Annotated in this window: 46 protein-coding genes (2 of these 46 only partly in view); 24 read left to right on the forward strand and 22 right to left on the reverse strand. The window is 62.2% G+C overall.

Annotated elements, in window-relative coordinates; genetic code table 11:
• The 3 genes in view from INHI_RS0115515 to INHI_RS0115525 are tightly spaced (at most 15 nt apart) and all read left to right on the forward strand, a layout consistent with a single transcriptional unit that may run on beyond the window.
• Positions 1–189, forward strand: partial view of a DUF58 domain-containing protein gene (locus tag INHI_RS0115515; protein WP_014881281.1) — the end only. Its footprint begins 735 nt before the window's first position; 189 of the gene's 924 nt are visible here — the last part of the coding sequence; its start codon lies beyond the left edge, outside the window; the stop codon is at positions 187–189.
• The gene (locus INHI_RS0115520) at positions 186–3,104 is read left to right on the forward strand and encodes a DUF4159 domain-containing protein (RefSeq protein ID WP_027248216.1); all 2,919 of its coding nucleotides are present in this window, start codon (positions 186–188) and stop codon (positions 3,102–3,104) included. The genes INHI_RS0115515 and INHI_RS0115520 overlap by 4 nt, the downstream gene beginning before the upstream one ends.
• Before the next feature lie 15 nt (positions 3,105–3,119).
• Positions 3,120–5,180 (forward strand): membrane protein, encoded by a 2,061-nt coding sequence (locus tag INHI_RS0115525; protein ID WP_027248217.1) that lies wholly within the window; start codon positions 3,120–3,122, stop codon positions 5,178–5,180.
• A gap of 24 nt (positions 5,181–5,204) precedes the next feature.
• Here the strand turns inward: INHI_RS0115525 and pbpC are convergent, their stop codons facing one another.
• Both pbpC and INHI_RS0115535 read right to left on the reverse strand, forming a co-directional pair.
• Positions 5,205–7,232: a penicillin-binding protein 1C gene (gene pbpC, locus INHI_RS0115530; protein WP_027248218.1), complete on the reverse strand. Its 2,028-nt coding sequence runs from the start codon at positions 7,230–7,232 to the stop codon at positions 5,205–5,207.
• A 59-nt stretch (positions 7,233–7,291) separates the two neighbouring features.
• Entirely contained in the window at positions 7,292–12,760 is a 5,469-nt protein-coding gene (locus INHI_RS0115535; RefSeq protein ID WP_462938380.1) for an alpha-2-macroglobulin family protein, read from the reverse strand.
• Positions 12,761–12,910: 150 nt separating this feature from the next.
• Between INHI_RS0115535 and INHI_RS0115540 the strand changes: the two genes are divergently transcribed.
• Positions 12,911–15,205: a response regulator gene (locus INHI_RS0115540; RefSeq protein ID WP_027248220.1), complete on the forward strand. Its 2,295-nt coding sequence runs from the start codon at positions 12,911–12,913 to the stop codon at positions 15,203–15,205.
• A gap of 27 nt (positions 15,206–15,232) precedes the next feature.
• On the opposite strand, the gene yaaA is transcribed toward INHI_RS0115540, so the two are convergent.
• The 3 genes from yaaA to INHI_RS0115555 form a co-directional block, all read right to left on the reverse strand.
• Positions 15,233–15,997 carry a peroxide stress protein YaaA gene (gene yaaA, locus INHI_RS0115545; RefSeq protein ID WP_027248221.1) on the reverse strand — a complete coding sequence of 255 codons (765 nt, stop codon included), beginning with the start codon at positions 15,995–15,997 and terminating at the stop codon, positions 15,233–15,235.
• Positions 15,998–16,026: 29 nt separating this feature from the next.
• Entirely contained in the window at positions 16,027–18,105 is a 2,079-nt protein-coding gene (recQ, locus tag INHI_RS0115550) for a DNA helicase RecQ (RefSeq protein ID WP_211233572.1), read from the reverse strand.
• A 190-nt stretch (positions 18,106–18,295) separates the two neighbouring features.
• Positions 18,296–18,583 carry a YggT family protein gene (locus INHI_RS0115555; protein WP_014873231.1) on the reverse strand — a complete coding sequence of 96 codons (288 nt, stop codon included), beginning with the start codon at positions 18,581–18,583 and terminating at the stop codon, positions 18,296–18,298.
• 133 nt (positions 18,584–18,716) lie between these two features.
• Here INHI_RS0115555 and INHI_RS0115560 point away from each other — a divergent pair, with 133 nt between their 5' ends.
• From INHI_RS0115560 to INHI_RS0115610, 11 genes are all read left to right on the forward strand, one after another.
• Positions 18,717–19,304, forward strand: a complete 588-nt coding sequence (locus INHI_RS0115560; protein ID WP_014873230.1) for an acyl-CoA thioesterase — start codon at positions 18,717–18,719, stop codon at positions 19,302–19,304.
• Positions 19,305–19,321: 17 nt separating this feature from the next.
• Positions 19,322–20,743 carry an MFS transporter gene (locus INHI_RS0115565; protein WP_367834111.1) on the forward strand — a complete coding sequence of 474 codons (1,422 nt, stop codon included), beginning with the start codon at positions 19,322–19,324 and terminating at the stop codon, positions 20,741–20,743.
• Positions 20,740–21,663 carry a penicillin-insensitive murein endopeptidase gene (mepA, locus tag INHI_RS0115570; RefSeq protein WP_027248223.1) on the forward strand — a complete coding sequence of 308 codons (924 nt, stop codon included), beginning with the start codon at positions 20,740–20,742 and terminating at the stop codon, positions 21,661–21,663. The genes INHI_RS0115565 and mepA overlap by 4 nt, the downstream gene beginning before the upstream one ends.
• Positions 21,636–22,565 (forward strand): esterase-like activity of phytase family protein, encoded by a 930-nt coding sequence (locus tag INHI_RS0115575; protein WP_027248224.1) that lies wholly within the window; start codon positions 21,636–21,638, stop codon positions 22,563–22,565. The genes mepA and INHI_RS0115575 overlap by 28 nt, the downstream gene beginning before the upstream one ends.
• A 146-nt stretch (positions 22,566–22,711) precedes the next feature.
• Positions 22,712–23,344, forward strand: a complete 633-nt coding sequence (locus tag INHI_RS0115580) for a queuosine precursor transporter (protein ID WP_014881291.1) — start codon at positions 22,712–22,714, stop codon at positions 23,342–23,344.
• Between the two features lie 329 nt (positions 23,345–23,673).
• Complete coding sequence (gene arfB, locus INHI_RS0115585; RefSeq protein ID WP_014881292.1) at positions 23,674–24,093, forward strand: alternative ribosome rescue aminoacyl-tRNA hydrolase ArfB; 420 nt, start codon at positions 23,674–23,676, stop codon at positions 24,091–24,093.
• 66 nt (positions 24,094–24,159) lie between these two features.
• Positions 24,160–24,927 carry an SDR family oxidoreductase gene (locus INHI_RS0115590; RefSeq protein WP_027248225.1) on the forward strand — a complete coding sequence of 256 codons (768 nt, stop codon included), beginning with the start codon at positions 24,160–24,162 and terminating at the stop codon, positions 24,925–24,927.
• Positions 24,928–25,048: 121 nt separating this feature from the next.
• Positions 25,049–26,086 carry a P1 family peptidase gene (locus INHI_RS0115595; protein ID WP_027248226.1) on the forward strand — a complete coding sequence of 346 codons (1,038 nt, stop codon included), beginning with the start codon at positions 25,049–25,051 and terminating at the stop codon, positions 26,084–26,086.
• 155 nt (positions 26,087–26,241) lie between these two features.
• Positions 26,242–26,706, forward strand: coding sequence for a c-type cytochrome (locus INHI_RS0115600; RefSeq protein WP_014873222.1), 465 nt, complete (start codon positions 26,242–26,244; stop codon positions 26,704–26,706).
• 258 nt (positions 26,707–26,964) lie between these two features.
• A complete protein-coding gene (idi, locus tag INHI_RS0115605) occupies positions 26,965–27,513 on the forward strand; it encodes an isopentenyl-diphosphate Delta-isomerase (protein WP_027248227.1) in 549 nt (182 codons plus the stop codon).
• A 102-nt stretch (positions 27,514–27,615) separates the two neighbouring features.
• Entirely contained in the window at positions 27,616–28,872 is a 1,257-nt protein-coding gene (locus tag INHI_RS0115610) for a flavin-dependent oxidoreductase (RefSeq protein ID WP_027248228.1), read from the forward strand.
• A 242-nt stretch (positions 28,873–29,114) separates the two neighbouring features.
• Here INHI_RS0115610 and glpK read toward each other — a convergent pair whose 3' ends face one another.
• The 3 genes from glpK to panB form a co-directional block, all read right to left on the reverse strand.
• A complete protein-coding gene (glpK, locus tag INHI_RS0115615; protein WP_027248229.1) occupies positions 29,115–30,599 on the reverse strand; it encodes a glycerol kinase GlpK in 1,485 nt (494 codons plus the stop codon).
• Between the two features lie 67 nt (positions 30,600–30,666).
• Entirely contained in the window at positions 30,667–31,524 is an 858-nt protein-coding gene (gene panC / locus INHI_RS0115620; RefSeq protein ID WP_027248230.1) for a pantoate--beta-alanine ligase, read from the reverse strand.
• A gap of 7 nt (positions 31,525–31,531) precedes the next feature.
• A complete protein-coding gene (panB, locus tag INHI_RS0115625) occupies positions 31,532–32,395 on the reverse strand; it encodes a 3-methyl-2-oxobutanoate hydroxymethyltransferase (RefSeq protein WP_027248231.1) in 864 nt (287 codons plus the stop codon).
• Positions 32,396–32,555: 160 nt separating this feature from the next.
• Between panB and INHI_RS0115630 the strand changes: the two genes are divergently transcribed.
• A complete protein-coding gene (locus INHI_RS0115630; protein WP_027248232.1) occupies positions 32,556–34,034 on the forward strand; it encodes an ABC transporter substrate-binding protein in 1,479 nt (492 codons plus the stop codon).
• Positions 34,035–34,105: 71 nt separating this feature from the next.
• On the opposite strand, the gene INHI_RS0115635 is transcribed toward INHI_RS0115630, so the two are convergent.
• Positions 34,106–35,290: an acetoin utilization protein AcuC gene (locus tag INHI_RS0115635; RefSeq protein ID WP_027248233.1), complete on the reverse strand. Its 1,185-nt coding sequence runs from the start codon at positions 35,288–35,290 to the stop codon at positions 34,106–34,108.
• 196 nt (positions 35,291–35,486) lie between these two features.
• On the opposite strand from INHI_RS0115635, the gene INHI_RS0115640 reads away from it, so the two are divergent.
• From INHI_RS0115640 to INHI_RS0115660, 5 genes are read left to right on the forward strand one after another with little or no spacing between them, the layout of a single operon-like run.
• Positions 35,487–36,434 (forward strand): ABC transporter permease, encoded by a 948-nt coding sequence (locus INHI_RS0115640; RefSeq protein WP_027248234.1) that lies wholly within the window; start codon positions 35,487–35,489, stop codon positions 36,432–36,434.
• The gene (locus INHI_RS0115645) at positions 36,431–37,246 is read left to right on the forward strand and encodes an ABC transporter permease (protein WP_027248235.1); all 816 of its coding nucleotides are present in this window, start codon (positions 36,431–36,433) and stop codon (positions 37,244–37,246) included. Before INHI_RS0115640 ends, INHI_RS0115645 begins: the two co-directional genes overlap by 4 nt.
• Positions 37,243–38,850, forward strand: coding sequence for an ABC transporter ATP-binding protein (locus INHI_RS0115650; RefSeq protein WP_027248236.1), 1,608 nt, complete (start codon positions 37,243–37,245; stop codon positions 38,848–38,850). The genes INHI_RS0115645 and INHI_RS0115650 overlap by 4 nt, the downstream gene beginning before the upstream one ends.
• The gene (locus INHI_RS0115655) at positions 38,847–39,320 is read left to right on the forward strand and encodes a GNAT family N-acetyltransferase (RefSeq protein WP_014873211.1); all 474 of its coding nucleotides are present in this window, start codon (positions 38,847–38,849) and stop codon (positions 39,318–39,320) included. The genes INHI_RS0115650 and INHI_RS0115655 overlap by 4 nt, the downstream gene beginning before the upstream one ends.
• The gene (locus INHI_RS0115660; RefSeq protein ID WP_027248237.1) at positions 39,313–40,770 is read left to right on the forward strand and encodes an aldehyde dehydrogenase family protein; all 1,458 of its coding nucleotides are present in this window, start codon (positions 39,313–39,315) and stop codon (positions 40,768–40,770) included. The genes INHI_RS0115655 and INHI_RS0115660 overlap by 8 nt, the downstream gene beginning before the upstream one ends.
• Before the next feature lie 125 nt (positions 40,771–40,895).
• Here the strand turns inward: INHI_RS0115660 and pncB are convergent, their stop codons facing one another.
• The 3 genes from pncB to pncA all read right to left on the reverse strand — a co-directional run bounded on the left by pncB (position 40,896) and on the right by pncA (position 45,178).
• Positions 40,896–42,185: a nicotinate phosphoribosyltransferase gene (gene pncB, locus INHI_RS0115665; RefSeq protein ID WP_027248238.1), complete on the reverse strand. Its 1,290-nt coding sequence runs from the start codon at positions 42,183–42,185 to the stop codon at positions 40,896–40,898.
• A gap of 64 nt (positions 42,186–42,249) precedes the next feature.
• Positions 42,250–44,514 carry a PAS domain-containing hybrid sensor histidine kinase/response regulator gene (locus tag INHI_RS0115670; protein ID WP_027248239.1) on the reverse strand — a complete coding sequence of 755 codons (2,265 nt, stop codon included), beginning with the start codon at positions 44,512–44,514 and terminating at the stop codon, positions 42,250–42,252.
• A gap of 58 nt (positions 44,515–44,572) precedes the next feature.
• Positions 44,573–45,178 (reverse strand): bifunctional nicotinamidase/pyrazinamidase, encoded by a 606-nt coding sequence (gene pncA / locus INHI_RS0115675; RefSeq protein WP_027248240.1) that lies wholly within the window; start codon positions 45,176–45,178, stop codon positions 44,573–44,575.
• A gap of 121 nt (positions 45,179–45,299) precedes the next feature.
• On the opposite strand from pncA, the gene trhO reads away from it, so the two are divergent.
• The 3 genes from trhO (at position 45,300) to INHI_RS0115690 (ending at position 47,673) form a co-directional block, all read left to right on the forward strand.
• Positions 45,300–46,214 carry an oxygen-dependent tRNA uridine(34) hydroxylase TrhO gene (gene trhO / locus INHI_RS0115680; protein WP_014881310.1) on the forward strand — a complete coding sequence of 305 codons (915 nt, stop codon included), beginning with the start codon at positions 45,300–45,302 and terminating at the stop codon, positions 46,212–46,214.
• A 249-nt stretch (positions 46,215–46,463) separates the two neighbouring features.
• Complete coding sequence (locus tag INHI_RS0115685; protein WP_254656893.1) at positions 46,464–46,679, forward strand: hypothetical protein; 216 nt, start codon at positions 46,464–46,466, stop codon at positions 46,677–46,679.
• A 4-nt stretch (positions 46,680–46,683) separates the two neighbouring features.
• Positions 46,684–47,673 (forward strand): Hint domain-containing protein, encoded by a 990-nt coding sequence (locus tag INHI_RS0115690; RefSeq protein WP_027248241.1) that lies wholly within the window; start codon positions 46,684–46,686, stop codon positions 47,671–47,673.
• A 95-nt stretch (positions 47,674–47,768) separates the two neighbouring features.
• Here the strand turns inward: INHI_RS0115690 and hpaH are convergent, their stop codons facing one another.
• The 10 genes from hpaH to INHI_RS0115740 all read right to left on the reverse strand — a co-directional run.
• Entirely contained in the window at positions 47,769–48,569 is an 801-nt protein-coding gene (hpaH, locus tag INHI_RS0115695; protein WP_027248242.1) for a 2-oxo-hept-4-ene-1,7-dioate hydratase, read from the reverse strand.
• A complete protein-coding gene (locus INHI_RS0115700) occupies positions 48,566–49,420 on the reverse strand; it encodes a fumarylacetoacetate hydrolase family protein (RefSeq protein ID WP_027248243.1) in 855 nt (284 codons plus the stop codon). Before INHI_RS0115700 ends, hpaH begins: the two co-directional genes overlap by 4 nt.
• A complete protein-coding gene (gene hpaD, locus INHI_RS0115705) occupies positions 49,417–50,400 on the reverse strand; it encodes a 3,4-dihydroxyphenylacetate 2,3-dioxygenase (protein ID WP_027248244.1) in 984 nt (327 codons plus the stop codon). Before hpaD ends, INHI_RS0115700 begins: the two co-directional genes overlap by 4 nt.
• A complete protein-coding gene (gene hpaE / locus INHI_RS0115710; protein ID WP_027248245.1) occupies positions 50,400–51,911 on the reverse strand; it encodes a 5-carboxymethyl-2-hydroxymuconate semialdehyde dehydrogenase in 1,512 nt (503 codons plus the stop codon). The genes hpaD and hpaE overlap by 1 nt, the downstream gene beginning before the upstream one ends.
• A complete protein-coding gene (locus tag INHI_RS0115715; RefSeq protein WP_014881316.1) occupies positions 51,908–52,297 on the reverse strand; it encodes a 5-carboxymethyl-2-hydroxymuconate Delta-isomerase in 390 nt (129 codons plus the stop codon). Before INHI_RS0115715 ends, hpaE begins: the two co-directional genes overlap by 4 nt.
• A gap of 63 nt (positions 52,298–52,360) precedes the next feature.
• On the reverse strand, positions 52,361–53,620 hold the full coding sequence (locus INHI_RS0115720; protein WP_027248246.1) for a Tm-1-like ATP-binding domain-containing protein: 1,260 nt from the start codon (positions 53,618–53,620) through the stop codon (positions 52,361–52,363).
• A gap of 9 nt (positions 53,621–53,629) precedes the next feature.
• Entirely contained in the window at positions 53,630–55,114 is a 1,485-nt protein-coding gene (locus INHI_RS0115725) for an aldehyde dehydrogenase family protein (RefSeq protein ID WP_051338972.1), read from the reverse strand.
• 5 nt (positions 55,115–55,119) lie between these two features.
• On the reverse strand, positions 55,120–56,637 hold the full coding sequence (locus INHI_RS0115730) for a tripartite tricarboxylate transporter permease (protein ID WP_014873196.1): 1,518 nt from the start codon (positions 56,635–56,637) through the stop codon (positions 55,120–55,122).
• Positions 56,638–56,649: 12 nt separating this feature from the next.
• Entirely contained in the window at positions 56,650–57,189 is a 540-nt protein-coding gene (locus tag INHI_RS0115735) for a tripartite tricarboxylate transporter TctB family protein (protein ID WP_014873195.1), read from the reverse strand.
• A 66-nt stretch (positions 57,190–57,255) separates the two neighbouring features.
• On the reverse strand, positions 57,256–57,671 hold the 3' portion of the coding sequence (locus tag INHI_RS0115740) for a tripartite tricarboxylate transporter substrate-binding protein (protein ID WP_027248248.1). Its footprint extends 529 nt past the window's final position; only the last 416 of its 945 coding nucleotides appear in the window; the start codon falls outside the window, past its right edge; it ends in the stop codon at positions 57,256–57,258.

Below are 57,671 nucleotides of genomic sequence, written 5' to 3' on the forward strand. Positions count from 1 at the left end.
GTGCGCCATGAAACGCTGAAGGCTGGCGCCCTCAAACAGCGCTATCTTGACCGGCTTGCCGAACGCCGCGACGCGCTTGACCACTTGTGCCGCGCGGCAGGCTGGCGTCTGGGCACGCATCACACAGGCGATAGCGCGCAGGCGGCTCTGATGTGGCTGTTTCACGCCATGGAAAGAAGCGGCTCATGACAACCATTGCAGGCATCGGCTTTACAGCCCCCTGGCTGCTGCTGGCGCTTCTGGCGCTACCACTGTTGTGGCTGCTGTTACGGGCGGTGCCCCCTGCCCCGCGCACACGCCTGTTTCCAGCGGTTACCCTGCTTCTGGGATTGCGCGACGACGACAGCCTGTCGGACCGCACCCCATGGTGGCTGCTCTTGCTGCGACTGATGGCCGTGGCGGCAGCCATTGTCGGGCTGGCGGGACCAGTTCTCAACCCCACCGCGACCCCGACCGGGCGTGGCCCGTTGCTGGTGGTGCTGGATGGCAGCTGGGCCGGCGCCCCGGACTGGGACCGCACCCGAGAGGAAATCGACCATCTTCTGGCTGAGGCCGGACGCGCTGATCGCCCGGTCGCCGTACTACGCCTGACCGCCCCCCAACCGCCTGAGTTCCAAAGCGCGGCAAGCTGGCGTCGTCAAATCATCGGTGAGGCACCGCAAGCCTGGCAGCCAACGCCGGAGCAACTGGCGCGTGCCCGGACCCAGATAGACACCCTTGAGGGTGGGTTTGACAGCCTCTGGTTCAGCGACGGGCTGACATATGCAGGCCGGGACGATCTGCTGGCGACGCTGCGCCAACGCGGTCGGCTGACCGTCTATGAACATGCCACCCCCCGGCTGGCACTGCGCCCGGTTGTTTATGTGGATGGCGCAATGGAAATCACCGTCGTTCGTAGCACCCCGCAGGCCGCCTCTGGCGACGGGAGGGGCGCAACAGGCCCCGGCGCAGGCGACGATCAAACCGTGACTGTCCTTGCCAAGGGGCCAGACCCGGGCGGCACCATGCGAACCCTCGGCTCAGTGACAGTGGATTTTGCCGACCCGGACAACACTTCCGCCGACGGCAGTGAAGCCACCGCCCGCCTATCTCTGCCCGCAGAGCTGCGCGCGCGCATCCGCCTGTTCGAGCTGCAGGGCCAAACCAGCGCTGGGGCCGTATCGCTCGCCGATGACGGGCTGCGCCGCCGTGAAGTGGCACTGATCTCAGCCCAAAGCGGTAACGAAGGTCTCGCCCTCCTCTCGCCTCTGCACTATCTGCGCAAGGCGCTGGCACCGACCGCTGATTTGCTTGAGGGCGGGCTAAGCGATCTTCTGCCCGCTAATCCCGACGTGATTGTCCTTGCCGACACCGCCCGTCTGCCCCCCGATCAGGAGGCGGCAGTGGTGGATTGGGCCTCTGACGGCGGGCTGCTGCTGCGTTTCGCCGGTCCCCGGCTGGCCGCCAGCGACACCGCCCGCACCGACGAAGAACCGCTACTGCCTGTGCGCCTGCGGATTGGTGGCCGCAGCATCGGCGGCGCCATGAGCTGGGGAGAACCGAAAACCCTGGCCCCCTTTGCCGAAGACTCTCCCTTTTTCGGGCTGAACATTCCCCCTGATGTCACCGTCAGTTCGCAAGTGGTCGCGCAGCCCGACCCCTCTCTGGCGGAGCGGGTGATCGCAGAACTCTCCGATGGCACACCGCTGGTCACCCGCAAGCCGCTTGGCAATGGTCAGATCGTATTGTTTCACGTGACCGCAAATGCGGAATGGAGCAGCCTGCCGCTCTCCGGTCTGTTTGTGCAGATGATGGAACGGCTGGCGATTTCCTCCGGCTCCAAACCGGCGGAGGCCGTGGATCTGGAAGGCACCACATGGGCACCCCTTCAGGTGCTGGACGGCTTTGGTGATCTCTTCGATGCAGATGCGCTGCCCGGTGTGGCCGGGCCAGATCTGATCGCCGCCACAGCAGGACCTGAGCTGCAACCCGGGCTCTATCAAAACGGCGACCGGCGGATCGCACGCAATGTGATGCGCACAGAGGATCAGCTAACTCCGGCGCAGTGGCCCCTCAGCCTCCCTGTCAACGGCTATGGGGCCACGCCCGAACGCCCGCTGGGTGGCCTGCTGATCAGCCTCGCCCTCCTTCTCCTGGCCCTTGATGTGATTGCGGCCCTGTTGCTCTCCGGGCTTCTGCCACGCCAGCCGCAGACCTCAGCGAGCAAGATGCGCAACATGATCTCGCTTCTGCTGTTGGCCACCTCCGTCTGGGTCATCAGCCCCGGTCACGACACGCGCAGCCACGCCCAAGGCAACGCCATCGCGATTGAGGAGGTTACCCCCTCCCCCCCGTCTGATCCCGCAGCTGATGCCTTGGCCGCAGAGCGAGCAGCCGAGCTGACACTGGCCCATGTGCTGACCGGCGACCCCCAGGTCGATCAACTGGCGCGTGACGGTTTGCAGGGGCTGTCCAACACGCTGCGGTTCCGCACCTCGGTCGAGCCCGCCCCCCCCGCCACTGTTGATCTGGAGCGCGACGAGCTGGCCTTCTACCCACTGCTCTACTGGCCGGTGACCGCCAATCAGGCGATGCCCTCGGGCGCGGCCTATGACCGGCTCAACACCTATTTGCGTACCGGCGGGATGATCCTCTTTGACACCCGCGATGCCGATCTGACCCGCGCCGGGGCCAGCAGCCCCGCCGGACGCCGCCTGCAACAGTTGGCACTGCGGCTGGATGTACCACCGCTGGAGCCACTGCCCGCCGACCATGTGCTGACCCGCGCTTTCTACCTGCTGCAGGATTTCCCCGGACGCCACAACCGCGGCGCCGTCTGGGTCGAAGCCGCGCCCGCTGACGCCCAACAGGTCGAAGGCATCCCATTTCGCAACCTCAACGATGGTGTTACGCCGGTTGTTATCGGTGGCAACGATTGGGCCGCCGCCTGGGCCGTGGACGACAATGGCCGCCCCCTGCTGCCGGTTGGGCGCGGCTACGCGGGCGAGCGTCAGCGCGAACTGGCCTACCGTTTTGGTGTCAATCTGGTGATGCATGTGCTGACCGGGAATTACAAATCCGATCAGGTGCATGTCCCGGCTCTGCTTGATCGGTTGGGGCAATGATATGAGGCTGGATAAATGACGCAGACCATCCTCTTCGACCCGCTGGTCCCCTGGTCTGTGATCTGGCTGCTGGCGGCCCTTACCACGGCAGTACTCACTCTCGCGGTCTGGAAACGTCTGGCCGGATGGCCCATGCGCGCCCTTGCTGCCCTCGTCCTGATCGGCGCCCTCAGCGGTCCGGTCTACCAGATCGAGGATCGCGCCCCGCTCAATGATATCGTGCTGGTGCTGGAGGACAAAACTGCCAGCCAAGCCCTTTCCGACCGTCCAGAACAGACCAGCGTCGCCGTGACAGCGCTGGAAACCGCGCTCGCCCAGCGGGCCAATACCGAGGTCCGCCGGATCCCGATCGACAGCATACCAGCGCGCGAGGGCCGCAGCGACAACAGCGGCACCCTCCTGATGGGCGCGCTGGCAGAGGCGCTGGCCAATGTGCCACGCGGACGGGTCGCCGGGATCATTGCGATCAGCGATGGTCAGATCCATGACGTCGCACAAACCCCGGCCCTGCCTGCCCCGCTGCATCTGCTACTGACCGGCCGCCCCGGTGATTGGGACCGGCGGCTGATCGTGAAGAACGCCCCCAGTTTTGCCATCATCGGTGAACCGGTGACGCTGACCCTCAGGATTGAGGATCAGGGCGATGCTCCGACAGCGGGCGACCTGGCGGAACTGGCGATTTCCATCGGCGGCGCCGAGCCTCAGCGCTTCAACCTGCCCGTTGGTGTCGATTTCGACCTGCCGCTGACCCTGCCTCATGGCGGACGCAATGTGATCCAATTTACCGTCCCCACCGCCGAAGGCGAGCTCACAGATCGTAACAATGCCGCGCTGGTCCAGATCAACGGTGTCCGCGACCGCCTGCGTGTGTTGCTGGTCTCCGGCGAGCCGCATCCCGGCGGGCGCACGTGGCGCAATCTGCTGAAATCCGACAGCGCCGTGGATCTTGTACATTTCACCATCCTGCGCCCCCCGGAAAAACAGGATGGTGTACCGGTGGATGAGCTGTCGCTGATTGCCTTCCCCACGCGGGAGCTGTTTCTGGAGAAGATCAACGATTTCGATCTGATCATCTTTGACCGTTATAAGCGCCGTGGCATCCTGCCCGCGATCTACCTCGACAATGTGGCCGATTACGTGCAGCGCGGTGGCGCCGTTCTTGTCGCTGCGGGGCCGGATTTTGCCAGCGCCGACAGTATCTATCGCTCACCGCTCTCCAGCATTCTGCCCGCCAGCCCTTCGGCGCGGGTCCTGGAACGGGCCTACCGGCCCGAGATCACCGACCTCGGCCAGCGCCATCCTGTCACCGCTGATCTGACCGGCGCTGCTGATTGGGGTCGCTGGTTGCGCCAGATCGAAGTCGACGTGCCCGAAGGCCATGTTTTGATGAGCGGCGTCGACTCCCGTCCCCTGCTTGTGTTGAACCGCGTCGAGGAAGGGCGGGTGGCGCTTTTGGCCTCGGATCATGCCTGGCTCTGGAGCCGGGGATACGAGGGCGGCGGCCCACAGCTGGAACTGCTGCGCCGCCTTGCTCACTGGATGATGAAAGAGCCGGAGCTGGAGGAGGATGTCCTCTCCGCCGAGGCCACCGGCCAGCGTATGCGTATTCAGCGCCGCAGTCTCGACGCGGATGTCGGCGAGGTCACCGTCACCGCCCCGGATGGCAACACCGCGATGGTCACCCTGACCCAGACCGCACCCGGCCGGTGGGAAGGCCGCTATGAAGGGCCGGAACCCGGTCTTTACCGGCTGAAAGAGGGTGAGCAATCCACCGTGATCGGCCTCGGCCCTGCGGCCCCGCGCGAATTCGAACAGACCATCGCCACCGGGGAGATCATGGCCGCCGCTGTGGCCCAGACACGCGGCGGCGTGCGGTCGCTTCATGATGGCATACCCAGCCTGCGCAACGTACGCGCCGGACGTGTTGCAGCAGGGCGCGGCTGGATCGGCCTGACACCGCGTGACGCCTATCGTACCACCTCGGTCAGGCAGACGCCGCTGCTGCCCGCCTGGCTGGTTCTGCTGATGGCCAGCGCTGCGATCATCGCTGGCTGGCTGCGCGAGGGGCGGCGCTGATCCCACATTCCAGCAACCTCACAGCTACTCATCCGGGCGGGTGATGCGCACCCGTGCCTGATCCGATCTGCCGTTACGGTCAACAACCACCAGCGTTGAAAACCCGCGTTCCAGCCCCAGCAGATCGATGCTGCGACGGCGAGCACCAGTCACCACCGGTGTCTGATTGGCCAGCACCAGAAACGGCGCCTCGCCGCCCTTGATCCGCAGGGTCATTTGCCCGCCCTCAGCCAGCAACAGAGCCGCCCCATCCGGGGGAAAGGCCAGCTGCAGGCGCTCACCGGGCGGGCCACCAACACCCCCCCTGTCAAAGCGCTGCAACGGCAACGGCAGCTCCGCCGTAGCGACGCGCAGGGTAGAGGCCGGTGCGGCTGGAAAGGGGGTAAACCCGCGTCCAATCCGCCCAAAGGCCTCAAACAACAGTGGCGCCGCCAACTCCGCTCCAAAGGCTCCCGGCACCGGCGTGCCATCCGCCCGTCCCAGCCAGACCCCCACCACATAGCGGCCATCCCATCCGATCGCCCAGGTATCGCGGTGCCCGTAGGATGTTCCGGTCTTATAGGCCACCATACCCGCAGGCGCCCCGGCTGGAGGCGGCACACCGCGCAGAATATCGCCGATCTGCCAGGCAGAGACCTTGCTCATCAGACGCGGCATCCGATCATAAGGGGCCTGCAGGCGCGCCCGCAACCGGGGGCCTTGCCCGCCAGCCGCCAGCCCAGCGTAGACCTGCACCAGATCACGCAGCGACACGCCGACCCCGCCCAGCGCCACGGCCAGCCCCGGCTTGCCGCCCGGCAACCGGGGGCGTGCGCCGCCCCGCCGCAACGCTGACATCAGCCGCGCCGGGCCCAATGCCTGCGTCAGCTGTATCACCGGTGTGTTCAGCGACAGCTGCAGCGCCCGCCGTATCCGCAGATCCCCCCGGAAGCGGCCGTCGAAATTCTGTGGCGCATAACCATCGATATCAATCGGCCCGTCGTGGATCAGCGTCTCAGGATGGGCCAGCCCCTGATCAAAAGCGAGACCGTAAACCAACGGTTTCAGCGTCGATCCGGGGGAACGTGGGGCCCGTGTCATATCCACAAACCCCTGCCGCAGATCATCGCGGTACCCAGACGATCCGACAGAGGCGAGGATCTCGCCGCTCTGGTGATCCGCCACCAGCACCGCCGCCGAGAGCCTGGCATCCTGCCGCGCCACGCTTTCCGTCAGCAGCTGCGCCAGACGCTGCTGCAGTCCCGCTTCCAGGGTCAGATCAATTCGCGCCTGCTCCGGTGTCTCTGCCACCAGATAATCCGCCAGATGTGGCGCCAGCTGAGGAAAAACCCGCATGCCCCGTGGCATCGGCGCCTGTGCCGCGGTCTCTGCTGCGTCAGCAGCCAGCACCCCGGCATTGCGCATCCGCTGCAACACACGATTGCGGGCCCGGCGCGCGTCTTCCGGCATACGATCCGGGCGGCGCGCCTCCGGTGCCTGCGGCAGCGCCACCAGCAACGCCGCTTCGGCGGGGGTGAGCCGCGACGGCTCTTTGCCGAACCAGGCATAGCTCGCCGCACGCACCCCTTCGATGTTGCCGCCAAACGGCGCGTGGATCAGATACAGTTCTAAAATCTGGGCCTTGCTGAGGCGACGTTCTAAGGCCAGCGCCAACCGAATCTGCCGCAGCTTGCCCGCCCAGCGCCCGGTACTCCCATCCTCCAGCAGTCGCGCCACCTGCATGCTCAGCGTTGACCCGCCCGAAACCACCCGCCCCTGCCACAGGGCCTGTGCCGCCGCCCGCAATAGCGCCAGCGCATCGACACCATTGTGGTCATAGAACCGCTTGTCTTCATATCGCAGCAACATTGCGCGATAGCCTGCATCGACCTGATCCACGGTTACAGCCATACGCCAGATCCCATCCGCCACCGGATAGGCCCGCAACAATTGGCCATTGCGGTCACGCAACTCTGTCGCGGTCTCCGCCAGCGTGGCGGGCATCGGTGTCTTCTCGACCCAGGCGTTGAAGGCCACAACGCCGATCACCACCGCCGCACATAGGCCAGACAAGCCTCCAGCCCACCAACGCCACCGACGAGGTCGACGCGAGGCCGGTTCCGACAGGGGGATCACCGGACCTGGACGCGGCCCGTCGCGGTGCGGGCGCGATAGGCAGGCCGGTACATATCCTCAACCGAAGCCGCCGGATGATGGAACAGACCCGGCGTTACCGCGCGCGCCACATAGGCCAGCGTCACCGGAGCGCCCGCCTCCCCATCGCGTCCACGCCGCAGGTCGACCGCCGCCAGAAACCGGTCCGCACGGAACTCGGCATGGCGGGCCTCGCTTAGCGTGAGCCAGTCGAGACCGCGCACATCACCGGACCGCAGCAAACTCGGATTGTCGATCTCAAGCCCCGCAGGCAGCGGATCATTGATCATCAATCGTGCGCCAGCCGGCTCAAACGGAACCACCCGCAGCACCGCGACAAACCGGTCACCGACGGTGAACTGGTCCGGGACCAACGCCTCGCCTTCCATCGAATAGTAACTGCGTTCGATACTGAACCCGGTCCCTCCCGCAGGGGCCGTGACCAGCGGTACACCCAGCGTGGTCAGCGTGATGTCCACATCCTTGCCGGAGGCAGCAGTCAGCGCCAGCGGGTCCCGATCCTGATCCCCCTCCAGCACCTCAACCATGGGTCCATTCACCGTTTGACCATTGATCAGCAGCCCGGATCCGCCATCCCCACCGATCAGCGCATGGGCCGCCATCAGCGTCCAGGCGCTTTCCTGTGTGGAGAGCAGCTGACCATCCCCGACCAGTCCCGCACTCAGGGCGCGACGATCCACCGCCTCGGACCCGGCCTCACTGGCAAGGGCCAGAACCCCGGCCTGATCGCGGCGCAGGCTGCCGTAGTCGGCTCGCCACAGTGTCGGATCAGGAGCGGCGCGATGCAGCATCGCGGCGGCACGGGCGAACATCTGATCTGCCCGACGCTGATCACCATAGGCCGCCAGAGCCGCCCCCACCTGCGCCACTGACAACGGCGTGGCGAAATCACCGGCCTTCACATCCGCATAGTAGCGCAGATCCCCCATTGCCGCCTCACCTTCGCGGGCCAGAACCAACAGCGCATAGGCGATATCCTCGCCTCCATTGTCAAAATCGGGCGCGTAGTTCACCCGGTTGCGCAGATTGTCCAGCGCCTGACGGAACCGTGTCTCAGCCACCTGATAGCCCTGCGCCCGTGCGCGACTTAGAAAATCACTGGCATAGGCATCCAGCCAGAAATCGCCACTTTCTGCACGCCACAAACCAAAGCCACCGTTGCTGGCTTGGCGCGCCAGCACCTGCCGGATGGCGCTGTCGATCTTTGCGGTGACCTCAGGCGCGCCCCCCAGCCCCGCAGCCTTTGCCACCGATGACAGATACAACAGCGGCAATGCGCGCGAGGTCACCTGTTCGGTGCAGCCATAGGGGTAGAGATCCAACCCATTGAGCAGCCCCGGCACATCAAACCGCGCCAATGGCCCCGCAGACATCACCGCCCGCGCACTCTCCGGTCGCAACCCGGTAAAGACGTCAGAGGAGAACAGGAAACTGTTCCCCGCCGCCAACTGGAAGCGGCGGGTGGTCGCGACCATCGGATCATTGGCCCGCACCGGCAGGCGCAGGGTCTGAATCAGGGTCTCTCCCTCAGCGGTGGTCAGCGTCAGTTCAATCTCAGGGTCGCCAACGGACAGCGCCGCAACGGGCAGGATCACAGTCTCGCTGCCGCCGGGTGCCAGTACAAGCGATTGGGGCAGCGCGCTGATCTCCAACCCCGCGCCAAGGGTACGGGCCGCAAGCTCCAGTCGACCGGCAGGGCCGTCCGCATGGGTGACCTCGATCTGCACCCGGCTGCTATCCCCCGGCGCCAGGAACCGCGGTGCCGTCACACTGACCACAACCGGATCCCGAACCAGCATGTCTTCAGCTGCCTGCCCAACCGCGCTCTGCGACCAGGCGACCGCCATCACCCGCACCGTCCCATTAAAAGGCGACAGCGTGATCGGCACCTCGGCGCGCCCCTCCGCATCAAGCTTCACCGGGCCGGAAAACACGGCCATCAGATCTTGCGTCGGCGGTGGCGACTGCAACCGCATCCCGGCGCCCGCATCCCCACCCGAACGCACCCGGCCAAGCGCGCCGGTGCCAGTCTCAATCAACCGCCCGTATAAATCGCGCAGTTCCATCCCCAGCCGCCGCTGGCCATAGTAATGCGCCGATGGATCCGGGCTCTGAAATCCGGTCAGGTTCAGAATCCCCAGATCAACCGCTGCCAGTGTCAGCCAGACCTCTTCACCGGGGGCGGCACCGCGCACCTCAACCTTGGCCAGCTCGGTCCTGCGTGGTCGGGCCACCTCGGGCAGGTCTAACACCACCTGAAGTTCCTGTCCGGGGCGATTGACCGTGGCATGCGCCAGCCCCAGCGCCCGGGTCGGACTTCGATCTGCCTTGCCCGCCAGCGGCTGTACCACCATGGCAGAGACATAGGCGCCACTGCCCCAATCAGCAGCAACGCTCAGCGGGATCACCGTTTCCCCGGCGGGCACCTCGACCATTTGACGACTGATCAACCGGTTCGACATCACCGAGACCAGTGCGGTTCCGGCGCCACGGCTCACCACGCGCAGGCGTGCGGTATCCCCCGGCTTATAGCTGTCACGATCCAATGACACCTCCAGCTGGTCCGGCTTATCCGCCCCCTCGTCCGGGACGTACCAGCCTGCATAGAAGTCACTGGACGCCGCGACATAGGGCACGCCCTGATGCTCTACCACCAACTCATATCTGCCCCAGTCAACCGGCTGTTCCAGCACCAGTGGCGTGGCGGCATTCACCTTCGCCGCGCCGGTTGCAACACGGCTGCGGCGGGTCGTTGGTTCCCAATTCCAGTTCCCGTAAAGCTGATACCACTGATAGCGGGTTTCCACCCGGTTCAGCGTCCATGTCACCGGCATATCCTGCGGGCTGCCATCCGGAGCCAGCGCGACAATGGAAAACCGCGCCGCAGCACCTTCCGCGACAACATCCTCAAACAGCGGCTTGATGCCAATCACCGGACCGTCCGGCGGCAGGGCCACGCTCAGTTGTCGTTCAACCGGACGTGCACTGCCATCACTCAGACGGGTGGTCACCTCCGCGACAAGAGGCTGACCCAGCGCCTCGATCTCGGGCAGCGCCACCGAAAGTGTCCCGATCCCCTCCGCGTCCGTACGCGCGCCGCCGAAATGGCGACTTTGCGAGGCAACCACATCGTCGTAGCGGCCAAATCGGTAACCGTCCCATCCCGCCAGCTGATCCGCAGGGCGCAGCGTCACCTCGCCGTCGATACTAAGATCTCGACCCGGCGCGCCGAACAGATACCGCGCCTCGATCCGCAAGGGACTGTTGGTGCCGGGACGCAGCTCCTGCCCGGCAGCTGCCGTCAGAGTTTGGGTAAAGTCGATCCGTTCGGGCAGAAAATCCTCAACCAGAATCTGCCGACTGGCCAGGGGCGGTGCTTTGGGATCGGACAGGATCGACAATCGCCAGGTACCACGCGGCGCGGTGTCTCCAACCGGCAGCGCAAACACATGGCCCCCAGCCACGCCCCGGTCCGAAATCAGACGGGCATATTCGACACCATCAGGGCGGTTCAGAACCGCGATCAACGGCAGGCCGGTTATCGCCTGCGCCGTCGCATCACGGGCAAGGACAGTGGCATGGATCACCTCTCCGGCGCGATAAGCACCGCGATCCGTGGTCAAAAACACATCGATTGGTCCGGGCGCCACGCGCCCCTCAACGCCACGATCCGACAGATCAAAGGCCGCATCCCGCAGCGAGAGAAAGGCAAAGTCCGCCGCTGTCTCCCCCGCCTCACCCGTCTGCGCCATCAGGACAGCCGGAGCAGACGCGCCCTGCCCACGCGTCAGACCCGCATCAAAATGCGCATAGCCCTCGGCATCACTCACCGCGGTTCCCAATACGGCGTTGGCGTTGGAAATCAGCTCTACCCGCACACCAGCACGCGGCGCGGCATCGGAAAGCCCCTGCACCTGTACATGCAGCCCGTCACTGCCCAGCATTGTGCTTAGCCCCAGATCGGTCAGCACAAACCATTGGGTCGCGGCTGGGCTGTCATAAGGATCGGCGCCGGGCAGCTGCGCACTCAGCGCGTAGATCCCCACCGGTTGATCCGCCAGCGCCTGATCCAGCGGCAGTCGCGTGGTCACCGTTTGATTCAACGCCTGAGAGACCTCGGCGGTACCGCTCCAGATCTCCTCCGCGATATCGCTGGCGAACTGTTCTTCCTGCCATTGCGACAGCGGCCGGGCAAAGTAATCCTCTTGCAGGCTGCGCAGCAGATTGCGGTCACTGACACGCCGCAGGCGCAGATCCAGCGTGGTGGCATTCACCGTCTCCACCGGCACCGCCACCTGGTCGCCCTTCGGCAGTACGTAAGACCGACCGGAGAACCGGACACTCGGGCCTCGATCCCGCACGTAATGGGTCAGCGTCACATCCTTGGCCAATGTCTCACCGGTGACGGCAGGCAGCCCCCGCCGCAGGGTCAGCCGGTAACGGGTGCCATGTTCGATCCCATCGACGCAGAGTTCCCGGCCCGCCGACTCAGCCACCAGACGCGGATCCGCCAGCTTGATGAAATCATCGTACTCGACCCCGCTCCGCGCCAAATCTTCGGAAAATTCGACACATATACGGGGTGATGCGCTATCGCTCTCCACCCGGCTTCCGGTGATCCGAAATCCATATTTGGCAATTGCGTCATCCAGACGGGCCGCCAGTTTCGGGCTGTTGTCCCGCTCCGCCGCCAGCCGCAGAACCCCAAGGGCATCGCGACCGCGCCCCAACTGTTCCAATGCCTTGGCTGCGGTGGCCAGGGCCTGCGCCTCGGCCGCATCATCCGGGCCGCGCAGATAACTGTTGAGCGCCGCCGAAAGGGCGGCCTCATGGGCGCGCCGCTGCGCCGATCCTTGCACCTCCTGCCGCAACAGCCTCCGGGCATAGTCCAGCCACAGATCGCTCCGGTCACTCAGCACCACCGCTTCCGCGATCCAACGCAACGCTGTCGCAGGCGACGCGCTTTGTGCTGCCGCAACCAGATCATCAACGCTGACACCCCCGGTGGGAAAGCGTAACCCAAGGTTCTGAGCCTGTTTTGCCGCCTGTGCCAGATCGTCCTCCTGCACCCCTTGCAAGACTGCAGCGCGCGCATCTGCCGCCTGCCTCTGGGCGCGGCTACTGGTCAGTTTAAGTGCCGAGAACGCGCCCTCATAGGGCGACGGCTGATCCATCGCGGATTTTGGAAAACAGGCGTTGGAGCGGCTGTTGAACGCAAAACCGGCACAGTCAGGTTGCGCCGAACAGGCCCGCGCACAGCTGCGCATATCGGTCTCAAACAATGGGCCGAGGTCAGCGCCGAAATGATCGGTATCCCGCTGAATGACATACCGATTTTCAGGAAAAATTGAATCAGCAAAAACAACTAAAGGTTGAACAACCCAACCACACGAAAGTACAATAAGTGAAATGAGCACACGCACCATGGAACCCTCCAAACCTGCCCAGAGGCTGGCACGGGGTTAACGCCATAGCAAGGTATCGCAACGTAACAGATGGGCTAATCTCAATTTAATCTCTGCCCCTCTAAACTGGGGCAGATAAGTCGTGTTGGTTTTTAAGTGGAGTTTGCAGGGATGAACCTTGCTGACAGATTGACGGAAGAACGACGCGCGCGTCTCGCGGCGGAGCGCCTGCTTGAGCTGAAGCAGGCGGAGCTTTCGGCAGCCAACCGCAAACTCGGACGTCATGCGCTGGCCTTGACCCGCCAGATCGGCGCCACGCAGGCCGAGGTGGCCACCGTCCGCGACGAAAACGCCAAGGTGAAATCGGATCTCTCCACCGCCAACGAGAAAGTTGAACGCGCCGAGCGTCGTCTCTGGCATTCGATCCAGGCCTTTCAGGACGGGTTCGCCTTTTTTGATGCGGACAGCAAACTAATCGGCGCCAACACCGCCTATCTTGATCTGTTTGACGGTCTGGAGGAAGTGACGCCGGGCGTCTCCTACGTGCGGATCCTGCAGATCCTCACCGATGAGGGGCTGGTCAACACCGGAGAACAGGATCCGGATCACTGGCGCGCCCAGATGTCAGAACGCTGGTTGTCCCCCTCACCGGAACCGGTGGTCGTGCGGATGTGGGATGATCGCTACCTGCGGCTGCTGGATCAGCGTGGCCACGGTGGGGATATGGTCAGCCTCGCCCTCGATATCACCTCCACCGTTCAATATGAGGAAGAGTTGCAGGCTGCCCGCGAACGGGCCGAGGCCGCAAACCGGGCCAAATCGGCTTTCCTGGCCAATATGTCCCACGAGATTCGCACGCCGATGAACGGTGTCGTTGGCATGGCAGAGCTGCTCAGCGACACCAACCTGAGCGACGAACAGCAACTCTACGCCAATACGATCAAGAATTCCGGAGAGGCGCTGCTGGTAATCATCAACGACGTGCTCGACTATTCCAAAATTGAAGCACAGAAACTGGAACTGCACCCTGAACCCTTTGATCTGGAACGCAGCGTCCATGAGGTGCTGATGCTGCTGCAGCCCACCGCGCGGGACAAGGGGCTGACACTGCTGCTGGACTACGACCTGTTCCTGCCAACCAGCTTTGTCGGGGATCCCGGGCGCATTCGTCAGGTGCTCACCAATCTGGTCGGCAACGCGGTAAAATTCACCTCCGAGGGGCACGTCGCGCTGCAAATCACCGGCATCTCCAACGCGGATGATAAGATATGTTCGATCCACGTCACGATTGAGGATACCGGGATCGGCATCCCGGAGGAGAAAGTGCAGGATATCTTTGGCGAGTTCAATCAGGTCGAAGATGAGCGCAATCGCCAGTTTGAGGGCACCGGCCTTGGCCTTGCGATCTCAAAGCGGCTGATTGAACTGATGGGCGGCGAGATCTGGGTCGAAAGTCAGGAGGGCAAAGGATCCTGCTTCGGCTTCCGCATGGAGCTGCCGCTGGCGGAGGGGGCCTCCACCAGTATTCCCACCCTGCCCAAGGGATTGTGCCAGATCGCCGTCATTGATTCACAATCGGTGATGCGCGATGTGCTCAGCAAACAACTGGCCATGCTAGGGCTGGAGGTCACCGTATTCGACAATGGCGCCGCTGCGATTGCTGGCATGCCAGACGGCGTTGATCTGGTTGTCTGCGACGAACAACTGCCAGATCAGAATGGTGTCGAACTGGCACAGAAACTGCGCTCCGGACCTTTTGCTCAGGTGCCGATCCTGATGCTCAGCAGCGATCCCACCGCACCCAGCAATTCAGATGTGCAATCGGTGACGGACAGCGTGCTCTTGAAACCGATCCAGCGGGATGAGCTGTTCCAGAGACTGGTCGATCTGCCCGGCGGCGGATCAGCGACCCGCCCCTCTGCTGTCCCCGAAACCGTGGTGACGCCACCAGAACTGAGCAGCGTCGCAACCCACCCCGACCCACCCCAACCTGCTCCGGCCCCCGCGGCGGCCCTCACCGCCGTCAGCACACGCCCCACCCAGCGGCTCATGCGGGTGCTGGCAGCAGAGGACAATCGCACCAACCAGCTTGTATTCCGCAAGATGGTGAAGGATCTGAACATAGACCTGCAATTTGTCAGCAACGGGATTGAGGCGGTAGAGGTCTATCAGTCGTTCCAGCCTGATCTGATCTTCATGGATATCTCCATGCCGGTGATGGATGGCAAAGAAGCAACCCAGAAAATTCGCGCGCTGGAACACGGCACCGGCATCTATACGCCGGTTGTCGCCCTCACGGCCCATGCCATGGCCGGTGATTCAGACGGAATTCTCGCCGCGGGGCTGGATCACTACCTGACCAAACCTCTGCGCAAGGCGCTGATCCATGAACGCATTCACGCCTATCTCCCGGCAGAGGCAGCGCCGCTAACGCACGAGACGATCACCCAGACCGGCGCCGCCTGATCCGGCGAGCCGGTGCCCCGGTGGCGATCAGCCTGCGCGCAGGAACACTGGCTGATCCGGCTCCGACATCTCCGGCATGTAGCGATAGCCGCCACTGTCAAAATCCAGCAACGCCGCAGGGTCGCTAAGCCGGTTCTGAATGATGTAGCGCGCCATCGCGCCCCGCGCCCGCTTGGCGTAAAAGCTGACGACTTTGGGCGTGCCATTTTTGTCTTCCATGAACACCGGCGTCACCACACGCAACTTCAGCGCGTCGCGATCAACTGCGCCGAAATATTCCTGGCTCGCACAGTTCACCAGCACATCGCTGCCCACGGCCTCGCCCTGTGCATTCAGCGCATCAGAAATTTCGCGCCCCCAGTAGTCATAGAGGGTCTTGCCCTGTTCCGTTTTCAGCCGCGAACCCATCTCCAACCGGTAGGCCTGCATCGCATCCAGCGGGCGCAACACACCGTAAAGCCCCGACAGAATGCGGAAGTGATCCTGCGCCCAGGCCATTTCCTCTGCGTCCAGAGATCCCGCCTCCAGCCCCTGATAGGTATCGCCCGCAAAGGCCAGTGCCGCCGGGCGAATATCATCCGCGCCGGGATCCACAGCAAACCTCTGGAACCGCTCATAATTCAGCTTTGCCAGATCCTCGCTGATATGCATCAGCTTCATCAGATCGGCCACCGACAGATCGCGTGCCACTGATGCCAATTCCGTCGCCGCGTCGTGCATGGCAGGCCATGTCATCTCAACGTCGCGTTCGCTCCAGTCCAGCTTTTTCGCCGGAGAAGTCACTACCAGCATATTCTGCCCCCGTTTGTTCCGAACAAGACCTAGCCCGCGCCGCGCAAGACGTCCAGAAACGCCGCCGCAAAACGTTCCGCGCGGCGCTCGCCTAACAGCCTTGTGATCACCATTTCGTCCTGTGAACGCATCTGCGCCAGTTTCGCCAGCTGCGCCGCCGAACAGCTGAGCGGCTTATCGGTGCCATCATCACCTCGCGCCAGACGGGTCTGCGTCTCCATCAGCGCATCATAAAGCGACCCAGCGTCGCGCCCGGCCAACTTGCGCCGCATCGGATGCAGCGCCTCACTCTCGCCGGTGATCACCGACAGGAAATCGCGACCATAGCGTTCCAGCTTTTTGGCCCCGACCCCACCGATCCGCGCCATCTGGTCCAGCGAGCTGGGGCGGGTTTCGGCCATCTCGATCAGGGTTCGATCCGGGAAAATGACATAGGCCGGTACTTTCTGCGCCTCCGCCAGCGCGCGCCGCTTGGCTTTCAGTGCCGACAGCAGCGGCGCGTCCTCATCCGACACCAGCGCCTTCACGGCGGGGCTGCGCTTGGCTGAGCTGATGGTGTCGCGACGCAGGGCAATGTCCTGTTCGCCGCGCAGAACCGGCAGCGCCGCCTCGGTCATCCGCAAAGCGCCATGGCGTTCGGGATCCGGGCGCACCAGATCATGGCCCATCATCTGCCGGAACACCGCCTGCCACTGCCGTTTGCCGTATTCCTTGCCACAGGCAAAGACCGACAGATCGTCATGCCGCTTGTCGCGCACCCGGTCGGTGGTATTGCCCACCAGAATGTCGATCAGATGTCCTGATCCATAGGTCTCATTCGTCCGCAAGATCGCCGACAACGCCTTGCGCACCGCCGTGGTGCCGTCAAACACATCCACAGGCTGATCGCACAGATCACAGTTGCCGCAGGGCTCAGCCGTCTCGCCGAAATAGGCCAGCAGGGTCTGGCGGCGGCATTTCAGCGCCTCAGCCAGCCCCAGCAGCGCATTCAACCGCGCATGATCCGCGCTGCGCCGATCCGCAGGCGCCAGCCCTTCGTCGATCTGGCTGCGGCGCAGGCGAATATCCTCCGGCCCGAACAGGGTCAGCGTCTCAGCAGGCGCGCCATCCCGGCCACCACGGCCAATTTCCTGATAATAGGACTCGATGGATTTGGGCAGATCTGCATGGGCAACCCAGCGAATGTCAGGCTTGTCGATCCCCATGCCAAAGGCCACCGTCGCCACAACGATCAGCCCATCTTCGCGGGCAAATCGTGTTTCCACCCCGCGCCGATCTTCGGCGTCCATGCCGCCATGGTAATAACAGGCCGCGTGGCCCGCCTCGCGCAGCCCCGCCGCCAGTGCCTCGGTCTTGGCACGAGTGCCGCAATAGACGATGCCGGATTGCCCCTTGCGAGCGGCAGCAAATTCCAGAATCTGGCGGCGCGGGCTGTCTTTGGTGGCAAAGGCAAGATGGATATTAGGACGGTCAAAGCCCCGCAGAAAACTGCGCGGCGCCTCGCCATCAAACAGCTTCTCGACAATCTCTTCGCGGGTTTCCTGATCTGCCGTCGCGGTAAAGGCCGCCAGAGGCACGTCCAATGCCCGCCGCAACTCACCGATGCGCAGGTAATCCGGGCGGAAATCATGGCCCCACTGGCTGACGCAATGCGCTTCATCTACGGCAATGAGACTGACACCAATCCGCCGCAGCATGCCCATCGCCGCACCCGAGGCCAGACGCTCCGGCGCCATATACAGTAGCTTCAGCCGCCCCTCCTCAATGGACTGCCAGACCGCTTCGGTTTCTTCGTCGGTATTGCCGGACGTCAGCGCCCCTGCAGTCACACCCACCTCCTGCAACGCCCGGACCTGATCCCGCATCAGCGCAATCAATGGCGAGATTACCACTGTAACCCCCTCGCGCAGCAATGCGGGCAGTTGGAAGCACAGGGATTTGCCGCCGCCGGTTGGCATGATCGCCAGAACATTCTCACCAGCGGTTACCGCATCGACAATCTCTTCCTGACCGGGGCGAAACCCGTCAAATCCGAAGATCTCGCGCAACAGCGGTGTCGCATCGGTTGCGGACACGGTAGGTGACGTCGCACCACTGGGGGCGGTCATTTCCGGCGAAACTGCGGACATGGGGGCGGTGGGCCTCATTTTGGTGATCTGCTCGTCTTGGCAGTCACAATCCCACAACCGGATTCAGGCGGCAAGGGTCAGCGCCCCCGCAAAGGGGGAGCGCACAGAAAAAGACCGCCGCAAGCCATGGCTCCGGCGGTCAATCAAAATGGCAGAGGCCACCCTGCAATCAGTAGAACATCGCGATATTATTGGTCAGAATGATCCGCAGCGCGTAAACCGCGATCAGCACCACCAGCGGCGCCAGATCCAGCCCCTGCATATTCGGCAGGATACGGCGAACGGGAGCATAAAGCGGCTCTAGCAAGCGGTTCAGACCATACCAGACCTGCGCCACAAATTGCTGATTGAGGTTCAGAACCTGAAAATTGATCAGCCAGCTCATGATCACATGCGCAATGATGAAGAACCAGACGATGTCCAGGATCAGCATCAGAATTTGAAACAGCGACAGCATCTCTTGATTTCCCTTTTTGGAGCTTGTTCACAGGTAAGCGCGCCCGCGCAAAATCGCAAGACTGCCGCGAGGTTGCGGTTGACGTGCTGTAAACACATGGCAACACGGGCACATCACACAGGAGAGCGCGCCCATGTTTCCCATCGTCCGCCTGATCAAGGATCTGCTGGTTGCCCGCCGGATGCCGCCGCTGGATCTGACCGACACCCATGTCTCCCGCCACATCTGCTGGCCCTGGGATCTGGATATCTGGATGGAGCTGAACAACGGTCGTGCGATGACGCTCTATGATCTGGGCCGCACCATGCTAGCCCAGCGTGTCGGTCTGATCGGCGCATTGCGCAACCGTCGCTGGGGCATGACGGTTGCGGGCACCACCGTCCGGTTCCGCCGTCGCATTCGCGGGTTCGAACGGTTTGAAATGCGCAGCAGGGCAGTGGCCTGGGACGATCGCTTCATCTACCTCGAACAATCCATGTGGAAATCCAACGGCGACTGCGCCAGCCACGTGATGCTGCGCACCGCAATCACCGACGCCAAGGGGATCGTCTCGCCGCAGGAGGTCCTGAAAACCATCGGCCGTACCGACAGCGCCGCGCCACAGATGCCCGATTGGATCAAGGCCTGGTGCGAGGCCGACGCAGGCCGTCCCTGGCCACCGATGATGTCGACAGAAACCGTGGTTCCTGATGCCCCGGCTGCTGAGGACACGCTTGCCTAACCCCACACCGGCCTGTCATACCGAAAGGTAACGACAAAAGACCACAACAGGCATCGGGCGAGGGAAGACGAGGCATGACGCAGATTTCCATGCGCAAGCGCATCTGGGGCTGGTGGGCCTTTGATTGGGCCAGTCAGCCCTATCACACCCTGCTGGTGACCTTTGTCTTTGCGCCCTTCTTTGCTGCGGTTGCCGCCGATTATTACCTTACCCAAGGGCTCGCGGATGAGGCCGCAAAGGCACAGGCGCAGACCGTCTGGTCGATGTGCCTGACCATCACCGGCCTGATGATTGGCCTTGGCGGGCCGTTCTTGGGCGCGCTTGCCGATATTTCCGGGCGCAAGCTTCCGTGGATTATGGTCTTTTCGCTGATGTATATCACCGGCGCCTGGGGGCTGTGGTTCATGGATCCCGGCGGCTCGAACCTGTGGTGGATGCTCATCAGTTTTGGCTTTGGCTTTATCGGGGCCGAATTTGCACTGATCTTCGTCAATGCGCAGCTGCCCTCGCTTGGCAACAAAGAAGACGTCGGCACCATCTCCGGCACCGGATTTGCCATCGGATACCTTGGCGGGGTGATTGCGCTATTTCTGATGCTGACGCTGTTTGTTGAGCAGGCCGACGGAAAAACCCTGATCGGGATTGACCCCATTCTGGGACTGGATGCGGCGCTGCGCGAAGGCACCCGTGCCGCAGGCCCGCTGACGGCAATCTGGTTTTCTATCTTCATTATCCCCTATTTTCGCTGGGTGCGTGACGATGCCATCACCGGCGCGCGCGGGCGGTTTGGCGATGCGATCCGCTCTGTAGGGCGCGCCATCGCCAACCTGCGCCATCGTGCCAGCCTGACCGGCTATCTGATTTCATCGATGCTCTACCGTGATGCACTGAACGGGCTTTATGCTTTTGGCGGGATCTATGCGCGGTTGGTGCTGGGCTGGGAAATCACCCTGATCGGCGTCTTTGGCATTATCGCGGTGATTTCTTCGGCGCTGTTTAGTTGGCTGGGCGGCCTCGCAGATCGCCGGTTTGGCCCAAAACCCGTTATCACCCTTTCCATCCTGATCCTGACGGCCGTGTGTTTCCTGGTCGTGAACATGTCACGCGAACAGTTCTTTGGCATGACCCTCGCCGCAGGGTCCGGCCTGCCCGACACGGTTTTCTTTGCCTGCGGTGTGCTGATCGGCGGTTTTGGTGGCATCCTGCAAGCCGCCAGCCGCAGCCTCATGGTGCGACACACCACCCCTGAAAACGCCACCGAGGCGTTTGGCCTTTATGGTCTTTCGGGTCGCGCCACAGCCTTTCTGGCACCGGCCCTGATCGGAATCGCCACTACACTCACCGGCAGCGCCCGCCTCGGCATTGCACCGGTTATTCTATTGTTCATTATCGGGCTCATCGTTCTGCGCTGGGTCAATGCAGAAGGAGACCAGAGTTGAAGTTCAGTCGATACATCACCCTCACCGCCCTCCTGTTAACCGCCTGCGGTCCCGCCGGAGACAGCCGCTCGCCCACAGTGGCCCCCGTGGTCAGCCGCTCTGCCGACACGGGCGTGCCCGCCAAACAGCTGTTCGGCGCCAAGCGCAACGGTTCGGCCCAGAAACCAGCGCCGCATGGCTCCTACGCCAAGGGCTGCGTTGCCGGCGCAGAACAGCTGCCCCAGACCGGCCCCACCTGGCAGGCCATGCGCCTGTCGCGCAATCGTAACTGGGGCCACCCTGAAACCATCGACTTCATCAAGGATCTGAGCCGTGTCGCCGCCCGTCAAAGCGGCTGGAAGGGGCTCTATGTCGGCGATATCAGCCAGCCGCGCGGCGGGCCGATGCTGTCGGGTCACCGCAGCCATCAAATGGGGCTGGATGCCGATATCTGGATGCTGCCGGCCAAGCGTCTCGATCTGTCTGTGGCCGAACGCGAGAAGATCTCGTCGATCTCCCTGCGCCGGGCGAAGGGCGCTTATACCAATTCCAACTGGACCCCTCAGCATCATGCCATCCTGCGCGCCGCAGCCAAGGATGATCGCGTCGCCCGGATCTTTGTCTTCCCGGGGGCCAAGGTTCAGATGTGCAACGATGAGAAAGGCAACCGGGACTGGCTGCGTAAAATCCGGCCATGGTACGGCCACCACTATCACTTCCATGTGCGGCTGAAATGCCCTGATGGTGCCCGTGGTTGTGTCAATCAGGATCCGCCCCCCCGCGGCGATGGTTGCGACGATGCCCGCCAATGGGTCAAGGACATCCTGAGCCCGCCGCCACCGAAACCCCGCGACCCCAATGCGCCCCGGCCCAAGCCACGGCGCGAGCACACTCTATCGGATCTGCCTCAGCAATGCGCCGCCGTTCTGCAATCAAACTGAGCCTCGGCGTCGCAACCGCCCTTGGACTGGCCCTGACCGCGCTGGTGGTCTATCGCCCTGTCGCTTCAGCCGCACAGCCCGGCGGGGCGCAGTTCATCGCAGCCTATCGCTGGACCCACCCGGCCAAGTGGTTTGGTGGGTTCTCCGCGCTCTCCCTGTCACCGGACGGGCGACAGATGACTGTGGTCAGCGACCGCGCCACCATCGTCACCGCCCGTATTGAGCGCAGCCCGGGTGCGATGCAGCCGATCAAGGCGGTGACCCCGACCGAGGCCCATAAGCTGCGCGCATCAGACGGCGCGATCCTGCGCGGGCGGATCGTCGATGCCGAAGGTCTCGCCGTGGCGCGTGACGGCACCCTCTTCATCTCCTTCGAAGGGGTATCGCGCGTGGCCCGCCACCGCAGGGGTGACAGCCGCGCCAAGGTCCTGCCCCGTCCCAAGGCCTTCCGCCGCCTGCCCCTGAACAAGGCGCTCGAAGCTCTGGCCATCGACAGCAAAGGCCACCTCTACACCCTGCCCGAACGCGCGCTGACCAAATCCGGCAATATCCCCGTCTGGCGCTGGAACGGTGTCCGCTGGGACCGTCCTTTCGTGCTGCCTAGCCGAGGCAATTTCCTGCCCGTGGGGGCGGATTTCGGTCCCGATGGCCGGTTTTACCTGCTGGAGCGCAACTTTGGTCTGATCGGCTTTCGCAGCCGCCTGCGACGCTGGGATATTGGTCCCGATGGCATCACCGGCGAGGTCACTCTGCTGGAAACCGGCCTCGGGCTGCACGACAATCTGGAAGGCGTGTCGATCTGGCGTGACCAAAGCGGCGCCCTGCGCGCAACCATGGTCTCAGACGACAATTTCAAATCGCTGCAACGCACAGAACTGGTGGAATACCGCCTCCCCGACTAGGTCATCACAGGCCTCACACAGAGACCAATACAGGCGCCAATCCCGACAAAACCCTTGCCCAAACTGCGGCTTTTCCGCTATTGGGCCTGATCTTTCGCATTGGCGAAACAAGTCTCCGCGACCTTGTCTAAAAAACGGACTACAAAATGACACGTTCTTATCTACCTGGCATCCTTGCCATGGCCGCCATTGTCGTGGCCTCCAACATTCTGGTGCAATTCCTGTTTGGCCAGTGGCTGACATGGGGCGCCTTCACCTACCCTATCGCCTTTCTCGTGACCGATGTGACCAACCGCGTCTACGGCACCGGCCCCGCCCGCAAAGTGGTGCTGGCCGGTTTTGTCGTCGGCGTCATCTGCTCGCTGATCGGCACGCAGATCATGGGCGAATTCGGCCCTCTCGTGACCCTGCGTATCGCCATTGCCTCTGGTCTGGCCTTCCTGACGGCCCAGCTGCTGGATGTCTCGATCTTTGCCGCCCTGCGCAATGGTGCCTGGTGGCGCGCGCCGCTGGCCTCCACCCTGATTGGGGCCTCCGTCGACACTGCGCTGTTCTTCAGCATCGCGTTTTCCGGTGCTCTGGTCTGGCTGGAACCCGGCAATAACGTCAGCTGGGCCGCTGAGATGCTGCCGGTCCTTGGCACCGGTCCCGAGGCCCCGCTCTGGGTGTCGCTCGCCGTTGCGGATTGGGGCGTTAAGATCGGTCTGGCCCTCCTGGCCCTGATCCCCTTCCGCCTGATTGTGACCCGTTTGACACGACCACAGGCCACCGCAAACTGACACTTTGGTTTTTTTATTTGGAGATCCTTCCGTTCCGTGCCACCGTCCGAGGCAACGGAAACAAAGAGAAAAGGAGGTGATCCAGTGTCCAGAAAGGTATTGGAGCAATGCGTAGCAACAACCGGAGCGGCGGGCCTCTGAGGCAGCCCTCTCTGGCAGCAGCCATCCGGCTGGGTCTCGCACCCTAACCTGCCTTTGCTCTTACAGACTTTCGGAAAGGGCCGCCTCGCAAGGGGCGGCCCTTTTTGCGTGACACGCAGTCCACAGTGCCCAACGCAGCCCCGGCTTTCGCTTGGACCTTGGCCAATCACCGCAGTATGGTCCGCCCCATGTTGCGTATCACCGACACCATCGCCCTGCAGGACTGGGAATTGACCGAGAGCTTTATGCGCGCCTCCGGTCCCGGTGGGCAGAACGTCAACAAAGTCTCCTCAGCTGTTGAACTGCGGTTCGAGGCCGCACGCTCCCCGGCGCTGACACCTGCAGTGAAATCCCGCCTGAAACGGCTGGCGGGCCGTCGCTGGACCAAGGATGGCGCGATCATCCTGCAATGCGACGAAACCCGCTCGCAGCAGCGCAACCGCGATCTGGTGCGTGAGCGGCTGGCCGAGCTGATCCGCCAGGCCCTGGTTGTCCCCAAGCGCCGCATCGCCACCAAACCCACACGCGGCTCAGTGCGCCGCCGCCTTGATGCCAAACGCCAACGCAGTGATGTCAAAGCGACGCGCGGTAAGATCGACCCAGATTAAGACAGGCGATTGCACTGGCCCCTGCTCTCGGCCAAGCTGCCGCAAAGTCAATCAGGGAGAGAGCACATGCGGCTGGCAGGGAAATGCGCCATTGTAACCGGCGGGGCCTCGGGCTTTGGTGCCGGGATCGTCACCAAATTCCTGACGGAAGGCGCGCGGGTGATGATCGCGGATATCAATGCCGATGCCGCCGCTGCGGCTGCGGCTGCGTCCGACGTCTGCGAAACCTATGGACCCGACCGGGCCATCGCCCAGACAGTCGATGTCTCTGACCGCGCCTCGGTCGATCAGATGGCGCAGGCCGCACTCAATCACTTTGGTCAGATCGATATTCTGGTGAACAACGCCGGTGTCAGTCATCTGCCCACCCCACTCGAAGATGTCAGCGAGGAGGACTTCGACCGGGTCGTTGCGGTGAATATGAAATCTGTCTACCTGACCGCCCGCGCACTGGTGCCGCATATGAAATCCCGTCAGTCCGGTGCGATCCTCAATGTGGCGTCCACCGCCGGGGTATCGCCGCGCCCGAACCTCAACTGGTACAATGCCTCCAAGGGCTGGATGATTACGGCCACCCGCACCATGGCAGTGGAACTCGCCCCCGCAGGGGTGCGCGTCAATGCCATCAACCCGGTCGCGGGCGAAACCCCGCTGCTGAAAACCTTCATGGGGGAGGACACGCCAGAGGTGCGCGCGAAATTCCTCTCCACCATCCCTATCGGCCGCTTCTCCACGCCCGAGGATATGGGGAATGCCGCCTGCTATCTCTGTTCGGATGAGGCCAGCATGGTCACCGGCGTCGCGCTTGAGGTTGACGGCGGCCGCTGCATCTGACGCCCCCCCTGTGGCGTCCGGCCGGCCCGTCATCTTTCCCCAAATACTCCCGCCGGAGGCCGCGCGCGCCAGCGCGCCCCTGCTACAGGCCTCACAGAGCCAACGACAAAGGACACACCCCATGCAACCCGGCCCCCTGAACCTGATCACCGATGTGCCCGGCCTCAAGGTCGGCAATGCCGAAGACCGGCGCTTGAAATCCGGCACCACGGTGCTGACCGCCGATCAGCCCTTCACCGCCGGGGTGCATGTGATGGGCGGCGCCCCGGGGACACGCGAAACCGACCTATTGGCGCCGGACAAATCCGTCGCCCAGATTGACGCGCTGGTGCTATCTGGCGGTTCGGCCTTCGGGCTTGATGCTTGCTCCGGCGTGGTGGCCGGATTGCACGCCGCTGGGCGCGGCTTTGCCGTGGGGCCAGCGCGGGTGCCTATCGTGCCGGGCGCCATCCTCTTTGATCTCCTGAACGGCGGTGACAAGGGGTGGGCAGAGAACCCTTATTCTGCCCTCGGCCGTGCCGCCTATGAGGCCGCAGACCGCCAGTTCGCCCTCGGCACCGCCGGGGCGGGCACCGGCGCCCTGGCCGCACGGGTGAAGGGCGGGCTTGGGTCGGCCTCCCTTGTGCTGCCGGATGGCACCACCGTGGGCGCCTTGGTGGCGGCCAATCCGCTTGGCTCTGTCACCACGCCGGGGGATCGTCATTTCTGGGCCGCTCCTTTTGAGATCGACGGTGAATTTGGCGGTGCGGGTGTGGACCCGGCCTCAGGGTTCACCGCCCCTGCCCCCAGCCTGAAACTCGCCTCAATGCAGAAACTGGCCGCCGACGCAGAGATCCCAGCCGAGGGCGGCAACACCACCATTGCCATTGTCGCAACCGATGCACCTTTGACCAAATCGCAATGCCAGCGTCTCGCCATTGCCGCCCATGACGGGATCGGGCGGGCGATCGTTCCGGCCCATTCCCCTGGCGACGGCGACCTCGTCTTTGCCGTCAGCACCGGCGATCCGGGTGCGGCCACCACAGGTGGCGAACTCGGCGCTGATCTGGGCGAAATCGGCCACGCCGCAGCCCTCTGTCTCAGCCGCGCCATCGCCCGCGCCGCCGCCCTGGCCTGTCCCGAACCGGGCGACCTGCTGCCTTGCTGGCAGAAGAGTTGACCCTTCGGTCGCCCCCAACCTTGACCTGAGGCAGATAAGATACAATTGGTCGGGCTGAGCGTATAGCAGAGAGCGGACGCGGCAATACGCCCGTTTGACTCTGCGCCGGATCACGCGCGTATTGACCAAGCCAACTCAATATTGGAGCAAGCGAAATGAAACTTCTGACTGCTGTAGCAGCCCTGGGCCTGATTGCGGCCCCTGCCTTTGCCGAAGGCGACGCCGACAAGGGCGAAAAGGGCTTCAATAAATGCAAATCCTGCCACATGGTTGTCTCCGATAGCGGTGACGTGATCGTCAAGGGCGGCAAGACCGGCCCGAACCTCTGGGGCGTCGTGGGCCGCACCGCCGGCACCTATGAGGGCTACAAATACGGCAAGGACATGGTCGCTGCGGGCGAAGCAGGCCTGGCCTGGGACGAAGCCTCCTTCACCGCCTATACCGCCGACCCCAAAGCCTTCCTGCGTGACACCCTCGGCGATAAGAAAGCCAAGTCCAAAATGTCTTTCCGCCTGAAGAAAGGCGCGGAAGATATCTACGCATTCCTCGCGCTGCATGGTCCTGCGGATGCTGCCGAAACCGAGGCAGAGACCACCACGGAAGAGACCGCAACCAACTGATCTTCTCTGTTCAGACAAACTGGCAAAAGCCGCGCGCCCCCGGCCGCGGCTTTTCGCACAATTGATTTTCATATGTCTCTGCGATATTGACCGTCCCGCGCAGGCCTTCTGCCCCTGCATCCACTCACCCGCCGATCCGGGCAGCCTCGTTTGTGGGATTGATCTCCAACTGATGACCACCATATCTGCCCGATCCTGTGCGCCCGGCCCTGTGGCTTGGCCGCCAGCCTCCTTGCTCAATCCTTGCGAGTTCCTGCAATGACCCACAAGATTCCCGCCTGGGTGAATGGCACCCTGACGCCGGTTGATAAGCTGGCCGCCCATGAACAGGGGCTGAAGCACAAAGCCGTCTCGGTCTTTGTGGTGAAGGGCGGCGAGATCCTGATGCAGCGCCGCGCTCTGGGCAAGTACCACACCCCTGGTCTCTGGGCGAACACCTGCTGCACCCACCCGCAATGGGACGAGGCCTCCTCGGCCTGCGCGGTCCGCCGCATGGAAGAAGAGCTGGGCATCACCGGACTATATCCCGAGTTCCGTCACCATCTGGAATACCGCGCCGATGTCGGCAACGGGCTGATCGAACACGAGGTGGTGGATGTCTTTCTCGCCCATGCGCACCGCGTGCCGGATCTCGCGCCCAACCCGGAAGAGGTGATGGAGACCCGCTGGGTTGACTATCACGACCTTCTGGCCGAGGTGCAGCGCCACCCGGATCGCTTTACCCCCTGGCTCAAGATCTATCTCAACAGCTACTCCGACGTGATCTTCGGCCCTGACCTCAGCCTCGGCAGCAATGAGGACGGGTAGGCGCGCAAATATCAGGCTCTAACCGCGGCATTTCCCCATCTTGTTCCGTCGCGCGCATCATGGTTCTAATGCCGCAAAGCGCGCAGAAACGGGGAGAGCCAGATGACGGTGATGATTGCAGGCGCAGGGATCGCCGGGCTGACGCTTGGCCTCACCCTGCACGAATTGGGCGTGCCGTTTCACATCTATGAGGCCACCGAAACGCTGAAGCCGATGGGCGTCGGCATCAACCTGCAACCCAATGCGGTGCGCGAACTCTTTGATCTGGGGCTTGAGGCCGAACTCTCCGCCATCGGTGTGCGCACCCGGCAACTGGGCTTTTACTCCAAGCTCGGCAAGACCATCTGGGAGGAGCCGCGCGGTGAGGCTGCAGGCTACCGTTGGCCACAGTTTTCCGTCCATCGCGGCGCGTTGCAGATGATGCTCTACCACGCGCTCCTTCAGCGCGCAGGCAGCAGCGTCCTGACCACCGGCGCGCGCGCCACCAGCTACGACACCTCGGATCAGGGCGTCTGCCTGCATCTGGAGAATGGCCGCACCGCCCGTGGTGATCTGCTGATCGCCGCTGATGGGATCCATTCCGCCATCCGCGCCCAGATGTATCCGGATGAGGGCGCACCGATCTGGAATGGGCGCATCCTGTGGCGCGCCACCACTCGCGCGCCTGCCTTTCATGGGGGCGCGGCGATGGCGATGATCGGTCACGACCAACTGCGCCTCGTCGCCTATCCCATCAGCACGCCGGAGGCCGATGGCAGCGCCACAATCAACTGGATTGCGGAAAAACAATTCGACCCATCCGCCCCCTGGAAACGCGAAAGCTGGAACCGAGCGGCGGACATCAGTGACTTCCTGTCGGATTTTGCCAATTGGCATTTCGACTGGATTGATGTCCCCGCGCTGATCAAAGGGGCCGAAACCGTCTATGAATACCCAATGGTGGACCGCGATCCGCTGCCCCGCTGGCAGGATGGGCCTGTCAGCCTGATGGGGGACGCCGCCCATCCGACCTATCCCGTCGGCTCCAACGGCGCCAGCCAGGCGATTGTCGACGCCCGCATCATTGGCGCGCAGATGCTGGCCCATGGCATCAATCCGCAGGCCCTCAGCGCCTATGAGGCGGCTGTCCGCCCGGTGACAACAGCCGTCGCTCTGGCCAATCGCGCAGGCGGTGGTCCGGACGGCGTGCTGCAACAGGTCGAAAATCTCTGTGGTGGTGATTTCAGCAATATCGGCGATGTAATCCCGCAGGCGGACCTTGCGGCCCATGCGGCAAAATACAAATCCATCGCCGGCTTCTCGATCGAGGAGCTGAACGCCCGCCCCCGCACCATACCAGCAGGCACCCGCATCAACTGAGGCGACCGGGCGCCGCGCCGTGGGTCAAGGGCGGCACAGCCGCCGTGCCAGAGGCACGGGTCACCCTTGAGGCGCGGATCGGCGCCATCACCATCGATATGGCGCGTTTGCGGGCAGGCCTGCCCGCAAACCGCTTCTCAGCAAAAGAAAACGCCGCGCATCGCGCGGCGCCACCCCCAACTGTGCAGGCACAGTCCACGACTGTGACGGAGCAGGCGGGAGCCCCCGCCTGCGGCCACGCCTCAGACCCCGATCACCGCGTCTACCGCACGCTTCCAGCGCGCATAGGCGGCGCTGCGTCGGTCTTCGTCCATCTCCGGGGTGAACTGCTGGTCCAGCGCCCAGGTCGCGGCAAAGCCCGCCTGATCCGGGTAGACCCCCGCCCGCATCCCCGCCAGCCAGGCCGCACCCAACGCGGTGGTTTCCTGCATCACCGGACGATCCACTGCCGCCCCAAGGAGATCCGCCAGGCTCTGCATGGTCCAATTGCTGGCACTCATGCCGCCATCCACCCGCAGGGTGACCAGACTCTCGCCTTGCCAATCCGCCCGCATCGCCTCCCACAGGTCACGGGTCTGATAGGCCACGCTTTGCAGTGCTGCGCGTGCAAATTCCGCCGGTCCAGAACTGCGGGTCAGGCCAAACATGCCGCCCCGGCAATCGGGTTTCCAATAAGGCGCACCAAGACCGGTAAAGGCCGGCACCAGAATAACGTCCTGACCGGGATCCGCATTGCGCGCCAGGGCACCGCTTTCCTGGGCTGAGCCGATAATGCCCAAGCCGTCCCGCAGCCATTGCACCGCCGCACCGGCGATAAAGATCGAGCCCTCCAGCGCATAGGTCGGCGCGCCGTCCAGCTGATAGGCGATGGTGGTCAGCATCCGGTTTTGGGACACAACCGGCGTATCACCGGTGTTCAGCAGCGCGAAACAGCCCGTGCCATAGGTCGATTTCATCATACCCGGCTGGAAACAGGCCTGTCCGATGGTGGCCGCCTGCTGATCGCCAGCAACGCCCAGAATGGCAATTTCACCACCAAGAAATTCACCTTTGGTGGTGCCAAAATCGGCGGCGCAATCCTTCACCTCGGGCAGCATTCCGCGCGGCACGCCAAGGAAACCACAGATCTCGCTGCTCCAACGACCCTTGCGAATGTCATACATCAGCGTCCGCGCAGCATTGGTGGCATCGGTCACATGCGACGCACCGCCCGTAAGGCGCCAGATCAGGAAACTGTCGACAGTGCCAAACAGCAGATCCCCGGCCTCAGCCTGCGCGCGTGCATCCGGCACGGTGTCCAGAATCCATTTCAACTTGGTGCCCGAGAAATAGGGATCCAGCAGCAGCCCGGTTTTCTGGCGCACGCTGTCCTCATGTCCTGCCGCCCGCAGCTCTTCGCAGATCGGGCTGGTGCGACGGTCCTGCCAGACAATGGCGTTGTGGATCGGTTTGCCGCTGTGACGATCCCAGACCACCGTGGTTTCACGCTGATTGGTGATGCCGATCCCGGCAATATCCGCCGCCGTGACGCCCTGCTCTGCCATCACCTTGCGGCAGACATCCAGCGTTGTGGTCCACAGATCCTCCGGATCATGCTCTACCCAGCCCGCCTGCGGGAAATGCTGAGCAAACTCCTGCTGAGCCGAGCCCTGCGCCTGCATCCTGTCATCAAACAGGATCGCTCTGGTCGAGGTTGTGCCCTGATCTATCGCCAGAATATACGTCATCTTGCCCCTCCCCTGGGTCGTTTGGGGCAGAGATTAGACGCAAAAGTGCTATCGCTACCAGCCCCTACTAATCATTTAGTTGACCAACCGCGATATTGTCGATCAACCTGATGCCATCCAGCCATGCCGCGATCAGCAGACGGGCCGGACGATCAGGGCGCGACAAAGGCTCCAGCGTTTCGGCGCAGCGCAGATCCAGGTATTCCAGCTCACCAAACCCGGCCTCTGCCAGATGCACCTTGGCCGCTGGGAGGAGATCTTCAAAAGCCGCCCCCGTCTGCAGCTGATCGGCCAGATCCCGCAGCACCGGATAAAGCTGCCCAGCCTTGCCCAGCGCCTCAGGTGACAGCCGCAAATTGCGCGAGGACATGGCAAGCCCGGAGGCCTCGCGCACGGTAGCGCAACCCTGCACGGTGATGGGAATATCCAGATCCCGCGCCATGCGGGTGACCACCATCAGCTGCTGATAGTCCTTCTCGCCAAAAAACGCGTGATCTGCACCACTTTGCAGGAACAGCTTGGCGACCACCGTGGCCACACCATCGAAATGACCCGGACGAAACTCGCCCTCCAGCACATCCGTCAGCCCCGCCACCGACACAGTGGTGGCATAGCCTTCGGGGTAAATCTGATCCGGGTCGGGCACATAGATGGCATCGACCCCATAGGGGGCCAGCTTTTCCGCATCCGCCAGTTCCGTGCGGGGATATTTCGCCAGATCCTCGGCATTGTTGAACTGCTTAGGATTCACGAAAATCGTGACAATCACCCGGTCGCAGGCAGCCTTGGCTGCAGCGACCAACGACAGATGGCCCTCGTGCAGCGCACCCATTGTGGGCACCAGACCAATACGGGCACCCTCGCGGCGCCAGTCGGAATGCAACGCGCGCAAATCGCTCAGGCGGCGCAGAATCGGGGCAGTCATGATGGGGTCAGTCCTTTTGCGGGGCCTTAGGCGCTGCCGTCTTGGCGGCAACCGGGGCCTGGTCTGCAAACACATGTTCGGGCGCCGGGAAACTGCGCGTGCGCACCTCGGCTGCATACTCGGAAATCGCGGCCTCTGCCAAGGGGCCGAGGTCGGCATAGCGTTTCACGAACTTCGGTTTAAAGGCGATGAAAAAGCCCAGCATGTCATCCACAACCAAGATCTGGCCGTCACAGCCAGCACTGGCCCCGATACCGATGGTCGGAATCGCCACCTCAGCGGTGATCCGATCGGCCAGCCCCTGCGGCACCTTCTCCAGCACGACGGAAAACGCGCCCGCATCCGCCACCGCATGGGCATCCGCCAGCACGGCATCGGCCTGCGCGTCCCGGCCCTGCACCTTATAGCCGCCAAGCGTGTTGATCGACTGTGGCGTCAGGCCAATATGCGCCATCACCGGAATGCCACGTTTCACGAGAAAGCGGATGGTTTCCGCCATCTCAACACCCCCCTCCAGCTTCACCGCTCCTGCGCCGGTTTCCGCCATCAGCCGGGCGGCATTGCGAAACGCCTGCTGCGGGCCCTCCTCATAGCTGGCAAAGGGCATGTCGATCACCATCATCGCCTGGCTCAACCCACGCGCCACGGCCTGCCCGTGCAGGATCATCATCTCCATCGTGACGCCAAGCGTCGAGGGCAAGCCATGCAGCACCATCCCGACGCTGTCACCAACCAGCACAAAATCGCAATGACCGTCCATGAATTGCGCCATCGGTGTGGTATAGGCGGTCAGGCTCACCAGCGGGGTGCCGCCTTTGCGGGCGCGAATATCCTCGGCATTGGGTGCCATTTTGCGGGCCGTTGCACTCATGATGCTGTCCTCTCCGTTCGCATTGCGCACCGCTAGCAATTTACGCTGCGCGCTTCTAGGGGGCGAAATGTCCCGTCAACCTTGATTACCTGACGGAAAATGCGGAACAGTTTTCCTAAAGGTCACAAAATACGGCCACCACCAGAGGGAGACACCACCGATGACACGACTGCCATTCCTGTTTGCCGCCAGTTCCGCACTGGCCATTCTGGCGGGGGCCGCATCCGCGCGCGACACCGTCACCGTGGCCCTTCAGCTGGAACCGCCGCATCTTGACCCCACCAGCGCCGCTGCGGGCGCCATTGATCAGGTGCTCTATTCCAACGTCTTCGAGGGGCTCACCCGCTTCATGGGCGATGGCTCGGTTATGCCGGGCCTTGCCGAAAGCTGGGAGATCTCAGAGGATGGGCTGACCTATACCTTCACCCTGCAAGACGGCGTAACCTTCCATGATGGCACCACGATGGACGCCGAGGATGTGAAATTCAGCCTCGACCGCGCCCGCGCCGAGGATAGCACAAACGCTCAGAAAGCACTGTTTGCCGATATCGCCAGTGTGGATGTCGTTGATCCGCTGACGGTGAAGCTCACTCTGTCACAGCCCAACGGCAACCTTCTGTTCAACCTCGCATGGGGGGATGCGGTCATCGTGGCCCCCGAAACAATCGACACGATCAAGACCGCCCCCGTCGGTACTGGCGCCTTCACCTTCACCAACTGGGTGCAGGGCGACCGCATCGATCTTGCCCGCAACCCGGATTACTGGGGTGAGGCCCCGGCGCTCAGCGCGGCGACCTTTAAATTCATCTCTGACCCGACCGCCGCCTTTGCCGCGATGATGGCTGAGGATGTGGATGCCTTCTCCGGCTTCCCCGCGCCAGAGAACCTGCCCCAGTTTGAGGCCGACCCAAGGTTCCAGGTTCTTGTTGGCTCCACCGAGGGTGAGACGATTCTGTCGATCAACAACAAACAGGCGCCCTTCGACAACCCCAAGGTCCGCGCGGCAGTCGCCCATGCGATTGATCGCCAAGCCATCATTGATGGCGCGATGTTTGGCTACGGCACCCCGATCGGCACCCATTTTGCGCCCCACAACCCGGCCTATGTCGATCTGACCGGCACCAGCGCCCATGACCCGGAGAAGGCCCGCGCCCTTCTGGCCGAGGCCGGTCTGGCCGATGGCTTTACCACCACACTGCACCTGCCGCCGCCCTCTTACGCGCGCCGGGGTGGTGAGATCATCGCCGCCCAACTGGCCGAGGTTGGCATCACCGCCGAGATCATCAATGTCGAATGGGCGCAGTGGCTGGAAACCGTGTTCCGGGGCAAGAATTTTGGCCTGTCCATCGTCAGCCACACCGAACCGATGGATATCGGCATCTACGCCCGGCCCGATTACTACTTCCAGTATGACAACGCCGCCTTCCAGGATCTGATGGCAGAGCTGACCGGCACCACCGATCCCGACGCCCGCACCAAGATGCTGCAACAGGCGCAAGAGATCATTGCCAATGACTATGTGAACGGCTTCCTGTTCCAGCTCGCCGCACTCAGCGTGGCCAAGGCGGATCTGCAAGGGCTCTGGGCCAACGCACCGACACAGGCCACCGATCTGACAGCGGTCAGCTGGGCAAAATAGGCCGTTTTCCTAGTGTTAGAGACCATATAACAGCGCCCCGTACCGGGGCGCTGTTGCCGTTTGGTCAGGCCTCAGCGCAGCCCCCGCCGCCTGCGCAGCAGCGTCACAGCCTCGCGGATTTGCTCCCGCACAGGACCGGAACGCGGGTCATCGCGCAGTGTGGTGAACCAATGCTCCGGCGGGTTACGCCCCAGACGGTGCCCCTTGAATTCCAGCCCCCGCAGAACCTCCTCGGCTTCGACAGGCAGGCGGTCGGGGATCTCATGCCCGTTCAACACCGCCCACACCCCGGTCCAAAGCCGCCCGACAGACCAGGGGTTATAGCCACCGCCGCCCAGCACAAGATAGCGCGGCGCAAGCGACCGCAGCGCCGCCACCACCGACCAATGCGCATTGTTCGACAGATCCAGATGCGCCAAAGGATCCTCGGTGACCGCATCCGCCCCGCATTGCAGGACCACCGCATCAGGCGCAAAATCTGCCACCGCAGGTAGGATCAGCTCCTCACGGATATAGGCCATCTCACTATCATTGAACCCACGCGGCACCGGCAGGTTCAGCGCGCTACCGCCGGCATCATCTGCCAGCTGCCCCGTCTTGGGCCAGAGGTTCTCCTCATGGGTTGAGATCATCAGCACATCCGGATCGCCGGCAAAGCCATGCTCGACCCCATCCGCGTGATGGGCATCAATATCGACATAGGCAATCCGCTTTGCACCATGATGGCGCAGCGACAACATCGCCAGCACCGGATCATTGAGATAACAAAACCCATTGGCCCGATCCGGCATCCCGTGGTGCGTGCCCCCCGCCGGGTTGTAGATCACGCCCCCTTGCGCCAACCGCTCCCCCGCGAGGATCGACCCACCTGCAGCTGTGGCGGGTCTGCGAAATATCTCCGGGAACACCGGGTTGGAAATGGTCCCGATATGGTGGCGCGCCTTCACCTCTTCGCTCACCGCCTGCGCTCGCTCAGCCGCTTGCAGTGCCGCGATGTATTCCGGGCTGTGCCAGCGTTCCAGCGCCGCCGGTTTCGCCCGCGGCGAGGTCTGATACTGCGCCGCAGGCAGCCAGCCCAGCGCCCGCGTCAGATCCATCACCGTGGATACCCGCGGCACCCGCAACGGGTGCATCCGCCCATAGCTGGACCCGCGATAGATCTCCGAGCCGATGAACAGCGGCGCCTCCAGCGGGCCGAAGAGAGTGGCGGTATCAGCGGTGGCAGGCCGAGTGGGAGCAGCAGTGAATTGTGTCATGCGCCCAGAGATAGCGCGGAACAGTGCTGCGCCAAACCCCGCAGATCCAACAGCAGCAACAGCCGCGCGATAGCCGCACAGCTTCGCCTTTTACGGTCATGCTAGGGCGCTGGGAAATAAATGTTTTTGCCGTTTTCTCCAGCTCAGGGTCCAGCCGCACTGGACCCGCGTCCAGCGCACCCCTAACCTGCCGCCAATGGGACGCTACTTCGCCAAACGCCTGCTGTCGCTGATCGTCAGCCTTGTGATTGCCTCTTGGGTGATCTTCTTCGTGATTGAGATCGCGCCGGGGGATCCTGCGTCCTTCATGCTGGGGATCAACGCGCAACCTGATACCATCGCTGCCCTGCGCAGTGAGCTGGGCTTGGATGAGGGGAAATTCAGCCGCTACATCAGCTGGTTCACAGGTATGTTGCAGGGCGATTTCGGCACTTCCTACACCTATCGCACGCCGGTTGCGCAGATGGTTGCAGATCGGCTCTGGGTCTCGCTGCCGCTGGCGATCTACGCCCTGACGCTGTCGACGCTGATTGCCCTGCCCGCTGGCATTTACGCCGCCTCCCGCCGCGGCAAAACCGGCGATATCGCCGTCATGGGCGCAACCCAGCTGGGCGTCGCGGTCCCGAACTTCTGGTTTGCGATGATGCTGGTTCTGGTCTTTGCCATCAATCTGCGCTGGTTCAGTGCCGGCGGGTTTGTCGGCTGGGAGGCCGGGCCGCTGGCCGCGCTGCACTCCCTTACACTGCCCGCCATTGCGCTTGCCCTGCCGCAGGCGGCCATTCTGGCCCGCGTCATGCGCTCGGCTCTCCTCGATATTCTGGGCGAAGATTTCATCCGCACCGCCCGCGCCAAGGGGCTGAGCCAGCGGCAGGCGCTGTGGCGGCACGGGCTGCGCAATGCGCTGATCCCGGTGCTGACCATCATCGGGTTGCAGTTTTCCTTTCTGTTGGCAGGCGCGATTATCATTGAACAGGTGTTTTACCTGCCCGGTCTCGGACGCTTGGTGTTTCAGGCCATTTCCGCTCGTGATCTGATCGTGGTGGAAAGCGTCGTGATGCTTCTGGTCTTTGCGGTGATCCTGGTAAACTTCCTGGTCGATCTGACCTATGCGTTGGTCGATCCGAGATTGCGAGGCGCCCGATGACCCGTAGCCTCATCCTTGGCGGAATCCTGTCCGCGCTGGTTCTGCTGGCGGCTCTCTTGTCGTTTATGTGGACGCCTTACGACCATGCCGCGATGAATATCCCCGCCAAGCTGCAAGCCCCAAACGCCATACACTGGCTCGGCACGGATCACTTTGGCCGCGATATCCTGTCGATGATCATGGTCGGCGCGCGCACCTCGATTGCGGTAGCGCTGGTGGCGGTGGGGATCGGCATAGGGCTTGGTGTGCCCTTGGGCCTGGCCGCTGCAGCCAAACGTGGCTCCTGGCTGGACGAAGGCATCATGCGGGCCAATGATCTCGTCTTTGCCTTCCCGTCGCTGGTGATTGCCATCCTGATCACCGCGATCCTCGGTGCCGGTGCGATCAATGCGATCATTGCGATCGGCATCTTCAACATCCCCGTCTTTGCCCGCGTCACCCGTGGCGCGGCGCTGTCGCTCTGGCAGCGGGAGTTCATTCTGGCCGCCCGTGTCGCAGGCAAGGGCGCGGCAAGGATTTCCGCCGAACATATCCTGCCCAATGTCGCCAATCTGCTGATCGTGCAAGGCACCATCCAGTTCTCGCTTGGCATTCTGGCCGAGGCGGGGCTCAGCTACGTCGGCCTTGGCGCACAGCCACCCCTGCCCAGCTGGGGGCGGATGCTGGCGGACGCGCAGACCATGGTCAGCCTCGCCCCCCATATGGCGCTGGTGCCGGGCTGCGCGATCATCCTCACCGTTCTGGGCCTCAACCTGATGGGCGACGGGCTGCGCGACTGGCTGGACCCCAAATTGCAGGGGGGCCGCGCGTGACCCTGCTTGAGATCACCAACCTGTCGCTCTCCATCGGAGCGTTTCCGATCCTGCGGGATGTCTCCCTGTCGGTGGACCCCGGCGAGATCCTCGCCATCACTGGTGAAAGCGGATCCGGCAAATCCCTGACCGCGCTGACCATTCTGCGCCTTTTGCCCAATTGCACCCGCCTTTCCGGGCATCTGAGCCTTGAGGGCCAGGATCTCCTGTCGCTGAGCGAGGAACAGATGTGCGATCTGCGCGGGCGCAAAATCGGCATGGTGTTTCAGGAACCGATGACCGCGCTCAACCCGGTGCAGAGCATCGGCGATCAGGTGATGGAAACCCTCCTGCTGCACAGCAGCGCCACCAAGGCGGAAGCCGAGGCCGAGGCGCGCAGCCTGCTGGACCGGGTCGGCCTGCCGGCTGAACGATTCCCGCTCAGCCGGTATCCGCATGAGCTGTCCGGTGGCCAACGCCAGCGGGTGGTGATCGCCATGGCCATCGCCATGCGGCCGGCGCTCCTCATAGCGGATGAACCGACCACCGCACTGGATGTGACAACGCAGGCGCAGATCCTTGATCTGCTGCGTGATCTGGTGCGGGACTACGGGATGGGGATGATCATCATCACCCATGATCTGGCGGTTGTCGCCGATATGGCCGATCGCATCATCGTCATGCGCAAGGGCGAGGTGGTCGAGACCGGCAGCACGGCACAGCTCCTTGCCAATCGTCGCCATCCCTATACTCAGAAACTCTTTGCCGCCTCGAACCATCAGGCCGACCTGCCCACCGCCAAGACAACGGATCCGCAGGACACGCCCCTTCTGGAGGTGCGCAACGCGGTGCGTGACTATCCCCTGCCGCGCAAACGTCTGTTTGCACCCGCCGAACAGATGCGCGCGGTGGATCACGTCAGTTTTGCCCTGCATCGTGGCGAGCGGCTGGGGCTGGTCGGGGAATCGGGCTGCGGGAAATCCACCCTGACCCGCGCCATTCTGGGGCTGGAACCGCTGCAAGGCGGAGAAATCCTGCTGGATGGCACCCCGCTTTCGGGCAAAGGGTTGACCGCTGAGCAGCGGCGCAAGATGCAGGTGGTGTTTCAGGACCCCTTCGGCAGCTTCAATCCGCGGCACCGGGTGGCACGGCTGATCACCGAACCTTTCCACGGGGTTCCTGATGCCCCAACCGGGCAGGAGCGGGACGACCGCGTGGCTGAGGCGCTAAGTGCCGTTGGCCTCAACCCCGATGATGCAGGTCGCTATATTCACCAGTTCTCCGGCGGCCAACGTCAGCGCATCGCCATTGCCCGTGCGCTCATCACCCGGCCGGAGCTGATCCTGTTTGATGAGGCGGTCTCGGCACTGGATGTCTCCGTGCGGGCGCAGATCCTTGACCTGCTGGCCGAGCTGTGCAGCGCCTATGGGCTCAGCTATCTGTTCATCAGCCACGACCTGCATGTGGTGCGCAGCATGACCGACCGCTGTCTGGTCATGCAAAAAGGTCAGATCGTGGAATACGGCAAGACCGAAGACCTCTTTGCAGACCCGCAGCATCCATACACAACATCCCTGATCGCCGCCGCCCCGGTGCTGCCCGATCTGGCAACGGGGGCGGCATGAGCTTTCGACTGACCTTGATCCTGCCGCGCGAACGGGCGCGACTTGCAGCGGCGCTGACGCGGTATTACTCCGAAATTGCCCCAAACCTGCGGATCGACCCGAGCGAGCGTGCAGGCCAGATGCTGCACCGCAAGGATGTGACCGCTTTCTGGATCCGTCAGGAGGAGGACCGCATCGGGTTTGCCATCGTACTCAACCTGCCTGATGATCGCCGTGAGCTGTCGGAGTTTGCCATTGATCCCGCCTATCGCAGGCTGGGGCACGGCCATGCGGCCGCCAGCCTGATCTTTGCCGAATTTCCCGGCTATTGGCGCATGGGGATTTCCGCAGGCTCGCCCAATGCGGTGGCGTTCTGGGGCACCTGTCTCAGCGCCCTCAAGGGGGTCGAGCAACTGCGCGACGGCGCGCCCTTCACCGACCATCAGGTCAAGAGCTACAGTTTCTACATTGCAGGAGACCAGAATGACTGATGCAGCACCTCTTTGGTTTGATCCTGCACTCTGCCTGATTGATGGCAGCTGGCAGGCGCCTGCCGGTGGAGGAACCCTGCCGCTGACAAACCCGTCGGATGGCAGCCCCCTCTGCCAGATCGCGCGCGGTGACGCCCGCGATATTGACGCCGCTGTTGCGGCCGCCCGCGCCGCTCTGGATGGTCCCTGGGGCGGGATGACCGCGACGGAACGCGGGCGGCTCCTGACCCGGATGGGCCAGATGGTGCTGGAACGTGTCGATACCCTTGCCCAGCTGGAGGCGATGGACGTCGGCAAGCCCCTGACACAGGCGCGGGCGGATGCGGTGGCGCTGGCGCGGTATCTGGAATTCTACGGAGGCGCGGCGGACAAGCTGCATGGCGAGACCATCCCCTATCAGGCCGGTTATACCGTCTACACCCTGCGCGAACCGCATGGGGTGACGGGGCATATCGTGCCCTGGAACTATCCGATGCAGATCATTGGCCGCTCTGTCGGGGCGGCGCTTGCCATGGGCAACGCCTGTGTCCTGAAACCCGCAGAGGAAGCCTGCCTGACCGCGCTTGCCTTTGCCCAGATCGCGGTGGAGGCCGGGTTGCCCGCAGGGGCGCTGAACGTGGTTCCGGGCATAGGCGCCGAGGCTGGCGCGGCGCTGGCGGGGCATCCGGGCGTTGATCATATCTCCTTCACCGGGTCGGTCAGAACCGGCGCGCTGGTGCAGCAGGCGGCAGGGGCCAATGTGGTGCCGGTCACATTGGAGCTGGGCGGCAAGTCCCCGCAGCTGGTGTTTGACGATGCCGATCTGGAGGCCGCCCTGCCGTTTCTGGTGAACGCAGGGATCCAGAATGCAGGCCAGACCTGTTCCGCCGCTTCGCGTATTCTGGTGCAGCGGGGTGTCTACGATCAGGTGCGCGCCGCGATGGCCGCGGCCTACAGCCAGCTGACCGTGGGGCCGGCCCTGTCCGACCTGCGTCTGGGACCGCTGATTTCAACCCGCCAGAAAGAAATCGTCGAGGGTTATCTGGCCAAGGGCGCGGACCTGACCATCGCGGGCCAGGGCGTGCTGAGCGAGGAGGCCAGCGACACGGGCGCCTATGTGCGCCCAACCCTGTTTGCCGATGTTGGGGCAGATCATCCGCTGGCGCAGGAAGAAATCTTTGGCCCGGTGCAGGTGCTGATCCCCTTTGAAGATGAGGCAGAGGCGGTCAGGATCGCCAACAGCACCGACTACGGGCTGGTTGCGGGCATCTGGACCCGTGACGGCGCCCGCCAGATGCGGCTGGCCAAACGCCTGCGCGCGGGTCAGGTCTTCCTCAACAACTATGGTGCAGGCGGCGGGGTTGAATTGCCCTTTGGCGGGGTCGGAAAATCCGGCCACGGACGCGAGAAGGGCTTTGAGGCGCTTTATGGGTTTTCGCAGCTGAAAACTGTCGCGGCTTATCACGGCTAGATTGACCCCGACGTTTAGGTCATAGGGTCTGCCCAATTGTTTCGCGTGCGAAACATTGGGGCAGACCTGTTGCCGCAACTTGTTGGGAACCTTGCCAGACAGGCCGCAAAATACGCGAAGTATTGCTAGACAATTACCGCCTGGCTTTGCTGCTCTCCCACACCAAACACCCGTTTGTAGCGGTCGATTTCGGCCGCCGGACCCATCGCCTTTTCCGGGTTGTCGGAGAGTTTCACCGTGGGGTTGCCGTCAGCGGATACGGCCTTGCACACCAGCGAGAAGGGGGCCAGCGCATCATCTGGCACCAATCCACGGAAGTCATTGGTCAGCAGGGTTCCCCAGCCAAAGGACACTTTGGTCCGGCCGGAGAACTGCGCGTGCAGTTCCTTGATCTTGGCCACATCCAACCCATCGGAGAAGATCACCCGTTTGTCCTGCGGGTCCTCGCCGCGGTCCTGCCACCAGCGAATGGCGGTTTCCGCGCCGCTGGCCGGATCGCCGCTGTCGATACGGATGCCGGTCCACCCCGCCAGCCAGTCCGGCGCGCGATCAAGGAAACCCCTGGTGCCATAGGTGTCGGGCAGGATGATGCGCAGATTGCCCTCATGTTCATCATGCCAGTCGGACAACACATCGTAAGGCGCCTGCGCTAGGGCCGCGTCATCCTCCGCCAGCGCGGAATAAACCATCGGAAGTTCGTGCGCGTTGGTACCGATGGCCTCCACCTCGCGACGCATCGCGATCAGGCAGTTGGAGGTGCCGGTGAATTTGTCGCCCAGCCCCTCCATCATGGCCTGCACGCACCAATCCTGCCAGAGAAACCCGTGGCGACGGCGGGTGCCGAAATCGGCGATGCTGAGGCCGTCGATGTCGCGGAGCTGTTCGATTTTTTCCCAGACACGGGTCATAGCGCGGGCGTAAAGCACCTGCAATTCAAACCGGCCCATGCTGTTGATCACCGCCCGGCTGCGCAGCTCCATCAGTACAGAGAGAGCGGGGATCTCCCAGAGCATGACCTCGGGCCATTTGCCCTCAAACGTCAGTTCGTATTGATCGCCCTTGCGTTCCAGATGGTAAGGCGGCAGGCGCAGCCCCTCGAACCACTCCATGAAATCAGAGCGGAACATCTGACGTTTGCCGTAAAAGGTGTTGCCGCGCAGCCAGGTGCTCTCGCCGCGAGACAGCGACAGGGAACGGATGTGATCCAACTGCTCGCGCAGCTCTCCCTCGTCGATCAGATCCGCCAGCGGGATATGTTTGGAACGGTTGATAAGTGAAAACCGCACATGGGTGTCGCGATGATTGCGAAACACCGACTGGCACATCAGCAGTTTGTAGAAATCCGTGTCGATCAGGGATCGCACGATCGGATCGATCTTCCACTTGTGGTTATAGACGCGGGTTGCAATGTCCACAGGCGGCCTCATCCATCGTGTTTCAATGGTTGATAAAACAGCCCGCAGCCGGGAGCAAAGGAAATCAGACCGCGGCGCTGCGTCCCTCTGCCGGACAATGTTTGCGCAGGACCGCTAGCAGATCATCGCGATTGATCGGTTTGCTGAGAAAATCATCCATACCTGCCTTCAGACAGGCCTCACGGTCGGAGTCAAAGGCGTTGGCGGTCAGCGCCGCGATCACCGGCTGACGAATGTCCATCTCGCGGATATTGCGGGTGGCATCCAGCCCGTTCATCACCGGCATCGACATATCCATCAGGATCACATCGGGGGCAAAATCAGGCGTTTTCTCCAGCGCCTCCGCCCCGTCTACGGCAAATTCGAGCGTCACAGGTTCATCCTGCAGGTATTTCTCCACAAGAAGGCGGTTGATCCTGTTGTCCTCCGCCACGAGGATGCGCATCCCCTCTAGGGACCGGCCCGCCTGCTGGGCGCTGGCCGCAACCTCGGCGAGGTTGGCCCCGGTGGCGGGCTGCATCCGCAGATGCACCGAGAAACAGGACCCTTTGCCCGGGTCCGAGGTGACATCGATCTCGCCCCCCATCGCCTCGCACAGCAGGCGCGAGATGGTGAGACCCAGACCAGTGCCCCCGAACCGTCGGGTGATGGCCGCATCCGCCTGAGAGAAGCGTTCAAAGATCTGATCCTGCTTCTCCTTGGCAATGCCGATGCCGGTATCGGTCACAGAGAAGCGCAGGCGCAATCTGTCGCCCACCCGGCTGGTCGTGACTGCGACCCCTACGCCGCCGGTGTCGGTGAATTTCACCGCATTGCCGACAAGATTCAGCAGCACCTGACGCAGGCGCCGGTCATCGCCGTTGATGATGCGCGGCACGTCGGGTGCAATATTCAGATCAAGGGTGATGCCCTTCTCCTGTGCCTGCGGTTCAAACAGCTGCAGGGTCTGCTGGAAACAGGCGGGCAGATCGAAATCCACCTCGCTGAGGATCACCTCGCCGGCGTCCATCTTCGACAGATCAAGCACATCGTTGATCAACGACAGAAGGGTACGGGCCGAGCCGAGGATGGTGTCGGCATAGAGTTTCTGTTCCTCATCCAGCTGGGTGCGTTCCAGCATCTGCGCCATGCCGATGACACCATTCATCGGGGTCCGGATTTCGTGGGACATGGTGGCGAGGAATTCGGATTTCACCCGGGCGCCCTCCTCCGCCGCGATCCGGGCATCTTTCAGCTGCTGTTCATATTGTTTGGCGGCGGTGACATCGCGTTCGACGGCAATGATGGTTTCCACCGTGCCATCGTCGCGCAACATCGGCACCTGATTGGTCTCCAGCCAGAGCAGCTGGCCATCCTTGCGCCGGTTGCAGATCTCCAGCCGGAAGGGTTTGCCAGTGGCACGCCCCTTCTCCAGCGCCCGCACCACCGCCATATCGGTGTCATCCCCGTTGAGCAACGCGCCCGGCATTTTGCCGATCGCCTCATCGTAGCGATAGCCAGTGATCCGGGTAAACGCCTCATTCACCCAGCTGATCCGGCCTTTCTCATCCATGAGAAACACGCTGTCATTGGCATTTTCCGCCACCAGAGCCAGCCGCTGGGATTGCAGTTGCTGGGCCTGCAGCTTCGCATTGATCTGAGCGAGCTGCTTATGCTGCAGCGCCATGGCCAGAGTATTCTTGCGGCTGCGGTTGTAACGACCGACGATGAAACTGACGAAGAAGAAGACACTGAAGTAGAGCACCCCCAGACCCGCGATCTGGAACAGTTGTACCTCATCCATACCGCCGCCGGTTTCGATGATGGATTCAAGCGTGATCGCGACCAGCGGCGTCAGGCCATAAACTGCCAGCCGCGTGATACCAGCAGGCACATTGTAGGGCAGGATCACGGTGGCATTGATGGCCGCACCAATCAGGATACCTACGGTGAAAAGCGGCGTGGCATGGGCCTGATGCAGGTGATCGGCAGAATGCATGAAGACCGATGGTGACCAGGCCAAAAACGCGAGTGACAGGGCCTGAATTGCGGCGGTGATCCCACTGATCACCTGCACCTGCCGAAAGCGCCCATTCTCCCCTATGGGCGTAGCCCGGGCGAGGTAGACCGTGTCCAGCATGTCCCCAAAAAAGGCAACGAGAAAGACCAGCAAACCAACCAGCGGAAAGGTCAGCAGCCCGATCAGCGCCGAAAGCCCCGCCATCGTCATCTGGCGATAGACAAAGTACTGGCGCCGCCCATCCGCATACCGGTTGAGCAGCCCGCGCTGGCTGTATCGCCTGTTGTAGGTTTCTAATGGCCCGTTTTTGAGCGCATCGGCCTGCGACATCTGCTTGCTAGGTCCCTGATGACGACGAGTCTGTTATTATCGTCAATTCGTTAACAACTTACCCAAGGGCATCCCTCAGGTGCACGCCAGCTGTCTGCATCTTCGATATGGCCGCCGCCAGTGACCCATCCAGATCAATCGCCCGGCAGGCCGTCAGGTCAACCGTCACATCATATCCCAGCCGCGCGGCATCCAGCGCAGAGAAGGCAACGCAGAAATCAGTCGCCAGCCCAACCAGCGTCACATCCGAAATCCCGCGTTCCTGCAGGTAACCGTGCAAGCCGGTTGCCGTGCTCTGGTCATTCTCAAAGAACGCCGAATAGCTGTCTATCTCACGCCGGTAACCTTTGCGCAGGATAAGATCCCCGCGCAGGTCCAGATCCGGATGGAACTGGGCGCCTGCGCTGTCGATCACACAGTGATCCGGCCACAGGACCTGTGGGCCATAGGGCATCTCGATCATATCATATTCGGCGGCATCGCGATGTTGCGAGGCAAACGAGCTGTGATCGCCGGGATGCCAATCCTGGGTCATCAGAACCGCATCATATTGCGCCATCATCGCATTGATCGGGGCCACAACCTGATCCCCCTCCGGCACCGCCAGAGCGCCGCCCGGGCAAAAGTCCATCTGCACATCAATCACGATCAAGGCTTTGGTCATAAGGGTCTCCGCAACTTTGGTAACAGGGGTACGCGTCGCAAACCCACCCGTCAACAAAGCTGCACCGATGTCGCGGCCCGCCATCTTGCAGCGGCTTGTCTGCTTGGTGTAAAGCGGCGCCATGTATACGATTGCTGCGCTCTACCACTTCACCCGTTTCGACGATCCTGCCGCCATCAAACCGGCGCTGCTGACGCTTTGCGATACACAGCAGGTCAAAGGCTCCCTGCTGCTGGCTCAGGAAGGGATCAATGGCACCATCGCCGGCCCGCGGGCCGGGATTGATGCGGTGCTGGCGCATATCAGGGCACTGCCGGGATGCAGCGATCTGGAATGGAAGGAAGCCAGCAGCGATAAGCCGCCCTTTGGCAAGATGAAGGTGCGGCTGAAAAAAGAGATCGTGACCATGGGCCAGCCGGACATCGATCCGCGCGCCCGCGTCGGCAACTATGTGGAGCCGGAAGACTGGAACGACCTGATCCGCTCGGACGATGTGGTGGTGATCGACACCCGCAATGACTACGAGGTCGCCATCGGCACCTTTGAGGGTGCCATCGACCCGAAGACCGAGAGTTTTCGCGAATTCCCCTCCTGGTGGGAACAGAACAAGGACCGGTTTCACAACAAGCGGGTTGCGATGTTCTGCACCGGCGGCATCCGCTGCGAGAAATCCACCAATTTCCTCATTGGTCAGGGCGTCGAGGATGTCTATCACCTGAAAGGTGGCATCCTGCGCTATCTTGAGGAAATGCCGAAAGAAGACAGCAGCTGGAATGGCGACTGTTTCGTCTTTGACAGCCGGGTCTCCGTTGGCCATGGATTGCAGGAAGGCCCACATGAGCTGTGTAACGGCTGCCGCCGTCCCATTCTGCCCGAAGATAAGGCGAACCCAGCCTTCGAACAGGGCGTATCCTGCCATCTCTGTATCGATGAAACCTCAGAGGCCGACAAGGCCCGGTTCCGGGAACGCCAGAAACAGATGAAACTGGCGCGGGAACGCGGCGAGGATCATCTGGGTCATCTGCCGCTGCGCTGATCCTGACGCAAGGCCCGGAACCTGTGTCTGGTGCCCGACGTGAACGTCCGGCACAGAACCCGGGCGCAACAGTCCTGCGCGAAGACATGCGCCCCCATTGTCGCCATGCAATAGCCCGGTTAAATTCCCCAGGGTCAGTTGCCGTCCGAGCGATAGCCGGGCGGTGGCGTAAATCGATAATGTGTTTGGAGAAACGGCGCACTGCCCTAAGGTGGTAGATAGTCCTGCCTGAAGAGTGAGCCGAGGTTAATGGCGATTAGCAAGAATGCCGCATTCTGCGCTGAACTGAAGTCCCGCAACGGGATTGAGGTTGATCCGGCGGAGCGTCAGCCGGTCGAGGCTGAACTGGGCGCCGATGCAATTCAGTACAAATTGACCCCAGCCGGTCTGCGCCAGCTGTTCCAATCGCTGTCGGATCAGTCTCTGTCGGGCGGGGACACCGCCGATACCGGATCGCGAGGGTAGCGCGATGCCACAGTATACAGTCACAGCCTTCAGGTGGAGCGGGACTGGCTATAACGCCCAGTACAACACCTCCTATACCGCCACATTGGACGATGACGACGCGAGTTATCAGGGGGGGGGCGACGGCAATGAAAGCATCAGCATCAATGGCGGCGCCTTCGGCGGATCTGCGGGTACGCCTTATGCGATCAATGTTTCCTTCACCGATACTGGCGGCACCGCCCATATTGAAACTTTCTATTTCTTCAATACCGGTGGCAATTGGTATTTCGTGCCCGGGCCGGATTCTGAGTTTACGGTCGGCGCGACGCTGGGCAGCTATCAGAACCATACTTCGGGCTGGAATTATTCCAACATCACCTGTTTTGCCCGCGGCACGCTGATCGAGACGGATCGTGGCCGGATCGCGGTTGAGGCCCTTGTTGCCGGGGATCGCGTTCTGGTCGCGGACGGCAGCTATCGTCCGCTGCGCATGGTGATGAGCCGCAAGCTGTCGGCCGCTGAGGTGGCGGACAACCCCAAGCTGCGACCTGTCAGAATCACCGCCGGTGCGCTGGGGCATGGATTGCCGGAGCGCGATCTTCTGGTGTCGCGGCAGCACCGGATGCTGGTGTCGTCGAAAATCTCGGAGCGGATGTTTGTTGCCCCTGAGGTCCTGGTGGCCGCAGTGCGCCTGACTGAACTTCCCGGTATTTTTGTCGAACCAAGCGGAGAGCCGGTCGAGTATTTCCACCTGCTATGCGACCAACACGAGGTGATCTTCGCCGAAGGGGCCCCGACCGAAAGTCTGTTCACCGGCGCCGAGGCGCTGAAAGCCCTGTCCCCGGAGGCCTATGAGGAAATTACCTTGCTGTTTCCCGAGTTGCTTGCTGCACAGACCGCAGCCCGGTCAGCCTGCCCGATCCCCAGCGGCAGACAGCAACGCCAGCTGGTGGCGCGGCATCTGAAGAACAACAAACCCATCCTTGGGTGCGCCCCGACCGGCGCGCCGTGACACGCAGCCCGGTGTGCACGCAGGCAGAGATACCCTCGGGAAAGTTCGACTGAGACAGCAAGGCAACGCAGATCGCCATCGGCCATCAGATGCGTTTATGCAAAGCCAATCTCTACTGCGCCGAAGGGCCCGAAATCCGCAGCGATATCTGTGCCAGAGGGGCATTCGACAGGGCGGATGAAGCTGCCCGACAGGATGATCTGACCAGGTTCGATGCGCTGGCCATATTGCGCCATGCGGCGGGCCAGCCAGACTACGCTTTCGACCGGATCGTTGAGCACGCCAGCCCCGAGACCGGTCTCCTCAACCTCTCCATTCCGACTGGTGATCGCCCCGACCCAACGCAGATCAAATGCGTCGACCGCATGGCGCTGAGAGCCCAGCACGATACCTGCATTGGCAGCGTTATCGCTAATGGTGTCGAAGACATTTCGGCTCTGCCCGGTGGCATGGTCCTGACGCTCTATGCGGGCATCGAGAATTTCGAGAGCGGGCGCAACATAATCGGTGGCGGTCAGAACGTCGGTGCGAGTGACACCACTGCCGCCAATCGCAGTTTTCATGACAAAGGCGATTTCCGCTTCTACCCGCGGCTGGATAAAATGGCCCTTGGGAACACGCCCACCATCGGCAAACAGCATGTCATCAAAGAGGATACCGCTGTCTGGAATGTCGATATTCAGGGCATATTGCATCGCCTTGGACGTGAGCCCGATTTTCCACCCGATGACCTGACGTCCTTGGTCCAGCTTAGCCTGATGAATCGCTGTCTGGATGGCATAGGCATCGTCCATGCCCATCTCCGGGTGCCGCAAGCTGAGCAACCCGATCTGCCGACCAATTTTCTCCGCATGTAATAAATCCGCAGCGGCCTGCGCATGGTCCTGCGGCGTCATGACTGTTCGTCCTCAATCGTGTTTCTGAGAATGCCAATACCCGTCACTTCGACCTCAACCACATCGCCGGGTTTCAGGAACTGCGGCGGATCCAGCCGTGCGCCGGACCCGGTGGGGGTTCCGGTCACGACAATATCGCCCGGCTCAAGCGTCATGAAGGTGGAGATATATTCGATTTCCCGCCGGATCGGGTGCATCATGCGCGACAGGACATCGTCCTGCCTGACATCCCCGTTCACACGGGTGATGATCCGCGCGTCATCCAGCTGCACCGGGTCCCGGAACGGCACCAGCCAAGGGCCGATGGCACCGGAGTTGTCCCAGTTCTTGCCCTGGGTGACGTTGAATTTCGCGTGGCGCACCCAGTCGCGGATGGTGCCTTCGTTGCAGATGGTGAGCGCGGCGATATGGTCATAGGCGTCGGCCTGTGCGATACGCCGCCCGCCTTTGCCGATGACAATCGCCACCTCGCCCTCATAATCGAGCATATGGCTTTCGGGGGGGCGGATGAGCGGGCGATTGTGGCCGGTGAAGCCGCTGGCAAACCGGGGGAACAGCGACATGTATTTCGGCTGTTCGCTGCCGTCTTTGTATTCGGCGTTGCGGTCTGGGAAATTGACGCCGACACAGAGGATCCGCCGCGCATTAGGCAGCACCATGTCGTACTGCACGTCTGTGTGGGTGACGGATCTGCTCTCGGCCGTGGCAATCAGCTGATCCAGCCCGCCATCGCGCACCACATCCAGCAGGGTCGGCCATTGCGGGAAGTCCGGGCTAAGCGCGATCATCCCGTCATCGGTTGCGGCCCCGTAGAAAGCCTGCCCGGCGGCGCTGTAACTTGCTAACTTCATGGCGCGATGATCGGGCTGGCTTGTAACTCCGACTCCTTCGGCGTGACGCCGACAAAACTGCTGCCATGTTTGAACCAGCTTTCCGGGGCCGGCGCCCCCCAGAGCGTCTGGCGCTGCGGATCCTTCAGATCCCATTTGATCGGTTCAAGGTCGGGATCGACGGTCTGATAATCGGAACAGTAGATTTCGATCCGGTGGCCATCGGGATCGAGGATATAAAGGAAGAAAGCGTTGGAAATGCCATGTCGACCGGGGCCGCGTTCGATATTGGTCACATAGCCGGTGGTCGCCATCAAATCGAGCAGGTCGATGATATTGAGCGGGTTCGGCACCCAGAAAGCCACATGGTGCATACGCGGGCCGGTGCCATTGGTGAAGGCCATGTCATGCACGCCACCTTTGCGATGCAGCCAGGCCGCCCAGAGTTTCTTGCTGTCTTCGTCTTCGGTATATTCCGTCACCCGAAAGCCGAAATCGCTGTAGAAGGCGACCGAGGCATCGACATCATGGCTGAAGCAGTTGAAATGATCGATCCGCAAAGGTTTCACACCACGATAGAGCGCATATTGCTGGTGGATCGGCTCCAGCCGGTCCATCTTGTGGTAGAATTCCAGCGGAATACCCATGTTGTCCGAAGTCAGCAGTGTACGCCCCTGATACGGGCGCTGCACCCATTCGGTTGGCCGTCCTTTCTTGCGGAAATAGGCGTCGGCGCGGTCCAGATCCTCCTCGTCAAAGGTCTTGAACCCCATCACCTCAACCGTGCCCGGCTGATCTGATTGTTGCAGGATCACGCAGTGATGGCCGCGCTCCTCCATCGCGCGCAGATAGATGCGGTTTTCATCCGCATCGCTGACCCGCAGGCCAAGGATCTCGGTATAGAATTTTTGCGAGGCAGCCAGATCCTTGACGTTCAGGCAGACATGGCTGAGCCGGATCGTGTTGAAGTCGGGATAGAGATTTGGGGCTGGGACAGGCATCAGAGCGCTCCTAACTTCGTAACCTTGTGGGAGCCGGTGGCGAAACCGATGTGTTTTTGCTCCATGTAGAATTCAAACGACCAATCGCCGCCGTCGCGACCGATGCCGGAGGCTTTGACGCCACCGAAGGGCGTTGGCAGATGGCGCACATTCTCTGAGTTCACCCAGATCATGCCCGCTTCCAGCCTGTCGGTGAAGCGCAGCGCCCGTGTCAGATCGTTGGTCCAGAGATAGCCGGTAAGCCCATACGCCGTGTCATTGGCCAGCGACAGCGCCTCTGCTTCGGTGGTAAACGGGATCGATGTCAGCACCGGGCCAAAGATCTCCTCTTGAGCGATACGCATGTCATTGCGCGCATCCGTGAACAGGGTGGGCTTTATGAAATACCCCTCTTCGCCTACGGTCTCACCGCCAGCCGCAATTGTTGCGCCGTCTTCTGCCGCGATGTCAAAATAGCTGATGACCTTGTTGAAATGCTCTTCGCTGACAAGCGGCCCGATTTCTGTCGTGGGGTCCAGCGGGTGACCAACCCTGATATTGTTGATGCGCTCGATCAGCCGGGCTTCAAAATCGTCCCTTATACTGTCTTGTATCAGCAACCGCGACGAGGAGGTGCAGCGTTCCCCGTTGATCGAGTAGATCATGAAAATCACTGCATCCAGAGCGCGCTCAAGATCTGCATCCTCAAAAACGATGACAGGGTTTTTGCCGCCCAATTCGAGATGGTTGCGTTTCAGTGTGTCTGCGCCCTGTTTGGTAATCAGGCTGCCGGTGCGCGACTCCCCGACGAAGGCGATGGCCCTAATCGCCGGATGTTCGCAAAGCGCCTTGCCCGCCTCATCGCCAAACCCGTTGACCGTATTCAGCACTCCCGGCGGCAGGCCGGCCTCCTCAGCGATTTCGACAAGCAGGCGGGCTGTCAGCGGCGACGCTTCGGCGGGTTTGTGGACAACCGTGCATCCCGCAGCAAGCGCCGGCGCAATCTTCCAGGTCGAGAGCATGAAGGGCGTGTTCCAGGGGGTGATCACCCCAACCGGGCCGATAGGCACACGGGTGGTCACATTCATCAGCGTCGGGGATTGCAGGTGCTGCCCGTCCCGGGCCTGCACCACCTGATCAGCAAAATAGCGAAAATTCTCGGCCCCGCGCAGGGCGGCCTTGGACATGAATTTGTAGGCTTGGCCGGTATCCCAGCATTCACAGAGTGCAATCTTCTCTGCACGCGCCTCAATGCCCTCTGCAATGCGGATCAGAATTTTCTTGCGCTGGACCGCAGGCAGATCCCGCCATTCCGCGAAGGCCTGTCGCGCAGCCTGAGCAGCAGCATCAATGTCAGCCGCCGTCCCATGCGCCACATCACAGATCACGCTTTTGTCGACCGGGGATATGGTCTGGAACACGCCAGCCCCTCCGGCCACATCCGCGCCTGCGATCCGATTCCGGATCCCTGTGTCGCGGAACCGCGCAAGATAGCTCTCCAATTTGCCGATATTGCTGTCGAGCTGGCTCATGCCTTGTCCTCCATATGGTCGCGGATGTTTCCGAATTTGGGCGAGAGCTCAGCGTCGATGTCGCGCATCTCCGCTGAGAGCGCGATGGGGCGGCTCTCCATCGCGGTGCGGGCAAAATCGCAAAGCACAGAAAATACGCGCGCAGTGGCGTCTTTCTTGACCGCCTGGCTGCGCCCGGCACGCAGGCGGATGGACAGGTCAATGAACCCGTGCGCCGGATTGCCATCCGCCATCGCCACATGGTCCACCCGAACAGCCCGAACACGGATCCCGGCGGTGGGAAAGGTCTCGATCTGCGCCGCTTCGGCACGGAGTGCCTCGCAGAGTGCCGTCATGTCCAACGCCTCCTCAAGGTTGGCAGAATATTCGATCTGGAAATGCGGCATCACGGGATCCTGTGTGGTATTGGCGATGTATTACTTATCAAGTTAAGTAAAAAGACGCCTGTGTCAATGTTGTGATCCACCAATCCGCCGTTCCGGCAAAATGATGCCTTCGGCGCACCAGCTGTCAAAAATCTCCAACACTTTGTCAGCGAAGTCGGCATCATTGATGTGGCTGTCGATGCGATGCGCGGCGACATGCGCGGGTAGTCTTGCCTCAAGCTCCGCCAGGAAGGTCGCCAAACCGGCACTGTCATGGAGGTCGGCACCCTCCCGATCCCATTCTCCCAGCCCTCGTTCAGGCAGTATCATGGCGACGGGGCCGGTAGCGGTTGCCAGCTGCGTCGCATGGGCCTGCGCGACCTGCCGCCGCTCCTCCGTGTTGAGCACAACCGAGGTCAGCAGGCGATTATGCGCATGGGTGGGATGGTCGGCCCATTTCTCCGCAACCGGTTGCCAGCCAACCACATCAACGAGATCATAGCAGCCAGGCGCCACGATCTGCGGTGTACCTATGAGACCCGCATTGGTCAGCCGATCCGCTCCGGCGGAGATGGCTGATCCGTGGATCTGGTTTCCCAGTTCCTGCGTGCAGAAGTCAAACACGCAGGCAAAGGCCCGCTGCCGTGCGAGGCTTTCAAACGCCCGCCCACCCATGCCTGTGGCGTGAAATACCGCGACCTCAAAACCGCGCGCCTCTAACGCCGGCTTCAGCGGGATCACATATTTCAGCGCGGAGGTGCCAAGGGACATGATCCCGATCAACGGTTTATCCGGGTCCGGCATCTGCACAGCCCGCGCTGCACCGAGAACCGCCCCGGCTGCCTGACTAAGCGAGGCCCTGCACACGGAGTTAAGCCCATATAGCCCCCCCGCCCATAAGATCATCTGGGTATCGGGCGCCAGTCGCTCGGCAGGGATCAGAGGCGAGAAAGCGACCGTAGAGACGATGTATTTAGGCACCCCAAGCGGCAATGCGGAACAGACATCAAGTGCCAGATCGGTGCCCATGGTGCCACCCAGAATAATCACGCCGTCAAAGGCGGCAGCGCTGTGCAGCCGCGCCGCCAGTACGCAGGCACCACGCGCCATGATCTGCATGGCGGTGTTTTCATCCCCGCTGTCGATGGCAGCCTGGATAGAACTGTCACCAGCCGTTGCCACATCATGTTTTGAATAGTCGGTCGGGATCGCAGGATCGCCCAGCACCGAGACATCCATGGTCAGTACCTGGCCGCCCTGCTCGTGGATCACCCCCGCGAGGAAGCTCAACTCATCGTCTTTGGTATCATAGGTGCCGATCACCAGAATGGTTTTATTGGTCATGCCACCCCCTCAGAGTTTCATCCATGCGGTTTTCAGGTTGATATATTTGTCGATGGCGTGGAGCGATTTATCTGCGCCATTTCCGGATTGCCCGACCCCGCCAAGAGGCACCGTTCCGTCTGCTCCGCCATAGGTATTGACGTGCATGACACCGGTTCTCACACCCTGCACCATACGATGCGCCCGGGTCAGCCCGGAAGTCCAAACCGCGCCTGCAAGACCGTAGACCGTGGCATTGGCAATCCGCAGGGCTTCGGCGTCAGTCTCAAATGGCGTGACCGCAAGCACCGGGCCGAAGACCTCCTCTTGTGCCAGAGTTGCATCAGGCGTCACACCGGTGACGATTGTGGGGGCCATGTAGGACCCGCCGGTTTCCGACAACAGACGCTGTCCACCGGTGATGATCTGTCCTCCCTCGACCTCAGCTCTGGCGACAAATTGCAGGTTCCGCGCCAGCTGTGCTTCTGAATTGATCGCGCCGATCTGTGTGTCGAGCCGGAGCGGGTCGCCGACCCGCATCATCTGCGCTGCCTTCGCCACCTCTTCGACAAAGGCGTCATGAATCGAGGCCTCCACCAAAAGCCGCGACCCCGCCACGCAGACCTGACCCGAGTTGCGAAAAATACCAGCGGCGGTGACCTTCGCCGCATCTGCCAGATCCGGCGCGTCGGCAAAGACGATATTGGGGGATTTACCGCCCAGCTCCAGATACACACGTTTCAGATTGGAGCGCGCGGCATACTCCATCAGACGGCGCCCGGTTTGCCCTGATCCGGTGAAGACCAAAACGTCAACATCCATGGAGAGCCCCAGCGCCTCCCCCACCACTGCGCCTTCACCGGTGACCGCATTCATAACACCCGGCGGTAACCCGGCCTCCAATGCCAGTTCCACCATACGCATCAGCGAGAGTGACGCCGTTTCAGACGGCTTCAGAACCACAGAGTTCCCCATCGCCAGCGCTGGCGCCAGCTTCCATGCGCCAATCATCATCGGGAAATTCCAAGGGATGATCGCACCCACGACGCCGACCGGTTCCTTGTGGACCATTCCCAGGACGTCGCTAGAGGTTGGAGCGATCTCGCCATAGATTTTGTCCAGCGCTTCTGCATAGTAGCGGATGGTTGCGGCAGCGGATCCCGGTTCGGCCTTCAGCGCCATCGTGATCTCGGTGCCATTGTCGCGCACCCCCAGAACCGCCAGGTTCAGCGCGTCGGCCTCAATCAGCTCCGCCCATTTCATCAGCACCTTCTTACGCGCGGCCGGAGGTTGTCCGGCCCAGCGACGGTCCTCAAAGGCCGCGCGGGCGGAGGCGATGGCGCGCTCCATATCTGTCACTGTTCCCCGTGCGATCTGGGTCAGCAGCCGCCCGTCAATGGGTGAGAGCACGTCCATCGTCGCCCCATCGGAGGCAGCAACCTGCTGCCCGTCAATCAGATGTGAAAAACACGGCACAGGCTGCGCACGCAGGGTGTCAATTTTGGTTTGGTCCATTGGAGTTACCTTGTCTGGCTGTCGTGCAAATCGTGATCTTCATCCGGTTGATGCAACTGCCATTCCCGCACCAATGCGCGGATATGCAGCGCCAGAACCAAAACGATCAGCGCGAAAAGGATGAAGGAAATCGGGCGGTCGATCATATCCAGTGGTGTCTTGAGTCTGGGCAGGGCCGAGCGCAGCTTGACCTCCATGATGCCGCCCAGAACCATGCCCAGAATGATCGGCACAATCGGCAGGTTCAGGCGTTTGAGGATCAGGCCAAGAACGCCAAACCCTGCGGCGATCATACAATCCGTCAGGGAGTTCCGCAGCGAGTAGACCCCGACAAAGGACAACAGCAGGATCAACACACCCAGAAACCGGGTCGGGATCCGGATAATCCGGGTCAGCAGGTTGGTAGACACCATCAGAAAGGCCACCACGATCACATTCAGCAGTATCAGCGCCAGATAGAGGCCATAGACCAGATCGATATTGTTCTGAAACAGCTGTGGGCCGGGGATGACATTGTGAACATAGAACACTGACAGCATCATGGCGGTCAGAGCCTCGCCCGGAATACCAAGCGCCAGCAGCGGGATCATGGCCGCAGCCGGGACGGCGTTGTTTGCAGCCTCTGAAGCGATCAGCCCTTCGGGAGAGCCTTTGCCAAACAGATCCGGCGTCTTGGAGGTTTTCTGCGCGTAGGTGTAGCTCATGAACTGGGCCGTAAACTCACCAGTGCCGGGGATCATGCCCAAGATCACACCGCAGCCGGAGGCGACCGTGGCAACCCGCTTGTGACGCATCAATTCACGTATGCCTGCACTCATGCGTCCGGACACCGGTTTGGCATCCGGACTGTTGTCCGGTGTCGTAAGCAGAAAAAACGCCTGACTGAGCGCAAAGAGGCCAAGCACGACCACTATCAGATTCACGCCGGAGCTGAGAAAGGTCAGACCAAAAGTGTAGCGCTGGGTATAGGTCACCGCATCCAGGCCGATAGTCTGCAGAAAGATACCAAACATTGCCAACACACCGGCTGCGAATATCTGACCGCGGTGGGCGAGGATCACCAGAACAACCCCAAGAAGCGCCGCCAGAAAGATCTCTCTGGACCCAAACATCGGAGCCACCAGCGCCAACACCGGCGACAACAGGATCAAGCAACCGATGCCAAAGATTCCGCCCCAGAAAGATGCGCTATAAGCCAGCGAAAGTGCACGGTGAGCGTCGCCTTTCTGTGTCATCGGGTGGCCATCGTAAGAGGTGAGCGCATTGACCGCCGTGCCCGGCGTATTGATCAGGACCGCCGGAATTGCACCGCCATACATTGAGGAGCCGTAAATCCCCAGCAGCATCGTCAGCCCTACGATGGGGTCGAATGCGAAGGTCGCAGGCAGAAGGATTGCGATGGCGACCGCAGGCCCGACGCCCGGGATCGCACCAATCACGACGCCGCCGATTGACCCGATCAACAGCGCAGCAACCACGTCCCAGCGTGCTAGCATCTCGGCTCCGGCGAGGAGGTTTTCCATCGAGTGTTCCGTTCAGAAATAGGTCAGCATGACTTGGCGCAGCCCGTCCGGCAGCGCCTCATAAACAAGGCCGGCGGGCAAGTTCACCTTCAGCAGAGTTTTGAACAGCAGCACGATCACCCCTGCAGAAGCTGCCGCACTGGCAAGTGCTGCTGGTCGCCGGTAGCCGGCCCGCAGGGCCAGAGCGACTGCGAAAAGGACCGTGGCCGGAAGATAGCCCGCATATGGGACAGCGGCCGCATAGGCGATAAACCAACCAGCATATTCCAGTGAGGACAGCCAGAGCCAGACCTCCTGCCAGCGACCATGAATACGCTCAGACAGAGCCGAACCAAGCAGGTGAAGTGCCGCAAAACCCGCCATGCCTGTCAGTGAGACCGCAGGCCAGAACCGGGGCTGGGCAAACAGAGGACCACCTTTGCGCCACGCAGTCTGATCGTAAAGTTGCGCCAACAGCAGCAGCGCCACAATGAGGATAATCCAGGCAAACACGATATCGCCCGGTCTGCGATAGCGTTTGAACAAGGCTTGAAGCGTATTGACCCGCGACATTGGTTCCCCCGTCGTCGTGAATGGTCGTCACCGGGCGGTGCCACCGCCCGGCTTCCCGGGACGTGCTTATTCGGAAAGCATTTTCTCAATCCGGGCCATGGTCTCGGTATCGGTCTGAATCTGTGTGACCACTTCCGCCGCTGGCTGCCAGTAAACCGCCGCGCCCGTTTCTGCAGCAAGCGCCTGAGCCCGATCAGACATCACGGTTTCCTGCGCGACGGCAATAATCTTGTCGCGTACATCCTGCGGCGTTTCCTTGTGAACAAACAGCCCATTCCAAAGCGACACATCAAGATCCGGCGCCAGCTCTGCAACGGTCGGCGCCCCGGCGGTCAATGGGATCCGCTCTGAACCGATGGAGGCGAGCACCTTCACATCATCAAGGCAAGGCAGGATCAGCTGCAGCGTGGTGTTGATCACATCCACATCCCCAGAGGCCAATGTGTTGCAGTCCAGCGCATCAAACGCCGCATCCGAAGCGT

The sequence above is a fragment of the Phaeobacter inhibens DSM 16374 genome, assembly GCF_000473105.1.
Taxonomy (GTDB): Bacteria; Pseudomonadota; Alphaproteobacteria; order Rhodobacterales; family Rhodobacteraceae; genus Phaeobacter; species Phaeobacter inhibens.

Coding starts and splice junctions, on each gene's coding strand:
- INHI_RS0115520 (WP_027248216.1), top strand. CDS start 186: ATGACAACCATTGCAGGCATCGGCTTTACAGCCCCCTGGCTGCTGCTG.
- INHI_RS0115525 (WP_027248217.1), top strand. CDS start 3,120: ATGACGCAGACCATCCTCTTCGACCCGCTGGTCCCCTGGTCTGTGATC.
- INHI_RS0115535 (WP_462938380.1), bottom strand. CDS start 12,760: ATGGTGCGTGTGCTCATTTCACTTATTGTACTTTCGTGTGGTTGGGTT.
- INHI_RS0115540 (WP_027248220.1), top strand. CDS start 12,911: ATGAACCTTGCTGACAGATTGACGGAAGAACGACGCGCGCGTCTCGCG.
- yaaA (WP_027248221.1), bottom strand. CDS start 15,997: ATGCTGGTAGTGACTTCTCCGGCGAAAAAGCTGGACTGGAGCGAACGC.
- recQ (WP_211233572.1), bottom strand. CDS start 18,105: ATGACCGCCCCCAGTGGTGCGACGTCACCTACCGTGTCCGCAACCGAT.
- INHI_RS0115555 (WP_014873231.1), bottom strand. CDS start 18,583: ATGCTGTCGCTGTTTCAAATTCTGATGCTGATCCTGGACATCGTCTGG.
- INHI_RS0115560 (WP_014873230.1), top strand. CDS start 18,717: ATGTTTCCCATCGTCCGCCTGATCAAGGATCTGCTGGTTGCCCGCCGG.
- INHI_RS0115575 (WP_027248224.1), top strand. CDS start 21,636: ATGCGCCGCCGTTCTGCAATCAAACTGAGCCTCGGCGTCGCAACCGCC.
- INHI_RS0115580 (WP_014881291.1), top strand. CDS start 22,712: ATGACACGTTCTTATCTACCTGGCATCCTTGCCATGGCCGCCATTGTC.
- arfB (WP_014881292.1), top strand. CDS start 23,674: ATGTTGCGTATCACCGACACCATCGCCCTGCAGGACTGGGAATTGACC.
- INHI_RS0115590 (WP_027248225.1), top strand. CDS start 24,160: ATGCGGCTGGCAGGGAAATGCGCCATTGTAACCGGCGGGGCCTCGGGC.
- INHI_RS0115595 (WP_027248226.1), top strand. CDS start 25,049: ATGCAACCCGGCCCCCTGAACCTGATCACCGATGTGCCCGGCCTCAAG.
- INHI_RS0115600 (WP_014873222.1), top strand. CDS start 26,242: ATGAAACTTCTGACTGCTGTAGCAGCCCTGGGCCTGATTGCGGCCCCT.
- idi (WP_027248227.1), top strand. CDS start 26,965: ATGACCCACAAGATTCCCGCCTGGGTGAATGGCACCCTGACGCCGGTT.
- INHI_RS0115610 (WP_027248228.1), top strand. CDS start 27,616: ATGACGGTGATGATTGCAGGCGCAGGGATCGCCGGGCTGACGCTTGGC.
- glpK (WP_027248229.1), bottom strand. CDS start 30,599: ATGACGTATATTCTGGCGATAGATCAGGGCACAACCTCGACCAGAGCG.
- panC (WP_027248230.1), bottom strand. CDS start 31,524: ATGACTGCCCCGATTCTGCGCCGCCTGAGCGATTTGCGCGCGTTGCAT.
- panB (WP_027248231.1), bottom strand. CDS start 32,395: ATGAGTGCAACGGCCCGCAAAATGGCACCCAATGCCGAGGATATTCGC.
- INHI_RS0115630 (WP_027248232.1), top strand. CDS start 32,556: ATGACACGACTGCCATTCCTGTTTGCCGCCAGTTCCGCACTGGCCATT.
- INHI_RS0115635 (WP_027248233.1), bottom strand. CDS start 35,290: ATGACACAATTCACTGCTGCTCCCACTCGGCCTGCCACCGCTGATACC.
- INHI_RS0115640 (WP_027248234.1), top strand. CDS start 35,487: ATGGGACGCTACTTCGCCAAACGCCTGCTGTCGCTGATCGTCAGCCTT.
- INHI_RS0115645 (WP_027248235.1), top strand. CDS start 36,431: ATGACCCGTAGCCTCATCCTTGGCGGAATCCTGTCCGCGCTGGTTCTG.
- INHI_RS0115655 (WP_014873211.1), top strand. CDS start 38,847: ATGAGCTTTCGACTGACCTTGATCCTGCCGCGCGAACGGGCGCGACTT.
- INHI_RS0115660 (WP_027248237.1), top strand. CDS start 39,313: ATGACTGATGCAGCACCTCTTTGGTTTGATCCTGCACTCTGCCTGATT.
- INHI_RS0115670 (WP_027248239.1), bottom strand. CDS start 44,514: ATGTCGCAGGCCGATGCGCTCAAAAACGGGCCATTAGAAACCTACAAC.
- pncA (WP_027248240.1), bottom strand. CDS start 45,178: ATGACCAAAGCCTTGATCGTGATTGATGTGCAGATGGACTTTTGCCCG.
- trhO (WP_014881310.1), top strand. CDS start 45,300: ATGTATACGATTGCTGCGCTCTACCACTTCACCCGTTTCGACGATCCT.
- INHI_RS0115685 (WP_254656893.1), top strand. CDS start 46,464: ATGGCGATTAGCAAGAATGCCGCATTCTGCGCTGAACTGAAGTCCCGC.
- INHI_RS0115690 (WP_027248241.1), top strand. CDS start 46,684: ATGCCACAGTATACAGTCACAGCCTTCAGGTGGAGCGGGACTGGCTAT.
- hpaH (WP_027248242.1), bottom strand. CDS start 48,569: ATGACGCCGCAGGACCATGCGCAGGCCGCTGCGGATTTATTACATGCG.
- INHI_RS0115700 (WP_027248243.1), bottom strand. CDS start 49,420: ATGAAGTTAGCAAGTTACAGCGCCGCCGGGCAGGCTTTCTACGGGGCC.
- hpaD (WP_027248244.1), bottom strand. CDS start 50,400: ATGCCTGTCCCAGCCCCAAATCTCTATCCCGACTTCAACACGATCCGG.
- hpaE (WP_027248245.1), bottom strand. CDS start 51,911: ATGAGCCAGCTCGACAGCAATATCGGCAAATTGGAGAGCTATCTTGCG.
- INHI_RS0115715 (WP_014881316.1), bottom strand. CDS start 52,297: ATGCCGCATTTCCAGATCGAATATTCTGCCAACCTTGAGGAGGCGTTG.
- INHI_RS0115720 (WP_027248246.1), bottom strand. CDS start 53,620: ATGACCAATAAAACCATTCTGGTGATCGGCACCTATGATACCAAAGAC.
- INHI_RS0115725 (WP_051338972.1), bottom strand. CDS start 55,114: ATGGACCAAACCAAAATTGACACCCTGCGTGCGCAGCCTGTGCCGTGT.
- INHI_RS0115730 (WP_014873196.1), bottom strand. CDS start 56,637: ATGGAAAACCTCCTCGCCGGAGCCGAGATGCTAGCACGCTGGGACGTG.
- INHI_RS0115735 (WP_014873195.1), bottom strand. CDS start 57,189: ATGTCGCGGGTCAATACGCTTCAAGCCTTGTTCAAACGCTATCGCAGA.